Genomic DNA, 57196 nt, shown 5'->3' with positions numbered 1-57196 from the left:
GAACTTGCCGGTCTCGGTCCCATCATCATTCAACACGTGCCGCACGCTCAGGCTCTGCAAGAGGCCACGGCGGGCGATGTCTTCGGCCAGTTCTTCGACGGACACGCCAGCCTTGATGCGCCGCACGTTGGCCTGGCTCAGAACCAACTTGTCGAAGGGGATATCCCGCGAAGGGGACAGAGTGATTTTCTGGACAGCTTTCGTCATCAGATCTTCTCCACGACGGGCGCCGGAAGCCACTCTCCCGATCTCACTTCCCGTCACCCTCAAACCAACACTCCTTTCACTCTCGATGACCTTATGGTTGGAACTATCCGGGAAAATTCGCCGGAGCATCGAAGACTACGCTCAATCACAAGCTGGTTGAGTGAGCGTGATAAGACCATCACGTCTTTTGCCTCATCATTGCGTCTAGGTAGGCGTTGGTGTTCCTCACCTGTCCTGCGCTGGCTCTCAAAATTAATTCGTCGAGCGCAATAAGGAGCAGCCCTGGACCTCTTTCTCTTAGGTGTCTCATGATCCTGCCTTGTTCTATTCTCAGCAATTTCCCAACATCAGCCAACATGTTCACAACGGATTGATGGTTTCTTGGTTCATGTGGGAAGAAGTCCGATATGTTTTTCAGGTCCGTCCAAGCGATAGTTGTTGGATCTCGGCGTTCCCTAAAACCAGAACTGCTGTGTGCACCTGTAGTTTCCTTTTTTATATTCAATCTTGTGGGTTCTACGTGCCGGACATTTTGTCCGTCGTCGCCGGACATTTGGTCGGGTATCGTTTCCTGAGCTTCACGGTTTCCGGCCGGAAACTCTCTGATGGTCGCTCCGGCCAACTCTGCCAACTTCGTGATAAGTTCTATGATTTCTTCGGCTTTGAGAGTTGCACGGCGTAGGATGTTGCGCACGTTTTGGAGAAATGTGAATGTCTCATCATCGTTTGCTTGGCGCAAAGCTTCGACACGAAGAGCCAGCGCCTCCGCCCTAAGCGACCGTAGCTCTTCCTGATCGTCGACAAGTTGTTTTGCGTGTTCTGTGAGCTCACTTTCCCGATCAAACATTGGCTGTAGATCGAAGCCAAAGGCATCTCTGATCAATCCACCGTAGCGAAGTGGGAACCGTTTGCGGGTTGCGCTATCCCTACGTTGGATCAAATTGGCGTCCACGAGGCGTCCGATACACCGTCGGATCGTTCTCTCGTTCAGACCGTTCGTTCTCTCAGACAACGATGCGTTTGAGGGGAAGACGGTAGTCATTGAAGCTGTTTGTCCGGCCTTCTTCGGCATGAAGCTGATTAAGGCCTGCAGTGTCACAAGATCATTTGGTGTCAAACCGAGTTCTTTGCGAAGCGTTCGGATCGGCTCGATGACCCTGTACGGGTTCGTACAGGGCAAAGGAGATCGTTCCGCCACGGCGGGTGTGTGAGAAAATACCTGTCTCATGGTGATGTCGGCTGAAAAAGCTTCCCCGTTCACCGCGAACGGTGTTGAAAACGATTCGGCTTCGGGGTATCAATCAGGTGTCTAAGCTAATCGAGGCCCTTCGGAAGCACTGCTTTCGGGGGGTCTTTCCTTTTCTGGCCTGTCCTCCTTTCTGCTCAGTTTTCGTTATCGTCTATGTCAGGACCATCAAGATCCTGATCCTTACCGGAGACTGGGTTACCTATGGGTTCCATTTTCTCTGGGGTATTGTTCTGTCCGGGACCAGCAGCCTTCGCATTCGCCAACGCGAGAAGAGCGGACTCTGGATTCTCAGAGATCCACTTGTGAAGCCCGTCATCTCCGTTCTTGACGGTGATGATCACGTTTCTCTTGGTGACCTTCACCATCCCGAGTTCTGTCTGGATTGCCGGTGGGGCAGGGGGCTTGTGCTGTTTCAGGAGCCCTTCGAACACCGCAAAGCGTTCGTCGGAGGTCTTGCCTGAACCTCTGGATTCCATGAGAGCATCATGGAATTCTCGGTTTCCGGCCGGAAACCCTTCATCTCCAGAGAAGCCAAGGCTCTCATAAGACTTTGCGGCAGCATACCAACGATCCCGTCCAACCCCGGGTGCCGCCCCGATCTTTTGGATGAGTTCAGTCGGAATACAGGAAGTGACTTGTTTCATGCGAGCAAGTCCCGTGAGCTTGTCACCGGCTTTTCTGGCTTTCTGATCGATGTTGAGGGCGTCACAGACCAGCCCCTCATCCTTGCCGGACTCTATGAGAGAACGTGCAAACAGGGCTTTTTCAATCCAGCTGAGGTCTTTTCGAAAGCTGTTCTCTTGGCCTTGTGCAAGAATCGCTTGATCCTCATCCAAGCCTCTGATGAGAGCCTTTGCAGGCTTGCCGATAAGTCGAAGGGCAGCTAATCGCCTGCGCCCATAGATGATCCTGTATCGCCCCCCTTCGGGGCTTAGAAGTATCGGGATAAGCTGTCCCTGCTTGTCAATACTTTCAGCCAGTTCCCTGATGTCATCTTCTTCATCCAGGGCCAGACGATCCTGGAACTCGGAATCATCAATAAGGTCGGTACTGATTTCTTGAATTGAAGATTGTGCCGCATCCTGAAGAGAACGGGCCATTCCCGAAAGGGCAGGCGCTCGTGACTGGGTTCGAGTCGGAGAAATCGACGAGTTCTCCTGCTTTTCTTCATCCTCGGGAATGTCGAATGTGACTTTGCGGGCCATTACTTGCGCCCCCATGCCGTTTTGATGAGCCCTTCGACCTCCGCCACAACCCCGTTGATGGACTCGATAGCCCGATCGTACGTCTGGCGATGAAAATCCGTTCTGGCGATCTCGAACAGTGTCTGTTGCGTGAGCCCAGCGTCAGAGACTGCAGAAGATTTCAGGAAAGGCTGTGTAAGAACGTCATCCGTGAACATGGTCCGTAGGAATGCCGCCATCTGGGTTTGGGGGCCGTCATTTGGCTCGAAACGAGTGATTAGAAACCTCATGAAGTCCCAGTCGGGCGATGCGCCCACATCAGCAATTGTTGCCATTAGGCTGGATGTGAGCTGCAGGAATTGGGCCATCGAGGCGACGTCAAGCATGCTAGGAATGACAGTGACGACAAGGGATGTCGACGCTACCAAAGCTGATAGTGTGGTAAACCCGAGTTGGGGTGGGCAGTCGATGACGACAATGTCGTAGTCTGTCTCGACTTCATTAATGCAAAGGGCAAGCCGCTGATAGAACGGCGGCCTGATATTGTTTCGAAGGGCGTGTGCGGTTTCGGTCTCGAACTCAGAGAGCAGCAAGCCGGCCGCAGCTAGATCGAGGTTGTGGAAATACGTTTTGCGCACAACGTCTCTAAAGGGGATAGGGTCCTCGTATCGTAGTGCATCGTACACCGTTCCGGCTTCAGGGAAGTCGATTTCCGGCCGGAAACCGAACATGGTGGTCATTGAAGCTTGCGGGTCGAGATCGATTGCCAGAACTCGATAACCGTCAAGGGCGAGCTTTTGGGCCAAATGGATCGCCGTTGTCGTCTTTCCTGCGCCCCCTTTGAAGTTGGCGATCGAAATGATCTGGATATGCTCCCCTTCCCGACGACGAGGAACGATATGCTGGAACTTGGTGCTTGACCGGGCAATTTCGTGGCGCGCTATGTCGATCTGCTCTGCAGTGTAGAACCTGCGGCCGCGGGCATCCGTCTCGATGTCACCGAGATCGAGCTTGTCCTCGAAGAACATCTTCCGCAGAAAATCCTGGCTTACCCCGAGGATCTGAGCAACCTCCGTGGATGAGAACCGTCTGAGAGCCTTTCGTTCATCAGGTAGAAACGACTTGCGCATATTCACATCAAGCGATTTGCTTAGACGTGTCGCCATCGTTTGGATCTTTTGATCCATTCTGATCCGCTGCTCGTTCATGCCCGTCCCGCCGCCCGTCTTCCGGGTCTATCTTGAGAAGGAACGCAAAACCGCCGGAAACTGATGGTTAGCGTTCTTCCGCAAAAATGTCAGGAAAGCGTTTGACAGGCAAGGATTTTTTCAAATGGTGGGCCGGCACCCGATGAAATCATTGATTTACAATGACTTATCATATTTCGTGGCTCCAGAGCGTCAAGCGCTTGTGTCGCTGCCATCTCTTAAACGCAAGATGTACCCGATTCACATAGGTGGTTTTGCTTCCAAAGACCGAATCTGAGTCTCTCAAATCATTCCCAGCTTCTCGGCCCGCTCCAACAGCATCTTCACCGACGAAGGCTGCCAGCTTGTCCGCCCGCGGGGCGTGCGCTCGCGCATCGCTTCCAGCCGGGTGCAGATCGCCTTAAGCGTGATGTCGGGATCCGCCCCCTTGATCGCAGCAACGATGGCGGGCAGGCGGTCGTCGGTTTCGCGGCGCCCGGCGCGGGCCAGCACCTCGGCAGACAGGAAGCCGTCGCGGACATAGGCCTTCACAGCGCGCAAGAGACGGCTTTGGGTCCAGCGACGCGCCTCGGGCAAGGGGCCGTTGATGATGCGCACCACGTCCTCCCAAGCCAAGTCGGGGCGCAACCGTCGCACATGGGGCACCCAGTCCTGGGCAGTCTCGTTCAGCCGCTCCATGTAGCCGTCCTGTCGTGCAAGCCGCACCTTGCGTAGCGCAGCCGGATCCCGGGCGCGCAGGCCAGGGTTTCCGCCGACCCGCCCCTTGGTGCGCGCGCTGGCAAGCCCAGCCTTGGTGCGTTCGCGGATCAGGGCGCGCTCGAATTCGGCGGCTGCACCCAGAACCTGCAGCGTGAACTTGCCTTGCGGGGATGCGGTGTCGATCGGGTCCTGGATCGAGCGGAAGAAAGCACCCTTGGCCTCCAGCCGCTCAATCACCTCCAGCAGATGCGACAGCGACCGCGCAAGCCGGTCGATGCGCACCACCACCAGCGTATCGCCCTTGCCGATCCGTTCCAGCACCCGCGCCAGCACAGGCCGCGCACGATCACCGCCAGAAGCCTGCTCCTCATGGATCTCGGCGCAGCCTGCGGATTTCAGGGTCTGCGACTGGGGCAGGGGGGTCTGATCCTCGGTCGATACTCGCGCATAGCCGATCAGGGGCATCAAAACAGGCCGTTTGCAGTTTCATATACCGTCAATAAACGACCGTTTGTAAACGAATGCAAGGGCGCTTTCTTTGGCCCTGCTCAATGGAAAGCCCTTGGTTTCTATACAGTGAGCGCGATCAGAGAGCCCTCGCCGACCATCGCCTGCGCGTGCTATATAAGGAGTGTGAGCGCACTCCGACAAAACCCTTGGGTAAAGTGCAAAAATTAGATATTTTGCACATATGAAGCCCCAAGACCCTGTCTTTTATGGTAAATGTGATGCTCACTTTCTCGACGCTGAGGAGGTGGAACAGCGGTCTGAGGACGATCTTTGGTTCCTGCCCGGCCCCATGGAAGAGGAGCTGGAGTATTTGCCGCCCGGACCACGGGCCGAACCGCGTGAAGCCGAGGTCCTCGACGATTGGCGGAAAGCAGAGGCGGGTCATGCCGCGCGTCTTGCCCGTGTGGCCGGTCGCCTCGGCGCACTGGATGACCGGGTTAAGCGCGGCCCGGAAGGATGGCGGCACAGGCTTGCCCTGATCGAGGCCGCCGACCTCAGCTGGTTCGCGGGTGACCGCATCGGCCCGGATCGGCTGGCGCTCTGGATCTCCATGCGCCTGTCGGGGGTGCAGGACGACACCGCCGCGTTAGCGCGTGTCGGTTGGGCGGTGCGGCGGCTGACAGGTGGTCCGGGACCGGAGGTGGACCTTTCCGCCTTCCTTGACCGCCGCGACCCCGAAAACCTCGCCGATGAGGCCGAACCGTTTGCAGATCGCGCAGACGGTTGGCTGGACCTGACGGCGCAAGCTGCGGAACTGCATCCGATCACCCGTGCCTGCATGGGCTTTCACCTCTGGAGCCTCGCGGGTCTCGGACAGCAGGGCGATCGAATGGAAGCGGCAGTCACTGCGGCGCGAATCGCGGTGAGCGATAGCAAGGGGGCAGTCTTTGCGCCTCTTGCCATGGGTGGGGCAGGGGGGCTGCGCGCTGGCGGCTCACCCGCTGACCGTCTGGCCCGGTGGCTTGAAGGGATGGAGACCGCCTGCCTGACCGCAATGCGGCACCTTGACGATATCGAGGCATGGTCAGCACGGGCAGAAACCGAGATGAGCCCGCTCTCGGGCCGCACGCCCCCAGCTTTGTGCGCTGTTCTGACCGAATGGCCACTTGTCTCAGCCCCGATGGCCGAGGCTCTGACCGGTGCTAGTCGCGCCGCCGTCCAGCGTAACCTTGCCTGGATGGAGGAAAAGGGTCTGGTCCGCGAGATGACCGGGCAGGGGCGGTATCGGATGTGGCGTGCGGCAAACTGACGGTACTGAACGGGACCTCACCGGTTGGGTCACAGGATCGACACGCCATTCATGACTTTGCTCAAGCTGTGCAAGACGATGATCCGGAGAACGCAGATGCGGTAGGGGATCAGGCGCTGGAAAGCGCACTCTCCGACGGAGACCGCAGGGTTTGACTGTCCTTTGGTCGAGCCCTCCACCCAGTCGCCCATGAATTTGCTTGCATCGGCATTTGCGAAAGCATATCGGTAAACGACGATAGGCGATTTTGAATGAGGCCAAGATGACGGTTCTCCAGCAAGACCTTGAGGACATGAGAATGGCGGCGATAGCCAAGGCCCTGGGGCATCCGGCGCGGTTGAGGATATTGCGGCTGCTGGCACGGACACCTGGTTGTATTGGCGGCGATATTGTCGAGGCTGTCGGCCTGGCGCAGTCCACGGTTTCCGAACACCTTCGTATCCTGAAGGAGGCGGGCGTCATCGAGGGGCAAATCGACCCGCCGCGGGTCTGCTATTCGCTCAGCCCCGGGGCCTTGCAGCCGCTGTCGACACTGATTGAAGCACTCGACGTCATTCGCAGCGAAACCGATTGCTGCGTAACCCCTGCTAAAGCCCAAGGGTGATCAATGTCCCTTTTTGAACGCTATCTGTCTGTCTGGGTATTGCTGTGCATCGTCGCGGGCATTGTGCTGGCGTCGCTGATGCCGGGCCTCTTTGCGGCGCTGGCAGCGCTGGAATACGCTTCGGTCAACCTGGTGGTCGCTGTCCTGATCTGGGCGATGGTCTACCCGATGATGGTCGCCGTGGACATCGGCGCGCTGAAAGGCGTGGGCCAGCGCCCCAAGGGCTTGATCATCACAGTGGTCGTGAACTGGCTGATCAAGCCCTTCACCATGGCCGCCCTTGGCGTCCTGTTCTTCGAGCATGTCTTTGCGGGTCTGATCAACCCCGCCGATGCAGGCCAGTATATCGCAGGGTTGATCCTGCTGGGCGCTGCGCCGTGCACGGCCATGGTGTTCGTGTGGTCGCAACTGACCAAGGGCGATCCAAATTACACGCTGGTTCAGGTGTCGCTGAACGATGTGATCATGGTGTTCGCCTTTGCGCCCATCGTGGCGCTGCTGCTTGGCGTGACCGATATCGCCGTGCCATGGGAAACGCTGGTTCTGTCTGTCGTCCTCTATGTCGTTCTGCCGCTGGCGGCGGGCGTTGTCACCCGGTCCCGATTGATGCGCCGCGGTGGAGAGGGGGCCGTTTCCGCCTTCACAGCGCGGATCAAGCCTGTCTCGGTTCTCGGATTGCTGATGACTGTCGTGCTGCTGTTCGGGTTTCAGGGCAGCGTCATCACCGGCAACCCGCTCCTGATCGTCCTGCTGGCCACGCCGATCCTGATCCAGTCTTACGGAATTTTCGCCATCGCCTATTTCTGGGCCTGGCGCTGGAAGGTCCCGCATAAGGTGGCCGCGCCCTGTGCGCTGATCGGCACATCGAATTTCTTTGAACTCGCGGTGGCCGTCGCGATTGGCCTTTTCGGCCTCAATTCCGGTGCGGCGCTGGTGACGGTGGTCGGCGTTCTGGTGGAGGTGCCGGTGATGCTGTCACTCGTCTGGTTCGCCAACCGTACAAGGGAGCGCTTTGCGGCATGAGTGTGGTTATCTATCACAATCCGGACTGCGGGACATCCCGCAACACCTTGGCGATCCTGCGCGCTGCGGGCGTCGAGCCAACGGTGATAGACTACCTGGAGACAGGTTGGACGCCTGCGCAGCTCTTGGGCCTGTTCGCTGCGGCCAACCTGACCCCCCGGGAGGCACTGCGCGTTGCGCGAAGCCCTGCAGAGTCGTTGGGACTTACCGCGCCCGATGTACCGAATGAGGTTCTCCTCGCTGCGATGGTGGAGCACCCGATCCTGGTCAACCGGCCCTTCGTCTGCACGCGCAAGGGCGTTCGGCTGTGCCGGCCGTCCGAAACCGTTCTTGACGTGCTTGACACACTGCCGCCGGGCCCGTTTGCGAAGGAAGACGGGCAGCTCATCATCGATGATCGGGGAAATCGAATTGTCTGACGACCTGACAATGCCCCAGCTTGATGAGCAACACTTCCGGTCCATCGACCGCGAACGCCTGCGGCCCCCGGCCCTCAGCGCGCATCCGCCGCGTATTCTGATCCTCTATGGATCGCTCAGGGCTCGTTCATTCAGCCGACTGTCTGCAGAAGAGGCTGGGCGCATCCTGACGCGGCTGGGGGCAGAGGTGCGGTTTTTCCATCCGTCCGGTCTGCCGCTGGTTGATGATGGGGTCGATGCGAGCCACCCAAAAGTCCGCGAGCTGCGCGATCTGGTGGTCTGGAGCGAGGGCATGGTCTGGTCAAGCCCGGAACGTCACGGCGCCATGACCGGGCTGATGAAGACGCAGATCGACTGGATCCCGCTGTCCGAGGGCGCCGTGCGCCCGACGCAGGGAAAGACACTGGCAGTGATGCAGGTCTCGGGCGGATCGCAGAGCTTCAACGCAGTGAACCAGATGCGGCTGCTCGGGCGCTGGATGCGAATGCTGACCATTCCCAACCAATCCTCGGTCGCAAAGGCATTCCTTGAGTTCGACGAAGCTGGCCGCATGAAACCGTCAGCTTATTACGACCGCATCGTCGATGTGATGGAGGAGCTTGTGAAATTCACGCTTCTGACCCGTGACAGTGCGGACTACCTTGTGGATCGCTATTCCGAACGCCGCGAAAGCGCGGCTCAACTGTCGGCGCGGGTCAATCAATCCGGTCTGTGATTGGCAGCAGCGACCTGGTTCCCGGCCAGGGGAGGGGCCTGAGACCATGGAGTATTCAATCGGTCGACGCACTTTCGTCGGAGCGGGCCTTGCTGCCGTCATCGCTGGTCATGCATCGGCGCAGCCTGTCTTTCGCCTTGGACTGACCCCGGTCTTTCTCGACAATGATGCAGCCATCATTGACGGCCTGCGGCGCGCTTTGTCGCGCGGGATGGGGCGCGAGATCGAACTGGTTCAGCGGCGAACCTATCAAGAAATCACCGGTCTCTTGCTGGAGCGCAGTGTCGATGCGGCATGGCTTTGCGGCTATCCCTATCTGCAACACGCCGATCTGCTGGATCTTGTCGCCGTGCCTGTGTGGCGCGGTGGCCCAAGGTATCAGTCTTATCTCATTGTCGGGACAGAGGACGAGGCAGCAAACCTGACCGACCTGCGCGGTGGCACGCACGCATTTTCCGACCCGGATTCGAACTCTGGCTACCTTGTGACCGCGACCGATCTCCATCGGTTGGGAGAGCAGGTCGATAGCTTTTTCAGCCGGTCCATCTTCACGTTCGGCCATCGCAACGTGGTGCGCGCCGTTGCAGATGGCTTGGTGCGGTCGGGCAGCGTAGATGGCTATGTCTGGGAAGCGCTCTCGGTGATCGAGCCAGAACTCACGTCGCGGACGCGGGTGATCGCCCGGTCGGAATGGCTAGGCTTTCCTCCGGTCTGCGCGCGGCGCGACAGCCTAGGCTTGGAACCGGTTCGGGCCCTTCAGACTGCGTTGATGAGCCTCTCCGAGACAGAGGAAGGCAGAGTTGCGCTCACATCACTCCTACTCGACGGGTTCCAGCTCGCGACAGTCGGCCTGTTCGACGGCATCGCGGACCGCATGGCCGATCTGGAGCCCTGAAGCATGAAGTGGCTTGCCCCCATCCCCCTCTCCATCAAGTTGCCGCTTCTTGCAGCGGCAATGATGGTTCTTGTGGGCACAGTGGCCTCGCAACAGGTATTGCGGTCGCTGGCGCAGGTTCAGGACGCACGGATTCAGGAACTGGCGCGGATGCATGTCGAGGGGTTGTCGGTCGCCCTCGGGCCCTTGGTGCTGCGGCATGACATCTGGGAGGTCTACGATACGCTCGACCGGGCCGCACAGGCTGGTGAGGGGCGCCGAATGGTCCTGACTGCCGTTGCAGATGAGCGCGGACGGGTGCTGGCGGCGACCGACCCCCGGCGCGTTCCGATGGACAGCGATATCGCAGCGCTTGCCGGTGATGCGGTGGCGCTGGATAACCTGTCGGTAGATGGTGCCTCACCTGTTGTCAGCCTTCTCGCGCCATTGACCTATCAGGGGCGCACGGTGGGGCAGATCGCAACCGAACTGGATGTCTCCGACCTATTGTCAGAGCGCCGACAGGCCTTGCTCTTTCTGATCATGGGTAATGCTATTGCCATCGGCCTTTTGTCGACAGTCGGCTTTCTGGCGATACGATGGATGCTCAAGCCCGTCACGACGCTGGCCCGCCAGATGACCGAGACGCAAGGCGAGCCGCATCCCATCCCGGCCTCTGACATCCCGCAGGGCGATGGCGAAATCTCAAGGCTGGCGCGCACCTACAATTCGATGGTTGGCGCAGTGGCGGCCAAAGCTGAGGCAGAAAGGCGCCTTGCAGAACGCGAACGGTTCGTCGCGCTTGGCCGTCTGTCATCATCACTGGCGCACGAGATCAACAACCCGCTGGGCGGGCTTCTGAATGCGACGGACACGATCCGCAGCTTTGCCGACCGTCCCGAGGTGGTGCGACAATCAGCGGACCTGCTCGACCGCGGCTTGCGCCATTTGCGGGATGTCACGCGGGCGACGCTCGACCAGAACCGCATGGACCCCGAAACCCGTATGCTGACCCCCGATGATTTCGAGGACATCAAGCTGCTTATCCAGCCCGAGGTGTCGCGGCTTGCCTTGGACCTTGAGTGGTCCGTCGACCCATCGGCGGTCACAGGGTGCTGCGTCCCCGCAGGACCCGTGCGACAGATCGCGCTCAACCTGCTCTTGAACGCCTGCGCGGCGGCTGGCCAATCCGGGCGCGTCGGGCTGATCGCTTGTGCAAAGGGCGGCACCCTGATCCTCCAGGTTACGAATACCGGGCCCGCCATGCCGAAACCCGCGTTGGACCGTCTGCTTGATGACGGCCCCCTGTCGCCCGGAGGCGGCGTCGGGTTGCGCCTGGTCCGCGACCTCGCAAGAAATCTGGGTGGCGCTATCAATCATGTGCATGAAAACGGCGAAACGCGCATCGCTGTCAGCCTGCCGACATCATGGGAGGCGCACGATGCTGAAGGATAGATACATCGTTCTTGTCGAGGACGACGAGATCATGGGCGGTTCGCTGCTGCAACGGCTGGAACTGGAGGGCGCCGAGGTTCTGTGGTTGAAGCAGATGGTGCGTGCCCTCGGTGCGATCCGCACCCCCAAGAAGCCGATCGACGCAGTGATCTGCGATATTGGCCTGCCGGACGGGTCGGGGGAAGAGTTGTTCTCGACGCTGCTGCGCACCGGCGCGCCGCCGCCCTTCCTCTTCATCACCGGGCAAGGTGGCATCGGTCAGGCGGTCCGGCTGATCAAATCGGGCGCGGCTGATTATGTGACAAAGCCGTTCGAAATGTCAGTCTTCCTCGAACGACTGAGCCTGCTCGTCGAAAACCGCGAAAAACCTTTTCGGGACGATGACTTTCCGCCCGTGATGGGGGTCTCGGTCGCAGCACGCCGGGTCGAAGCGCTGATCGCCAAGGCTGCAACGGAAAGCCAACCTGCGCTGATCCGAGGCGGTCCCGGAACCGGCAAGGACCTGGTCGCCCGACGTATCCATGACCTGTCGGACCGGTCCGCGGCCCCCTTTGTCTCCGTAAATCTCGCCCGCGAGACCCACTCCGAGGCGGCATTGTTCGGCCCCGCCAGCGGGTTCGATGCCGTGGGTGAAGGAACCCTGTTCATCAACGCCGTCAGTAAGATGCCCGTACAGGTCCAGACGCGCCTGTTGAAACGGCTGGATCAAGATTTCGACGGCAGGCTCATAGCGGCCTGTGGCAACGACCTTGAGGGGCTGATCGAGCAGGGCAGTTTCAATTCGGAATTGTTCTACAGATTGGCGCGGATCGAAATCCCGATACCCCCGCTCGGCACTCGCCCCGAGGATGCCGTCTGGCTGCTGCAGCAGCTTTTTCGCAAGCTGGCGCCTCGCCATGCACCGGGGTTGGTCGGCATCGGTGCGCTTTGCGAAGAGGCCGTGCGCAGCCATGACTGGCCGGGTGGCGGCCGGGATCTGCGGGCAAGATTGCTGCGCGGGCTGGCCATGGCGACAGGGCCGCTCTTGCAGCCTTCGGATCTCTTTCCCGAACGGCTTGCAGGGCCGGACGAGATGATGTCCTTGGCCCAAGCCCGTGAAGCAGCAGAGAAGGCACAGATCATTGCCGCCCTCGACCGAACGGATGGCCAGATTGGCGAGGCGGCAAAGCTCTTGCGGATCGCCCGCACGACGCTTTGGGAGAAGATGCAGAAACTTGGGCTGTCGGGATCCTGATAGATCCCGTTGCGTGTGTTCGGATTTCCGAACATCGAATTTTCCAATTTAAAATCATGGGATAGCCGCAGCGCGGCATGCCTCCCTGTGCCGTCGCGCGCACTGAAAGCACGCGTTAGGCTGATGGCAATCATCCAACACTTGATGAGCCAGGGAGGAGTCCAGCCAATGAAGTGCAACAAGTTGGTCGACGCAGGACGTCGACAGTTTCTGAGAGGCGGCGTGATGGCGACGGCGGGCGCCGTTGCAGCCACTGTGATGACACCGGAGCAGGCCAAGGCGCAGGCACTGGCCCGCGTCGATTATCCGGCGAACCGCCTGGCCAACGTCGCTGACCTCGTGGTGAATGAACCGCTTGATGTTGCCTATCCCGATGCCGACAGCCCGGGTGTGTTGCTAAAGCTCGGTCAGGCCGTAGAAGGCGGGGTCGGGCCCGATGGCGATATCGTGGCGTTTTCAGTTCTCTGCCCGCACAAGGGCTGGCTGATGAGCTACTCGGCGGACGACAAGACGCTCAACTGCCCCGGCCACCATTCCCGCTTCGATTGCGAATCCGGCGGTCAGCAGATCTGGGGTCATGCGACCAGCAACCTCGCCCAGTTCCTGCTACGGGTGGATGGCCAGGGCGACATCTACGCCGAAGGCGTGGGCGAGCTGATTTACGGCCGCCTGTCGAACGTTCTGGCATAAGGGAGAGAGATCAATGGCTTACAAGAGACAGATCGACCGTCTGCCGATCATCCCCGCAGACGCAGACGAGTTCAACGTGACCTGCCACTACTGCATCGTCGGATGTGGCTACAAAGCCTACACTTGGCCGATGAACCGCCAAGGCGGCACGGCCCCGAACCAGAACAAATTTGGCGTCGACCTGAGTGAACAGCAGTTCATGGAAACGGAGGCTTGGTATGCCCCCTCTATGTACAACGTCGTCCGTCAGAACGGGCGCGACGTGCATCTGGTGGTGAAACCCGACGCGAACTGCGTGGTGAACTCGGGTTTGGGTTCGATCCGGGGCGCGCGCATGGCGGAAAACCGGCCGTCTCGGGTGACCGGAACGCAACAGCAGCGCCTCAGTGATCCGCTGGTCTGGCGCAACGGTGTCTGGCAACCCACGTCCTGGGACGATGCCCTCGACCTCGTGGCACGGGTGACGGCGAAGGTCGCGGTGGAAAGGTCTGAGGACGACATCGTGGTGTCGATGTTCGACCACGGTGGCTCTGCGGGGGGCTATGAAAACACCTGGGGCACCGGAAAGCTCTATTTCGAGAGCATGAAGATCAAGAACTGCCGCATCCACAACCGCCCCGCCTATAATTCCGAGGTCCATTCCTCGCGGGACATGGGCGTGGACGAGTTGAACTACGCTTACGAGGACTACGAGCTGACCGACACGATCTTCATGGTCGGTGCGAACTCGATGGAGACCCAGACCAATCTTTACTTGAACCACATGGTCAAAGGTCTGCAGTCCGGCGCGAAGATGATCGTCGTCGATCCGCGTCGCACGCTGACCATCGCGTCCTCGGAACAGTATGCTGGCCCCGAGAACGTCCTGCACCTCGCGATTGCGGAAGGCACGGACATGGTGCTGTTCAACGCTCTGCTGACCCATATCGTGGATCAAGGCTGGGTCGATGCGGAGTTCATCGCCAACTCGACGTTCCAGGGTGGCGAAGCCGTGGCGCAAGACGAGGCGCATCCCGCAGGCCTTGGCAGCCTCGACTACGCGATGCAGACATGCCGGACTTCGCTGGCCGAGGCAGCGGAAATCTGTGGCGTTCAAGCCGCCGACATCCAGAAGGCGGCCGAATGGATTGCCCAACCTCATGATGACGGCAGCCGCCGCAAATGCGTGACCTGCTACGAGAAGGGCATCATCTGGGGCAACGACAATTACCGCACGATCGGCGCGCTGGTGAACATCGCGCTGGCAACCGGTAACATTGGCCGCGAAGGTGGTGGTGCCTGCCGACTTGGCGGTCACCAAGAGGGATATTTCCGCCCGGCCGAAGGCCATGTTGGACGACCGGCGGAATATGTCGACCAGTTCCTGATCCGGGGTCTGGGCGGCGTGCACCACATCTGGGCTTGCGACCACTACAAGACGACGCTGAACGCATCCGAATACAAGCGCGTGCACAAGCGCCGGTCCGACATGGTCAAGGATGCGATCGACATGGCCGCGGGCGGAACCCGGGAACAGGTGGTCGATGCAATTGTGTCGGCGATCAATGCCGGTGGCCTCTTCGTGGTGGATGTGGACATCATCCACAGTCAGATCGGCCAGAACGCCCATGTGATTTTGCCGGCATGCGAAGCCAACGAGATGAACCTCACCTCGATGAATGGCGAGCGACGCTTGCGGCTGTCCGAGAAATATATGGACCCGTTCGGCAATTCGCTCCCCGATGCGCTGATCGCCGCGAAGATGGCCCAAGCCATGGAGCGCGTTCTCCGCGAGATGGGCGAGGATGCCTATGCCGACCAATTCCAGGGCTACGACTGGGAGACTGAGGAAGACGCCTTCATGGACGGCTATGGCCGAGCCCATACGGCGGTGACCTACGAGCGTCTGCGCGCCGCTGGCAACAACGGCGTGCAAGAACCGGTCGTGGGCTACGAAAACGGCCAGCTCGTCGGCACCACGCGTTTGTATACCGACGGCGTGTTCACCCGGCATGGGCGAGAGGATGGCAAGGCGCTGTTCTGTGCTGCGGGCTGGCGTGGCTGGCAGGCCCCGGGCAAGGCCCGGGAACAGGCTGCGCACCGGTTCTGGATCAACAACGTCCGCGCCAACATCTTCTGGCAGAACCAATTCCTCGACCAGGACAACGACTTCGTCCAGGACCGCTACCCGCATCCCTTCGTCGAGATGCATCCCGATGACATGGTCGAACTGGGCCTGAACCCCGGCGACCTGCTCGAGATCATCAACGACAACGGCGTGACGCAGGGTATGGCCTATCCGATGCCGACGCTGAAGCGGAACACGGTGGCGATGGTCTTTGGCTCGCCCGCGGGCAGCCAGGGCAACGTGGTGAACCCGGGCGTGAACGAGTTGGTGCTGCCGGATTACAAGCACTGCTGGGGCGATATCCGCAAGATCTCGGATGCGACGGCCCAGACCCGGGGCATCTCGTTCAAGTCGCACGAGATCATGCTCTGATCCAATGATTGCGGCCCGCTCCCGATATCGGGGGCGGGCCTTTTTCCTTGGGAGGGGGGAAAGCCATGTCCAGTCTTGCCGCCTGTTCGACGGGCAAATCCGGGCCGACCCTGTCGGTCGATGCTGCCCGCCTTCGTGCCATCGCCGCCGCCTGTCCGGTTGCCGGGCAAGACGTGCTGCCGATAGATCAGGCGGTCGGTCGCGTGACGGCCATCCCGATCACGGTGGCTCATGCGTTGCCGCCCTTCGACAATTCCGCGATGGATGGTTATGCCCTGCGCCTGTCGGATCTGACCGGCGACGGCCCATGGCACCTGCCCGTGTCCGCCCGCATCGCAGCAGGTGATGCCCGCGCCCTGTCTCTTGCGCCGGGCACGGTGGCCCGGATCTTCACCGGGGCTCCTGTGCCTTTCGGGGCCGATGCGGTCGTGATGCAGGAACAGGTCACGCGGACCTCCGACAGGATATCGCTGACAGAGCGCCCGCGCCCCGGGCTGAACATCCGCCGCCTGGGTGAGGATGTGGCGCAGGGCGCGCAGGCTTTGGCCGCCGGTCTGGCACTGACCCCGCCGCGTCTGGCGCTGCTCGCTGGCTGCGGCGTCGCCTCGCTCGCCGTGCGCCCGCGTGTGCGCGTGGCTATCCTATCCACTGGCGATGAGCTTTCCGAGCCGGGCAGCACCCTTGGACCTGGGCAAATTTACAACTCCAACCGGGTGTTTTTGCGGGCAACCCTGTCGCGTTTTCCTTGGGTCCACCTGACCGATCTCGGCATCGTACCGGACGATGCCGCCAGCATCCGAACGGCGATCCGACATGCCGCACAGTCCCATGATGTGGTGATTTCATCGGGTGGCGTCTCGGCGGGCGAAGAAGATCACATCCTCGACGCGTTACGTCTCGAGGCGGCTGAACTTGATGTCCTCAAGGTCGCGATCCGCCCCGGCAAGCCATTGACTGTGGGCCGCCTTGGGCGAGCGCTCTATTTTGGGTTGCCGGGCAATCCCTATGCGGCCGCAATCACCTTTTCCCAGATCGCAAAGCCTGCCCTGCGGCGCGCAGCGGGGCTGATGGAAGAGCCCGACACCTGGCTGCCTGCCGTCGCAGGCTTCACCTATGCCCGGGCGACCGGTCGGCGGGAATATGTGCCCGTCAGGTGGGATTGCCGGGACACCTTCGGTCGGCCGGTCTTGACAAGGCTTGGGCAGGGCGCCTCGGCCTCGATGTCGCCCAGTGCGATGGCTATGGGGATCGCCGTCATCCCTGCGGAAATCGACATGGTCAAACCGGGCCAGTCGTTGACAGTCGAGCCTTTGTGCGAATGACGGATATACTGGAGCACATCCTGTCACGAAGGTCCGTTGGGCCCCGGCATTTGTCAGGACCAGACCTGACGCCCGCGGAACTTGCGGTCTTGGCGACCGCTGCAGCCGCAGCGCCCGATCATGGTGGTCTGTGCCCCTTGCACCTCGTTCATGTCCCTTCCTGTCAGCGGGCTGCCTTGGCCGAGGTTTTTGCGACGGCTGCGCTGGAAGCCGATCCAGCGATCGATGCTGCGACACTGCAATCTGCGCGGGATCGAGCGCTGGTGGGCCCCTGTCTGATCGCCGTTTTGGCCAGGATTACGCCAGACCACCCCGTCATTCCGGTCGAGGAGCAATGGATCAGCGTCGGGGCGGGGTTGCAGAACCTGCTGCTGGCTGCGTTGTCGCTCGAACTGCATGCCAAGCCATTGAGCGGCAAACGGATGCGCTCAACGGCACTGCGAGAGGCCTTTCACCTGTCTGCCGACACGCATCTGGCCGCCTTTGTTGTTCTCGGTCGCCACAATGGCCCACGGACTGAGAGGCCAAGGCGCAAGGCTTTGGAAATCTTGCAGACATGGTGCCCTGACTAGAAATCAGCTTCGCCTCAGGAAAAGCAGTGCAATGAACGAAGCGACGCCGATGCCTGCGGTCAGCCAGATGGCGGAAAGGCCCCATGCCGTGAGCGCCGCGCCGAAGATAAGGGGGGCCGCCGCCTGCAGAATGCGCGCCGGAGCGTTGAGCCAACCGATCCGCCGCCCGTATCCCGCCGGGCCAAACAGTGCCAGCGGCAGCGTGCCCTTGGCGATTGTGAGGATGCCGTTTCCCGCCCCGTGCAGGAGCGCGAAGGCGTAGGCTGCGGGGCCTCCGAAGGTCACCAGCGCGACCGCGGCGACAGGATGGGCCGCAGCGGCCATGCGGGTCGAGACAAGCGGGTGGAACCGGCGCAACAGCCCGAACTCCAGCACGCGGGCCGCGACTTGGGCCGGGCCAATCAGAGCGCCTGCCGCGATGGCGACAGCCGTACTGGCTCCGGCGGCTTGCAGCAGGCCCGGCAAATGCGCGGCCATGGCGGTCGAGTTGAACCAGGTGGCCGCGAAGACGAAGGCCAGAAGCCAGACTGCCAGGCGCGACGGCGGTGGCCCGTCCTCCACCGGTGCGCTTGGCGCGGCTGCGGTCTCGGTGCCTTTCGGCAGCCAGGCGTTCAGCGGCAGGGCGACGACCAGATGGATCAGCGCCCAGCCGATGCAGGCTTCCCGCCAGCCCCAGGTCGCCAGCATCAACCCAGAAAGTGGCCAGCCTACCGTGCTCGCGAACCCGGCGATCAGGGTGATGCCGGTGATCGGTCCACGCGCGTCCTTGCCATAGATGCCTGCCAGCGTGGCAAAACCGGCCTCATAGAGCCCGATCCCCATGCCGAGCCCGATCACCGCCCAGCCTGCGAACATCACCACTGGCGACGGGGCCGCCGCCAGCAGCGCCAGCCCCGCTGCAAAGACGATGTTGGACGCCATCAGCACGCCCCGGCCGCCGAAACCGTCGATCCGCGCCCCGGCCCATGGCCCGAACATGGCGGACACCACCATCGCCATGGAGAATGCGCCGAAGACCCAGACCGGCGACAGGCCGAGGTCTTCGGCCATGGGCACGGCCAGAACCGCCGGGATGTAGTAGCTGGACGCCCAGCTGACGGTGAGGGACGATCCGAGGGCGGCGACGATCAGTCCGCGCCGCTCCGGAGACAGTCTTGGGATCATGATGGCGGTTCGATCACCAAAGGAGCGGCGAGACGCTGAGCCTCGCCGCTGTTGCTCATGCCACCTGCGTCCAGAGCTGGAACAGCAGGCCCGAGGCGAAAGCGCCGGTCAGCGACAGCCCGATATAGAGCGCGAAGACCTGCGGACGCGCCAGCGCCCAGACCGCCATGGCCGCGGGGATCGAGGTCACGCCACCGGCGACGAGGAAGGCCATGCCTGCGCCCGGCGCCATGCCCTGCTCGATCAGCCCGCCCACCAGCGGCAGTGCCGCATAGCCGTTCAGGTAGGCCGGCACGCCCACCAGCGTCGCGGTCACGATGGGCAGCAGCCCCTCGCCCCCGAGTGCGGCGGTCACCGTCTCGGCCGGGATCCAGGCCAGCATCAGGCTTTCGAGGATGAAGGCCAGCGTCAGCCACTTCGCGAGGAAGAGCGTCGTGTTCAGCGCGGTTTTGCCGAACTTGGCGCGGCGCGCCGGATCGGTCCAGAAGCGCCAGACCACCGGCTTCGGCGTGCGGATCTTCGCGCCGCCGCAGCCGCCATTGCCGATGCCCTCGCGCAGCGGATCGGCGAAGGCGCCGCCCTTCATCATCAGGTGCACCACCGTGCCGCCGAAGATGCCCAACCCGATGGCGGCCAGTGTCTTGGCCACGGCGAATTCGAGGTCGAGCATGCCTGCCGTCAGCACGAACATCGACGGGTCCATGATCGGCGAGGCGAGCCAGAAGGCCATGACGGCCGAGAGCGGCACCCCCATGGCCAGAAGCGCGGCGATCAGCGGGATCACCCCGCAGGAGCAGAAGGGCGAGATGCCGCCCGCCAGCGCGCCCAGCCCGATCATCAGGACCGGCGCGCCGGTGAAGGCCTTGGCGATCAGGTTGTCGGCGCCGGTCGCGTTCGCCCAGGCGGCAATCGCGATCGACAGGATCAGGAAGGGCGCGGTGTTCAGCAGCGCGTTTGCTGCGAACCCCGCGCTTTCGGCGGCCTGTGGCGCATCGAACACCGCCAGCGCCGCAAGGATCAGCGCCGAGGCGAGCCAGACACGCTGGTCCTGCCAGAGATGGCGCAGCGCGGACCGGAGGCCCGGTGTCGGAAGGGTTGTGTCAGTCATCACCAAATCTCCGGAATTGCAGTTGTTTTAGAGCAAGAAAAAGGTTGCACAGGTCTTACGCCGCATCCTCCGACGAGCGGACCGAAACACCGGCGCAACACTCGGAGGTCAGAAAGCCGACGAGCTTGTGCATCGTCGGAAAATCGACCCGGTTGAACACTTCGCGGCCCTGTTTGTCCTGCACCACAAGCCCGGCATCGACGAGCGTCGACAGATGATGCGCCAGCGTCGAGGGCGCGAGCCCCAGATGCTCGCCGATATCGCTGACCCGCAACCCGTCATCCCCTGCCTTCACCAACAGGCGAAAGATCGACAGGCGGGCATCGTGGCCGAGAGCGGTGTCGCGTAGCCCTTAATTGTGAGATGGGAAATTCAAGGAAATCAACGGCAGTGCTTTGCCCTTAAATATGAGATTTTGCCCTTACTTCCGATATTTTTGCCCTTAAACCTGAGACAGGGGTCAAAGACTTGTGCGGCAAATGTCGATGGAAAATGATGGCGAAGACTCGGTTGCCTTCGGTGCTGAGGAGGAGCGTAGGGCTGCGGTGCCACGTCTGCTTGCCGCAGTTGGTCACATTGCACAAAGGCGCGCGAGAAGCAAAGGCCCCACGACAGCTGAATCTCGCAATTAAGGGCAAAACTCGATGCCGAAAGCGCCTCGTCTCAGATTTAAGGGCAACGCGACGGGAGTGGGCAAAACTTGGGGGTTGGCTGCTATGATGAAGCGGTTGTTCAAATAGGAAGACCGCCATGGATGTACGGATTATTGTCGAGACGACTTTCGAAAACGGGACGAAACGATCCCATCGCCTGGACAGCATCTCTCGCCCGGCTCGGCAGGTCGGGCCAGAGAACTTCGGCCTCATGATGAAGGATTCCCAAAGCTTGCTTTGTGGAATTCAGGAAGCCGTCCTGCGCGATCAGATCGAGGAAATATCGGAAGTGAGCAGGATCTGCCCCGACTGCAACAAAGTCAGAGCCATCCATGATTATCGACCAAGGGTTGTCGACACGCTGTTCGGGCGGTTCCGCATCAAGGCACCACGCATGCGCCGCTGTGCCTGTAACGCCAAATCTAAAGTCGTCTTGGGCGGTCCGTTTTCGCCGCTCGCACATGTTTTTCCAGATCGATCAACCCCGGAACTGCAGCGCCTTCAGGCCGAGCTTGGGGCGCGACATTCGTTTCGGGAAGCCGCTCGTATCATGGAGACGTTTCTACCCTGTGCGAGGCAGATGAATACAACGGTGCGTAATCGCTTGGGCAAGATCGCCCAGGATATCAGTGGCATCGACCGAGCAGAACGCGCCGTCGATGAAGATGCGACATCGCCACCACTGACCGTATTTCTTGACGGTGCCCACATCCGGTGTCGGCCAGAATACCAACGCCGTCACCTTGATGTCGTGGTGGGTAAGATCGAAAGTCCCAATATGAGCCGTCGCTTCGGTCTGGTTCAGCAGGCGCCGCGCTCTCCGGCCAAGCAACTCCGTCAGGCTCTGATTTCGCAGGGCTGGGACGGTCGGCGCCCAGTGACTGTGATATCCGACGGTGAGCCAGCTCTGCCAAATCTGGTCCACCGCGCGGTTCAGGGATCTGTGCGCCACATTCTGGACTGGTGGCATATCTCGATGCGCGTCCAGCATGTCGAGAACGCCGTGAAGGGTCTGCTGCAGGCCGAGAACTTCCCTGGGATATCGGAGCTCTTCCAGCGCCCGGCGGAAACGCTACGGTGGAATTTGTGGCACGGGAAGATCCAGACAGCCGGCACGCTTATTCAATGCCTCATGGTCGACTGCTCGCGACTTTCAAAAGATGACCTTGCGGTGCGTGATGCAACCGCGCGAGTGCAGGCGCGTTGCAGGGAACTCTACACATATCTTGCGAACAACATGGGCAACCTGACCGATTATGGCTGGCGACACCGAAACGGTTTTCCGATTTCCTCGTCGCGGGCAGAGGGTTGTGTGGACGACATCGGCAACACCCGCATGGGAAAACGCCGACGTATGCGATGGTCCCCCAAAGGCGCTCACCAAGTCGCAGTCACAAGAGCAGCCGTCCTAGACGGTAGGCTCTCAGTCTCATTCCACAAGATAGCAGCATGACCCCCAAGTTTTGCCCACTCCCGGCGAGATTGCCCCTGAATTTCTCGGCAATCCTGTTCATGCAGGGCCGCGATCTCCCGCTGGGGAGGTGGGTACGGGCTAGATCGGCCCAGAAGGTGTCATAGGTGATGGTGCCAGAGGCCGGAAATGGCGGGGCACTCTTCTGATCTTGATGATTTTTAGGGGTAATTGATTTATCTTGGAAATCTTTCTTCTTGGGCGGACAGGGGCTGTCCGGGGTAGCTTGCAGCTTGCGCTTGAACCAGCCGCAGAAGCCCGAGAACCTGACGCGGTTGAGCAGGTTCTTGTAACGATGATGCGGGTTCTTGCGGTATTCGCGGGCGATGAGGCCGAGGGCTTCGAGATCAGCCAACCAGCGCCGGATCGAGCGCACAGTGACGCTGAAGCGCTCGGCAATCGCTGCATTCGCCAAGGGCCGCGTCTGAAACGCGCGCCCGGCCGAGAAATCATAGCGCTGCTGCTCGAGAAACCCCAGGAGGTCGATCAGGACCGAGACCTGTGCGCGGCTGACATGGGAGGCGAGCAGCGGGCGCACGACCTCCTCGAGATAGGTGCGGAAACTTGCGGATGAAGGTTTGAGCGGCTTTGGGGTGTTGGTCATGGGTCTTGCTTCTGATGAGAGCAAGAAACCGGCCGCGCGGGATCATGCGCACAAGATGCGTTTTTCCACTTGCGGTTGAGGAGATGTCAGACTAACAAGGCGCCGGTTTTGTTGCGCTTTCCAAGGCAGGCACCTTGGATTTTGTTGAGCCTGTATCTCCCCCGTAGGTTTCCTGCGGGGGTTTTACTTTTGTGGTGGGGTGGTGCCTTTTCTCGTGGGGCGTGTCGGACCCGCGCAGGGGATGCGCGCAGGCTTGCGGGGCTTAGTAATTCACGAACTCGGTATGCTTGCGGCCTTCATGGTCCTCATAGCGGATGGCGACCACGCGCCCGTATCCGCCCCTGAACCCGCCACCGGGCCAGTTCTCATAATGCGAGACGCGCCATTCCCAGCAGCCATTATCGGTCTCGCGTGCGCAGACCTGGATCGGCACACGCCGGATGCGATCAGACCCGGCCAGCCATTCCGGCCCATGACGCAAACTGGCACTGACCCAGCGATGACTGCCATCTTCCAGATAGACGCCGCGCTGCGTGTGATCGCGCCAGGAGTTCGGCGGATCATCACTGCTCATGGGCGGTGATGTGCGGATATGATAGATCTCGATCGCATCGCGGTAGCCGCGCACTTCATCGGTCAACCCGTCCGGGCCAAGGCGGATTTCCGGACTGCCCGGGGCAGGCACAAAGCCAGCGGGCAAACCAAGCGGGCAGTTCCAAAGCTGCAAAGGCGGTGTGACCGGCCAGGGTGTGATGCGCCGGATCATCGTGGCTTTCGCGGCCATGCATTCCGCGCTCGCAGGAAACCCGCCCGCAAGGCAAAGAAGGATCGCACAATCGATCGGATAGGCCTGCGCCTTGGGCGCCGGGAGTGCGGTGGCCGTGAGTGCAAACAGCAGGGTCGCCGCGCGCGATGTGAACATGATCAGTCTTCCTGTTCTTGGGTGTGAGTGTGACGAAAGTGCCGGGCGCATGAGGCCTGGCGTTGCGAAGAATGTGCGGGCTGTCCTCATGGCGGTGCCGCGCGCAGGGTCTCGAGAAACGCGCCATATTGCGCTGTGACCTCGGCCGCCTCGCGCCAGGCGCGGGCGCGTTCGTCATCAAGGCAGCGGAAATACCCCGTCACCTCCGAAAGGTAGTGCTCGAACTCGTCGCGCAGGAGGTCCGCGAATTCCCGCATCAGCCGGGCGTCGCTCGGCAAGAGCGGCGGGGTCAGCGGGAGACAGAACCCCGCATCGCTCTGGGCCTGGGGCGCGGAGGTGCCCGCGCAAAGCATCACCAGTCCAAAACCTGCGCGGATGACCGACCGCCTCGGCCAGATCCACACGCAAGGCGCGAATCTCCCGCGCCCTAAACCGTCACGGTGGACCTGATTCGGGGGTGAGTCGCGGGCGCAAAACCGGCGCGGGACGCGCCTGTGAAGCGCCATCACAGCCGCGTCCCGCGTGCCCGCCAAGCCTGCGAAATGCTGCAGCTGCATTAGTGCGGAAGCCCTGCGAAACAGGCCAGAATACAAGGTAAACAGAAATCTTCTCATGGTTGTATTTTCCGGGTTGCCCCTCAAGAAATGGGTGTCTAAACAGCGCGCCAACACAACTGATAGCGGATTGAAGAAATCATCTCATCGACTACAGCGTGCATCGAATGCCCGCCCGCCTATGTCGGAGGCGCGATTTTTCTGCAAGTGCAAAAGAGGGTATAAGGTATTAGAATACATCGATAATCAGACTGCAGTGCTGCCGTGACAGTGCGGGTTTCGCCTGTCTGCATGCTGCCCGAATTGCATCTCAAAGGGTTCAACCCAAGGGTGTGTTTTTAAATTTATGAGCCCCGCGATCCTTGAGGGGCTGTTCAGACAATCTGTCGTCAAAGGGCGGGTGATTTCGGGTGCACGTCACGCGAAACACCCCTCGATCCAAGGCCGCGCAATCCCTGTTGCGCGGCAGGAGAGCGGCTGTGCCGATCGCGGCGCAGGGATCTGGATCAGCATCAGGATCATGCGCGGCTTTGCCCCTGCGATCTGCAGGTTGTGGAGTGTGAATTTTTTGGTGCGCTTAAATGCTTGTCCCGGGACAGCGGTCCCGACCGTGATCCGGCCAGAGATCATGTCTGTGGTCTTGACCGCAATCTTGACGCTAACCCTCGCCACCCCGGCGCTGGCCAGCGACGGGCTGATCCTGCGCTTTGGAGACGATGGCAGCTTTGGCCCGTCCCAGACCACGCGCAGCTTTGCCAAGCATTATTCAGGCGGCGAGCTGATCGCGCCCCTGCGCGAGGCCGCACTTGTGCCCGAGCGGTCCGAAAGGCCGCGCGTAGAGGGCACAGCAGCACGGGCCGCACCGCGCGTGGGCCCAGAAATCCTCGCGCTGATTGCCGAGACCGCCGCGCGCTATGCAGGCCACGGGGCCTTGCGCGCTACTGGCCTTAGCGCGTCGGACTGGTTGGCGCTATTCCAATCGAATATCGAGATCGAGAGCGCCTATAACCCGAACGCCCTCTCGCATGCAGGTGCCATAGGGCTGGGGCAGTTGATGCCCGACACGGCCCGCAGCCTTGGCGTCAATCCCCATGACATGGCGCAGAACCTCGACGGCTCTGCACGCTATCTGCTGATGCGGCTGGGGCAATTCGGAAGTCCTGAGCTGGCATTCGCGGCCTACAATGCTGGCGCTGGCGCCGTGATCCGCCATGACGGCATCCCCCCTTACCCTGAGACCATTGGTCATGTCCGCAAGGTCATGGCTGTTTTTGACCGCCTCCAAGGAGAGACACTATGACCAAGACACCGACCATCCGGCCCTGGGCCATTGCCGCAAGCCTCGGCATCATCGCCCTGATGCTGGCCGCAGGCCCCGCGCTCGCGCAATCGATCGATCTCGATCCTGTCACCAACCTGTTGCAAGGCATCATCGACACGATCACGGGCCCTCTGGGCATCGCGATTGCCACATTGGCCGTGGTCGGCATTGGGCTGTCGTGGTTTTTCGGGATCATCGATTTCCGCCAGGCGATGTTCGTGGTGATCGCCATCGCCATCGTGGCCAGTGCCGCGACCATCGTCAGCGCGATCTGGCAGACGTGACGGGCGCGGATGATGTGTGAGCGCTCCACCTTGTTTCTGGGCCTCGTGCGGCCACCGCAAATGCTGGGCCTGCCCATCCTCTATGCGGTGCTCTGGATTTTTGGGTCAGTGCTCGCACTCATCTGGTCGCAGTCGCTTTGGGCATTTGCCCTCGCGGCTGCCGCCTATCCGGCACTCTGGTTGGCTGCGCAATGGGACCCGGCCTTTGTCGAGGTCATTCGCGTGGTGTCTGAGCACACGCGGCCCACAAAGAACCGCAAAATCTGGAACGGAGATTCCTATGCCCCGTGATCTTGGTTCAGGCGCGGCCGCCACGCACATCCTGCCAGCTTGGGCCGGGGACGAAGCCCGCCTCGCGCATCATCTGCCATATGTCAAACTCATTGATGATCACACGATCCTCACGCGCGGTGGCGAATATATGCAATGCATCCGGGTCAGTGGCACAAATAGCTTCACTGCCCCCGATGCGACCCTCGACAAGACCCGCGCGATTATCGCAGCGGTGATCGCGCAAAGTGGGGCAGGGTTTTCCTTTTATGTGCACAAGGTCTCGGCCTGCGTGCCGGTGGAGCTGAAGCCGATGGAGGCGGGCGGTTTTGCCGAGGCGCTGGACGCGCGCTGGCAAACGCATTTGGGCCAAGCCGGATTGCGCGACCGCACCCTGACCATCACCGTGGTCAAGCGCCCCACAGTGCTCGAGCGCCTGCCGCTCTTGCGCAAAGCCCGCGCGGGGCAGGGGAGCGATCAAAGCCGCCGCCAGATTGCGCGGCTGAAAGAAGTGGTGGAGTTTCTCACCCAAAGCCTGACCGAGATGGAAGCGCGGCGTTTGACCGCCTCTTCGGGCGCGCTGCTGGGGTTTCTGGAATCGCTGAACACGGGGATCGAGGCTCCAACCTATCCGCGCGGCTTTCCCTCCACCATCGCCGATGACGTGGCCAACAGGCGCGTCACGTTTTGTGGCGACAAGTTCTTGGTCACAGGCGGGTCGGGCGAGGACCGCATCGGGCAGATCTTCACCGTCAAGAACTACCCCAGCCAGACCTGGTGCTCCATGTTCGATGATCTGGCGCTCCCCATCGACATGGTCGTGACCCACAGCTTCACGCCGGTGAACTCAAGCGTGATGGGCGACAGGATCAAGCGCCAGATCCGGATGATGCGCGCAGGCGATGATGCTGCCATCTCGCTGCAAAACGATCTGGTGCAAGCCGCCGATGATCTGGCCTCCGAACGCCTGATCTTCGGCGATCATCATATGAGTGTGGCGACATTTGCCGAGTCCGAGACCAAGCTCGACAGCATCGCGGCTGAAATCCGCAATATCGCGGCCTCCGTCGGTGTGAAGCTGATGATGGAGACATACTCCGCCCGCGCGAGCTATTTTGCCCAGAGCCCCGGCAATGCGAGCTACCGCGCGCGCCGCGCCACGATCACCAATCTCAATTTCGCCGATATGGCCGCCTTGCATCGCACGCCGCTTGGCAAATCGCGCGCGCGCACCCCCTGGGACACGCCGATCACGATGTTTCCGACGCCCGAGCGCTCAGCCTATCGGTTCTCGTTTCATGAGAAAGGCAGCCCCGCCTCTGAACCCACCAGCGGGCATACGATCATCCTCGGTCGCTCGGGCTCGGGCAAATCGGTGCTGGCGACGTTTCTGATGGCGCAGGCAAGGCGCACAGGCGCGCGCATCTATGCCTTTGATTACCGCTACGGGCTCGAGATGGGCCTGCGCGCGCTCGGGGGCAGTTATCAGTCGATCAAAGCGGGCGAGGCCACAGGGCTGAACCCGCTCTGGGTCGAGACCGATGCACCGGGGCGCGAATGGCTGACCGATGCGCTGATCAGCTTGCTGGAATCGCGCGGCGCGCAGCTCACACCCCAGCAGACGCACGCGGTCCAAGCCATCGTACGCCGCAATGCGGAGGCCAGTGATCCATCTTTACGCAACTGGACGGAATTCGCAGGCCAGTTTCGCTCGGTCGATGATGGCGGCGATCTGGCTGAGCGCGTGCGGGAATGGGCGCCGAAAGGCCGCTTCGGCTGGGTTTTTGGCACGAGCACCGAGGACACGTTTTCATTGGATGGCGATGTGGTGGGGTTCGATTTGACGGGACTTCTGGACGCCGACAACGAGACCGCGCGCATGGCGGTGCTGAGCTACATCTTCCGGCGCATCGAGCGCAAGATCGAGGATCGCCGCCCCACCATCGTGCTGATCGATGAGGCCTGGAAGGCGTTCGACAACAGCTATTTCGCGATGAAACTCGAAGACTGGCTGGTCACCGCGCGCAAACAGAACACGGTCGTCGTGATGATGACGCAGTTCGCCTCGCAACTCGACAAATCGCGCGTGGGCAGCACGATCATTCAGGCGCTGCCGACACAGATCCTGCTTCCCAATTCCCGCGCCAAGCCCGGCGATTACGGCCCGCTGGCGCTTAGTGACAAAGAGCTCGATGTGATGATGAACGCGCTGCCTGCCTCGCATCTGGGCCTCATCCGCGATGATCAGGGCGCCCATATCATCGACGCGGGCCTCGCCCCGCTGGGCGACTATCTCGCTGTGCTCGGTGGCCTCAAATCCGGTGAGGCCGTGGTTGGCACGGATTACCGCGACACCCCTGAATTCTGGAGACGGGCGACATGAAACCTGCCGTATTTTTGCTGATCCTCACATCTGTCGTGGCAGGCTGTGCCAGCACACCTGCCGCCCCCGTGCGCTCGGAGTGTTTCCGCGCGGATGGGAAACCGCGCTGCAAGTTCACACCGCTTCCGGAGCTCTGGGCCCGCGAGGCTGCACGCAATGGGTAGTCAGACCAAATCCTGCGCAGCTTTTGCGCAGGTTGTGATTGTCGCGGGGCTGGGCGGTTGGGCGGCCCCATCCGTTCAGGCACAAGGCGTGCCAATCCTTGATCCGGCACAGGCTGTCGAACATGCCCGCCAGCTTGCCGAGCGCTTGCAGGATCAGGCTGTGCAGATCAGCAAGGGCGACGCGCGTGGCAGCATCGAAGACATCAAGCGCGAACAGCTGGACATGCTTGACCAGATTATTGAAAGCGGCACGCTCTCGCCCCAAGACATGGGGGCCACGATCCAGAGCCTTGAGGCCGGACAAGCCGCAGAATCCGCGGCGGCCAATGTCTACCCGGAGTCCGAGACCAGCCTGCCGGCACGCCAGCTTTTTGGCGATGCCCGCCAGACTATTGAGGAAATCATCATTCAAGGTGCCCGCGACACCTATTACCACCCCGGTGTGGCCCGCGCCGGGCTCTCGCCGGTGCAATGGCGGGCGCTCTTGCAAGCGCTGATCTGGCAGGAAAGCCGCTTCAACCCGGCCGCCGAGAGCCCTGTCGGGGCTTATGGGCTGACGCAAATCATGCCCGGCACGGCAAGTGATCTCGGCATCAACCCCGCGTATCGCACGGATCCGCTCTTGCAGGTGCAAGGCGGCGGGCGTTACCTGGCCGGTCGCCTCGACCAGCTTGGCGGCGACATCATCCTGGCGCTGGCCGCCTATAATGCAGGGCTGGGGCGCGTGCAGCAATATGGGGGTGTGCCGCCCTTTGCCGAGACGCAGAATTACGTCCAGGTGATCCCGCACAAATACAACGAATATCTGCGCCTCATTGGCGGCGAAGACGCGCTTGGCACGATTTCCGCCGCGCATATGGCCAATGCCGAGCTGGGCCTGCGCGGCATGGCCGCCATCGGCTATGCAGAACTCGGTCACGCCAATATCCGGCGCGCGGCAGAACGGCTGGCCGCGATCGTCGGCCAAGTCGGTGAAGGGGCAGACTGGGCCGAGGCGCAGGCACTCAACACCTATGCGCGCGCCGAGATCGGGCGGCTTCTGGTGTTCTCGATGCGCTTGCAATCCGCACGCGCCAAACCCCTGAGCGCCGCACAACTCATGGTCATCGCCCAGATGGCCGATGAACAACGCTTTGCCGATTTGACCCTTGAGGAGTTCTGAGATGCGCTCAGCCCATTCACCTTTATCCACGGCACGCCCAAGACCCAGCATGACCGGGCGGTTAAAAACAAGCTGCCTTGCCGCAAATCTGGCACTCGGCTTTGCGATAGCACCGTTCATGGCAGTGGTGCCCACGCCCGGCCTTGCCCAGGGCGTGCCGACGTTTGACGCACAAAATCTGACCAATCAGATCCAGCAGCTTCAGCATATGCTCGACGATCTCGGTATTCAGACCGACCAGCTCGACACGCTTCTGGAACAGGTCGCGTTGCTCGGGGATCAACTTTCCGAGCTGCAAGAGATCCATGGCATCCTGACCAGTCAGAATCCAATGTCGATTCTGATGGGCGGCGATCTTGACTGCCTGCTGCAGCAGGATTTCGAAAGCCTCACGGGCGTGGTCAGCAGCCTCTCGCAAGGCGATCTCATGGGCGCGCTCTCGGGCGGATGTGGGAATATGGCCCAGTCCGTGGAACAGGTTCTGACCAGCACGGGCCTTTCATCGGCGACGGTTCAGCAAATGTCGCAATCCGAGCTGCCAGGTGCACGAAGACTGGGCCAGCAGGCCTCCGCGGCGGTGGTTTCCAGTGCGGCAGCACAAAGCGCGCATGAACGCTCGAACACGAGCGTCCGGCGCATCGAAATCATGGTGAACGAGATCGGCACGACCGACGGGATCAAGGAATCCGTCGATCACAATACGCTGGTGACGGCAGAGATCGGAATCATCCTGTTGCAAATGCTGGAGCTGCAGGCCGCACAGACCATGGCCGATGGTGTGGCTGGCGTCTCGACCGCGGCTCAACAGGCCGAAGAACAGGCGTTCTCTGACCTGACCATGCAACCCCTACAGGTGCAGCCATGAGAGGGTTCAGACGCAAACCCCAAGCCATCCCGGATATTGGCGAGACAGTTACCGAAGAGCTGGTCTTCGGGGCGCTGCGCCGCGAACGGCTCTGGCAGATCATCGCACTGAGCGCCACAGGCTTTGGCATAGTGATGGGGCTCGGCATGATGGTTGTCGCGATGAAGCATGAGATGCCCACGCCTCAGCTCGTGCCGTTCGACACATCGACCGGGGCGGCCGTGCCTTGGGCCGAGGTACGCGCGATATCGCTGGATGAAGAGCAAGCCGTCGCTGACGCCATGGTCTTTGCGTATGTGCGCGACCGGGAGACCTTCAACCAGCTCGACAATGATCAGCGCGTGCGCTCGGTGATGAGCCGGTCTACGGGGGATGCGGCCAACACCATGCGCAGCCTGTGGAGCAGTGCAAACCCGAACTACCCGCCCGAGCGCTATGGGTCTGCCCGCATGGATGTCGAGATCATCTCGATCGCCCCTCTCCCGGGAAACCGCGCCCAGATCCGGTTGCGCAAACGCCTGCGCTCCAAGGAAGGCGATCAGATCGGCAATTTCACCGTGACATTGGCCTATGAGTTCGAGCCCGCGGAGGTCCGCGAGATCGCCGATGTCTGGGCCAACCCTTTCGGCTTCAAAGTCCGCGAATACGCCATCACCTCTGACCGGTTCGAATGAGGATTTTGATATGAGATTTGCACCCCAGACATTGGGCGCTCCGGCGCGCGCGCCGATGAAACGCGCGGCCACCATAGCCCTTGGCCTTTTGCTCCTCTCGGGCCCGCTGGCCGCTGAGATCACCCCGCGCGCCGGCCCACATGATGCCCGCGTGCGCGATGCCATCTATGTCCAGGGCCAAGTCTATAATCTCGTCCTGATGCTCGAGCGCGTCACCACAGTGGAACTGCCGCGCGGCGAGGAAATCGTCTCGGTCGTGGCAGGCGACACACAGAGCTTTGATTTCGACGCGGTCCCTGGAGGACAGGCCTTTGTTATAAAGCCCAAACGCTCAGGCGCGCGCACCAATATCACTGTCTTCACCAACCGGCGGACCTATTATTTCGTGGCCTCGGCTTCCCGGAACACGGCCTTTTATTCGGTGCGCTTCACAGTGCCTGCGGATCAGACCCGTGAGCGCGGCGCGCGCGTGCCCGCGCACCGCGTCATCAACACCCGCTATGGCGGGAACGACATGACGGCAATAACACCCATCGAGGTCTGGGATGACGGGACCTTCACCTATTTTCGCTTTGAGACCACCCGCGAGCTGCCCACGATCTTCGCGATCTCCGACGGGATGGAGCGCATCGCCAATTCCACTCTCCAGCGCGATGGCACGGTCCGCGTGAGCGGAACCAGCCCCTATTGGGTTTTGCGGTTGGGTGAGATCGAGACGGCCATTGCCAATCTTGGAGAGGCGCGATGAGCGACCCCACCGATCTGTCCACCCGTCTCAAGGCGCTCGAGGAAGATTTTGCAGCACCTAAAGCGGCAAGATCCAATTCGTCGTTGCTGATCTTCGGCATTCTGGGCGCGGCAGCGGTGGTCGGCACGGGCGTCTATTTTGCCCTGAGCGGCCCTGAGACCAGCCCGCGCTTGGCCACACAAAGCGCACAGGATTTCCAGACCGGCGGCTCGGCCTTTGGCGATATGGATGTGCGGCGTGACCCGCCGCCTTCACCAGAGCGCGTTGCAGAGCCGGTGCCCGAAACGCCGAGCGAGATGACAGCCCTTCTGGAGCAACTCTCTGCAATGCAGGCGGAGCTGGTTGCGTTGCGCGATGCGCCTGCCCCGGCAGATGACGGGCGCGCCAGTGAACTCTCGGATTTGCAGGCCCAGATCCGGGACATGCAGGCCGCAGCCGATCAGGCCGGACGCGAGGCGCAAGAGGCTGCGCGCAGGCTCGATCGGGAACTCGCGGAACGCAACCGCCAGATCACCCGCCTTGAGAGCGAATTGCAAATGGCACGACTTTCGCAGCCGCCCGACCAGATCGCAGGCGATACCCGCGATTTGGAACGCGAAGCGTTGGAGCGGCGCCGCGCGGCCGCCGAGGAAGCCCGCCTTGCGCGCCTCAATTCGCCCATGCTCGCCATTGGTGGGCGCGGCGGCTCTGGCGAGGGCGAGAGCGCGCAAGAGGCAAGCCGTCTCGATGACAACGAAGCCTTTGTGCGCAATGTCGGTCGACCCGCGCCCGTCGAGCGGGCACGCGTGATCGTCAATCCGGCCAATACAGTGACGCAAGGCAGCGTGATTCAGGCTTCGCTGGAGACCGCGATCGATTCCAGCCTTCCGGGGCCCATTCGCGCAGTCGTCACGCAGGATGTGCATTCCTATGATGGCATGCGCATCCTGATCCCGCGCGGCAGCCGTCTGATCGGGCGCTACTCGGCCAATATCGAAACAGGGCAATACCGCGCGATGGTTGCTTGGGAGCGCATCATCCTGCCCGACAATCAAAGTGTGGCGATTGCGGCCTATGGCGGCGATGCAATTGGACGGGCGGGTCTCTCTGGACGCGTCAACAAGCGCTTTGGTGAACGCTTCGGGGCTGCAGCGCTGATCTCGCTTCTCTCGTCAGGCCCGGCGCTCGCGTCACGCGATATCGACAATGAAACGGTTCGGGACGGAGCCACCCGCGTGTCGAGCGATTTGCGCGATGCAACAGGCAACCTCGTCAGTGACGCGCTCAGCCTGCCACCGGTGATTACCATCAATCAAGGTGCGCGGGTCACAGTCATGGTCGACCGCGATCTGGAGATATTCTGATGGATGGTCTGATGGACGCCCAGGCGGGCCACGGGCATAACAGCTATTTCGCGCAGGAAATGGAGCGGCTGGGGCCCATCGTGAAGGACCGAGGGCTGGTCGAGCTGTGTGTCAATCCCGATGGCCGCGTCTGGGTCGAGCTGCAAGGCGACAGCGCCATGCGCCTGAGCGCGCAAACCCTGTCGCAGACCGAAATGGGGGATCTGGCCAGCAACATCGCCTCGACCGGCAACAGCACGCTGGGGCGCAGCCGGCCGGTGATTTCGGGCTCGGTCCTCTATGAGGGGCGCGCCGTGCGCTATCAGGTCGTGGCCCCGCCCGTCGTCGATCACGGCCATTCCATCTCGATGCGGTTTTTCTCCAGCATTCCGCTCGAGGCGATTGCGCTGAAGTTTCTGCATGGCAAGGAAATCTCGCTGGGCGACCGGCGCGCGGCTTTGGGGCGCGAGCTGAAGGGGTTGGTTGCGAGTGGCGATCTCGATGCGGCTGCGCACTTTTGCATTGCCCACAAGCTGAACCTCATCGTTGCGGGCGGCACCTCGACCGGCAAGACCGTGCTGGCGCGCAAGCTGATTTCCTTCGTGCCGGAACATGAGCGCATCATCACCATCGAGGAAGCGGCGGAGCTGATCCCCACCCAGCCCAACACCGTCACGCTTCTCTCTGATCGGGACAACCCCCTACGCTCCACCGATGCGCTGCTCACATCCGCGCTGCGCATGCGCCCTGACCGGCTGATCGTGGGAGAGGTGCGCGGGGCCGAGGCCATGACGTTTCTGGAAGCCATCAACACTGGCCATGGCGGATCGATCACTACGCTCCATGCCGAGACCCCGCAGCTTGCGATCTCGCGCCTCGCCATTGCAGCGCTCAAATCCAACCTGCCGCTGACCTATGACAATATGTGCGCCTATATCGCCAATTCGATCGATGTGATCGTCCAGGCCGGGCGCAAGGACGGCGCGCGCGGCATCACCCAATTCTATTTCCCCGCTCTTCCCGATGAACAGGACCCCCGGATATGAAACACGCCCTCCTCGGCCTTGCGCTCTTTGTCGCGATGCCCGTTCTCGCGCAGACCGCGCCTGATTTGAATGATCTCGACCCGAACACCCTGCCGCCCGCGCAGGGCAATGCCCTCGATCTGACAGTCCCGCAGCTCTACACCGCGTCGGAGCCTGACCGCGAGGTCAATGGCTGCATCGTCCCCGGACGCCCCGACTGGCTGGTCGAGATGAACCCCGCGACGACGAATGAACGGGCGATGGTACATGCGATCTACAATCTGCGGTGGTCCAAGGCGGTCGTCGAGAATGAGGATTGCGCCTGCGCCCTGCGTTATCCCGATTGGGCAGATGTCATTGCAGAGTTCAATGAGAGCTACGCCGGGATGGACAAGCAGCAAATGTTTGATGTGCAGATGTCATATCGTTCCATGCATCATCAGCGCGTTGCGCGTGCTCGTGCCATTTGCCGTGAACAAAGCCGCTGAGCATGGGCATTGTCTCCTGGATTGTCGGTTCGGTCGAAGGCTATCTCGCCACTGCAGGTGAGACGGCTTTCGGGGCCTTGCTCGGCGCTGTCGGCACGATCGGCATGGCGATGGCAACGCTGGCCGTGGTGTTTGTCGCGCTCAATGCGATGCTGCAGGTCAAATCCATCGATCTGCGCACGGCCGTCATGCTGGGGGTCAAACTTGCTCTTGTCGGGATCTTTGCCCGCAACTGGGCCGAGTTCAATTCCGTGACCAATGCCATTGTCGGTGGCTCGGAACACCTTGCCGGCGTGATCGTCGGCGCGGCGGGCGGGCTCGGCGATGGGTCTGCCGGCCATTTCGCGCAGCAATTTGATGCAATCATTTCTGACTTGATCGACACCGCAAACAACATCGGCAGCGCAATGAATTGGGTCGGCGGGGCGTTTTTCACGACAATCGCCTTCATCATCCTTGCCGCCATGGGCGCGGCGGCTGGCCTGATGATCGTTTTCGCCAAGCTGATGATCACCTTCTATGTCAGCATCGCACCGATCATGATCACCATGTCCCTCCTGAACGCCACGAAAGACTATTTCCAGAACTGGCTCACCGGGATCATCAGCTATGCCTTCTACCCGATCGTGATTGCTGCCGTCTTCTCGGTCATCATCTCGATGAGCGACCAGATGGCCAGCAATGTGAATTCCGGCGATCTCGCGACCCTCGGTCAGGCCATCCCCTTCTTTGCCATGATCATCATGGCTTTTTTCGCGATATTCCTGATCCCCGTGATCATGCGCCAAATCACCGGAAATATTCAGCTGACATCTGCAATGAGCGGACCCATGGCCGCCCTCGGCACCCTCTCCGCCGCCCGCATGGCTGGACTTATGGGCCGGCCCGGGCCAGTGCAGCCCGCAGGCCCCGGCGCGGGTGGGGCAACGCGGGGGCCGGGGGGCAGTCCAGGGACCGCGTCGGCCGCGGCAACCCGCATGGCGCGCTCGGCACGTTTGACAGGGAGATGAACATGGAATTGACACCCGGCACATTTGTGCTGATCGCATTCGCGGTTGCCCTTGTCGTGATCCTCGCGGCGTTCATTTCCCGCAAGGGCGTCTTCGCGCCCCCGTTTGAACGCCGCCCCCTCATGAACCAGACGGAATTGCGGCTCTTCAAGATGCTGCGCGCGGAACTGCCTGCCGGCTGGTGCGTGACGTGCCAGGTCGCCTACGGGGCGTTCCTGCGCAATAAGAGCTATAAGCGCTACATGAGCATCAACTCAAAACGCGCGGATTTCGTGTTGCTGGACGCTGATCTGAATATCGCCCTGGTGATCGAGTATCAGGGCAAAGGCCATTTCGGGAACAGCCGCGACAGCCGCGCACGTGCCGAGAAAAGCGATACCGTCAAGCGGCAGGCACTGCGAGAGGCAGGGATTGAACTCGTCGAACTGCCCGCGAAATTTGATCGCGACATGGTGGCGGAAATGGTGCGGGGGCTGGTTTTGCAAGACAGTGCTGGATCGTAGCGCGCGGGTTTTACGGTCAAGCGCCCTGGGCAGCGGTGGCGGTCAAATGAGGTGGCCACATCGCCATCATCCTCGGTCAGTGCCTCAATAAACGAGAGCATGTCCAACCGTTCAACACGATCTTCGCCGATCATCATCATACCAAACACAGATTATGCTACACAAATGTGTATCCATTGGATACGCTAACAGCCGATGAAAGATGCTGGCCTCCGCATACGTATTGATCGAGACCTGCGAGAGCAGTTTCTCAAGGCGTGCCAGGCGGAAGACAAACCCGCAGCTCAGGTGCTGCGAGAGTTCATGCGCGCTTATGTGGCTGCGCGTGGACCCGACGGCGCAAGAGGAAAAGACAACGGGGTAGAACCTTGAACGCTGTTGAAATCGAACAAGCCGTTTCAGAACTTGCCGAGCAGCCGTTTAACGCGGCCGAGTTCCCCTATGCCTTTCTTCTGGCCTTCGGCAACAAGGACACCACCATAAAGCGCCTGCGCGATGGAGCGTCCAACAAGTCCGACATTGGCGGCGTCCTGCAGACCAGCAACATCCACCTGAAAACCTGTGCGCCGGGCGACATCGCGGCAACCCTCACTGCGCTGCGCGACAGCCCCGCCACCACCCGCGCCAAGGCGAAGTTCATCCTCGCCACCGATGGTACTGACCTTGAGGCCGAGGATATCATCACCGGCGAGACCATCGCCTGCCGCTACACCGATTTCCCCAACCATTTCGGCTTCTTCCTGCCGCTCGCCGGTATCTCCACCGTCAAGCAGATCCGCGAAAGCGCCTTTGACATCCGCGCGACCAGCCGCCTCAACCGGCTTTACGTCGAGCTGATCAAGGGCAACCCTGACTGGGGCAGCGCCGACAAACGCCAAGACATGAACCACTTCATGGCGCGGCTGATCTTCTGCTTCTTCGCCGAAGACACTGACATCTGCGTCAGCGACAACCTGTTCACCGCCACCATCGACCAGATGACCAACCGTGACGGGTCGAACACGCACGAAGTGATTGGCGAAATCTTCAGGGCCATGAACACGGCCATCCCCAAACGGGCCGAGGCCAGGCTGCCCCGCTGGGCAGATGCCTTTCCCTATGTGAACGGCGGGCTGTTCTCGGGCAGCACCGAGGTCCCGCGCTTTTCCAAGATCGCGCAGCGCTACCTGTCCCATATCGGCAGCCTCGACTGGACGCAGATCAACCCCGACATTTTTGGCTCCATGATCCAGGCCGTCGCGGATGAAGAGGAACGCTCGGTCCTCGGCATGCACTACACCTCGGTGCCGAACATCCTGAAGGTGCTGAACCCGCTCTTCCTTGATGATCTGCGCGCCGAGCTGGAGGCGGCGGGCGACAACGCGCGCAAGCTGGCCAATCTGCGCGCGCGCATGGCCAAGATCCGCGTCTTCGATCCCGCCTGCGGGTCGGGCAACTTCCTTGTCATCGCCTACAAGGAAATGCGCGCGCTGGAGTATGAGATCAACAAGCGGCGGGGCGAGCCGCTGCGCCGCAGCGACATTCCCCTGACCAACTATCGCGGGATCGAGTTGCGGGATTTCTCGGCCGAGATCGCGCGGCTGGCGCTGATCATCGCGGAATACCAGTGCGACGTGACCTATCGCGGCCAGAAAGAAGCCCTCGCAGAATTCCTGCCGCTGGACGCGCAGAACTGGATCACCTGCGGCAACGCCCTGCGGCTGGACTGGCTGTCCATCTGCCCGCCCACGGGGACGGGGGTGAAGTTTCAGGCTGATGACCTGTTCATGTCGCCGCTGGATCAGGCGCAGATCGACTTCGCGAACGAGGGGGGTGAGACCTATATCTGCGGGAACCCGCCTTACCGTGGAAGCAAGTGGCAATCGCCGGAGCAAAAAGAGGACATGGTGGTGGCATGGGCCAAGCACTCCAAGCTGGCAAAGACCACAGATTTTGTAGCGGGCTGGATCGCTAAGTATTTGGATTATGTCCAAGCGGTTCCCAACGCTGTGGCGGCTTTCGTGACCACAAACAGTATTTGCCAAGGTCAACAGGCGTCTGAAATATGGCCGGTCGCCTTCAAGCGAGGCACCGAAATCCGTTTTGCCCATGTTCCCTTCAAGTGGAGCAATTTGGCTAGCCACAATGCAGGGGTGACAGTGATTATCGTTGGGCTTGCGCAGTCGTCGACAGGCCCAAAGTTACTCTATGACGGAGAAACAGTGCGCGAATGTGTGGGCATTGGACCTTATTTGGTTCCTAACCAACTGGCGGCAATTGTTAAATCTAACGAACCTCTTGGGCAACAAGCCAAAATGTTGTTCGGCAATATGCCTCGTGATGGCGGCCACCTTTTCCTAAGTTCAGAAGAAGCCTTTGAACTCCGAAAGGACACCAGCATTGCGCACATGGTTCGTCACTTTGTGGGTTCCGAAGAGCTAATAAACGGCAAACAGCGTTACTGCCTGTGGATCGAAGCTGACGAGGTTGAAATCGCACAACGCAATGCGTTCATCGCGGATCGCCTGAATAAAGTCGCAGCAAATCGATTAGAGTCGCCTGCGCAATCAACGAAGGAATTTTCCAACAAACCCTATCGCTTCGTCCAGATTGCTGGTCGCTCTGAACAAAACGCAATTGTTGTCCCGCGCGTTTCATCCGAAAATCGTGATTTTCTACCAGTGGATTATCTCACAAGCGATTTTATCATTGGCGACCGGAACTTTGCCCTCTACGACGCCCCACTTTGGAACATGGCGCTGATCGCCTCGCGCCTGCATTGGGTCTGGATCGGCACGGTCTGCGTGCGGATGCGGACCGACTTCAGCTACTCCAACACCCTCGGCTGGAACACCTTCCCCGTCCCCAAATTAACTGAAAAGAACCGCGCCGACCTGACAGCGGCGGCGGAAGGCATCCTTCTGGCCCGCGAGGCGCATTTCCCCGCCACCATCGCCGACCTCTACGACCCCGAAAAAATGCCCGAGGGCCTCCGCGCCGCGCATGACCACAACGACGAGGTGCTGGAACGCATCTACATCGGCCGCCGCTTCCGCAACGACACCGAACGGCTGGAAAAACTGTTCGAGATGTACACGAGGATGACCACGAAGGTGGCGGTATGAGCACCCTTACAGACATCGAAAAGCGCTACTTGGAGAAGCTGCTAGATATGGGCGGCGGCTACGTACTTGATTACTCGGATGCAAGCTATGGAGAATTTTTCAAGCGCCATGGCATAAATATTCATGGGATGAAGTATCATACTTACGGTACTTCCAAGGCCAAAAAGATGCGAGCGTTCTGGGAGCAGGAGGCAGATAGCCTCGTTGGTAGAGTTTTGTCTGAAATGATGGACTCTTACGAGGCTGATGGCGAACTTAATGGTCGTGAAATCAACAAGCCTGTTTTGGAGAAAGGGCGCGCTATTACAGAACGCCTCTTGGGAAAGTTAACTGAGAAAAGCCCCAGGCAAACACTTGACGATTTTTTACACCAAGAATTCACTATCCCTAATGTACAAAATTTACCCGTGGAGGCTCAGGCGGTACCAATTATTCAAGGCCGCCTCGATGAAGCGCGAACCGCGATGGGGGCAGGTGCATACTTATCCGTAATTTTTCTGTGTGGCAGCGTGTTGGAGGCGGTTTTGCTGGGAGCAGCACAGAAGGAGCCGGGCCGCTTCAACAAAGCTGGGTCCAGTCCGAAAGGTAAAGACGGTGGCGTTCGGAAGTTTCATGAGTGGAGTCTCGCACAGTTCATTGATGTTTCTTGCGAAATTGGCATTCTGAAGCCTGATGTGAAAAAATTCAGTCACGGTCTGCGCGATTTTAGAAATTACATTCATCCATATGAGCAAATGGTCTCTGGTTTCGCTCCGGATGAGCACACTGCCAAGGTCTGCTTTCAAGTTTTGAAAGCGGCACTTGCAAGCGTGGCAGGGGAACGTCGATGACAAGTATCAACAGTATTCCCTCCCTCTCCGTGAAATACGCCGCCAATGGCAGTTCGACCAAATCGAACGACGTGGGCATGCGGGCGATGCAGGATCGCGCCAGTGAGAAGGGGCGGTCGGTCGTGATGGGTCAGAAAGTGCACACACCATGACGCTTGACCCAGTCATGAGTGCGGAACGCACCCGCAAGCTGGTGGACGATCTGCGCGCCAAGCCAGCGGAAACCACCTGGATCGAGTTCAAGGAAAACAATGCCGACGGACCATTGATCGGCAAGTTGATCTCGGCCTTGTCCAACGCTGCACGGCTGGCCGATCAGCACTTCGCCTATGTGGTCTGGGGGGTGAGAGACGGTGATCATGCGGTTGTCGGCACGGTTTTTGAGCCGACAGTGAAGAAGGAGAAGGGGCAGCCGCTCGAGTTGTGGATTGCGAACCACCTGTCACCAAGCATCGAGTTCCGTTTCGAAGAAGTCGATCACGTTGCGGGGCGCCTGATCCTGCTGACCATTCCCGCCGCCGCAACCGCCCCGGTAGAATTCGACCGCACAGCCTATTTGCGCATCGGCAGCGCAACGCCGCGCCTTTCTGATCATCCGGAACGCCTGCGCGCGCTTTGGGCAAAGTTGCAGCCTTACGCTTGGGAGACTGGGGTGGCGGCGCAGTTTTTGACCGGTGACGAGGTTTTGACGTGTTTGAACTACGCCAACTATTTCGATCTCACCGCCCAGCCCTTGCCGGATAACCGAAAAGGGATTTTCGATAAGTTGTTGGCCGATCGCCTTATTCAGAAGGATGTAGGCGACAGGTGGAATATCACCAATCTAGGTGCGATCCTGTATGCTAAAAAGCTTGCCGATTTCGGTCCATCTGTAGAACGCAAAGGCGTCCGGTTCGTAGCTTATGCTGGCACCGGACGAGCTGATGCTGTGAACCACCGCCAGGATGGCCAGCGCGGCTATGCAGCGGGATTTCAAGGGCTGGTGGATTACATCGACGGCCTTCTGCCTCGCAACGAACTGATCGGAAAAGCATTCCGCGAGGAGCGACCACTTTACCCGTCGATAGCGATCCGCGAATTGATCGCCAACGCATTGATCCACCAAGACATGACAATCACCGGTGCGGGACCACTCATCGAGTTGTTCAGTGATCGAATGGAGATCACGAACCCGGGCGCCCCCTTGGTCAGCCCCGACCGGTTTTTGGACTCGCCGCCGCGTTCCCGAAATGAAGCCCTTGCGTCATTGATGCGGCGGATGAAGCTTTGCGAAGAACAAGGCACCGGCATCGACAAGGTGATCTCGGCAGTTGAGCTACACCAGTTGCCACCACCGGATTTCCGCATGGAGGGAGACGCCGTGCGCGTGGTTCTGTTTGCACCACGCCGATTTGCGGACATGACACCGGAAGAAGCCGTGCGAGCGTGTTACCAACATGCCGCGCTCAAATACGTAGGCGGTCAGAAGATGACGAACGCGACACTTCGGGAGCGGCTTGGCATCGACGACCAGAACGCTGCACAGGCGTCACGGGTTATTCGCGCAACGCTGGATTCTGGTCTGATCCGTCCTGCGGATGCTGAACGCCCTCGTGCTGGCTATGTCCCGTCGTGGGCGTGATAGGGACAACATTTGATCGGGTTTTGATTGTGCGTATGTGGGCTGGAGGGCATAAATTGGAAAATACATATAAATCATACTGTTGCGACAGGCAGGGTGCTGTATGGCTACTTGATCGGGTTTTGATTTCCTGGCCCAAAGCGAAGGATCCCGCACTCAACAGAAAGAACGCAATATGACCAAAGGTGTTCCCTCCGTCTCCGTCAAATACGCCGCCAATGGCAGCTCGACCAAGTCGAACGAACTCGGCATGCGTGCGATGCAGGAACGCGCCTATGAAAAGCGGGGCGAGCAATACCTGCTGATCAAATCGCCCCCGGCCTCGGGCAAAAGCCGCGCGCTGATGTTCATCGCGCTCGACAAGCTGCACAATCAGGGCCTGCGTCAGGCCATCGTCGTGGTGCCGGAGAAGTCCATCGGGTCCAGCTTCAACGACGAGCCGCTGAGCAAGTATGGCTTCTGGGCCGATTGGGAGGTGAAGCCGCAATGGAATCTGTGCAACGCGCCGGGCGGGGATGATGGCAAGGTTGGCGCGGTCGGTAAGTTCCTTGCGAGCGACGACAAGGTGCTGGTCTGCACCCATGCGACCTTCCGCTTCGCCGTCGACAAGTTCGGGATCGAAGCCTTCGACGACCGGCTGATTGCGGTGGATGAATTCCACCATGTATCAGCCAACCCCGACAACAGGCTGGGAACGCATCTGGGCGCGCTGGTCGCCCGCGACAAGGTGCATCTGGTGGCGATGACCGGATCGTATTTCCGCGGCGATGCCGAGGCAGTCCTGTCGCCCGAGGACGAGGCGCGGTTCGACACGGTTACCTATACCTATTACGAGCAGCTTAACGGCTACAAATACCTCAAGACGCTCGATATCGGGTATTTCTTCTATTCGGGGTCCTATGCGGATGATATCCTCAACGTGCTGGATCCGAACGAGAAGACCATCCTGCACATCCCGAATGTGAACTCGCGCGAAAGCACGAAGGACAAGCACCGCGAGGTCGAGCATATCATCGATGCTCTGGGCGACTGGCAGGGAACCGATCCCGCCACTGGGTTTCAGCTTGTCAAGACGCCGGAGGGACGCGTGCTGCGCATCGCCGATCTGGTGGATGATGAACCGGCCAAGCGGGACAAGGTTTCCGCCGCGCTGAAGGACCCCGCGCAGAAGAACAACCGCGACCATGTCGACATCATCATTGCCCTGGGGATGGCGAAGGAAGGGTTCGACTGGATCTGGTGCGAACACGCCCTGACGGTCGGCTATCGCGCAAGCCTGACCGAGATCGTGCAGATCATCGGCCGCGCCACCCGCGACGCTGAGGGCAAGGCGCGGGCGCGATTCACCAACCTGATCGCCGAGCCTGACGCCGCGGCCGAGGCCGTGACCGAGGCGGTGAACGATACGCTGAAAGCGATCGCCGCGAGCCTGCTGATGGAGCAGGTGCTGGCCCCGCGTTTCAACTTCACGCCCAAAAGCCCGCAATCGGGGCCGGTCGAGGGGTTTGACTATGGTGAAGGGGGGTATGACCCCGCAAAGGAAAACGTCGGATTCAATGAGGCAAGTGGCCAGTTCCAGATCGAGATCAAGGGGCTGGTCGCGCCCAAGAGCAAAGAGGCCAGGCGCATCTGCCAGGAAGATCTGAACGAGGTAATCACGGCCTTCGTGCAGGACAAGACCACGATTGAGCGCGGGCTGTTTGATGAAGAACTGGTCCCCGAAGAACTGACCCAAGTGCGCATGGGCAAGATTGTCGCCGCGCGGTTTCCCGAACTGGATACCGAGGATCAGGAGGCCGTGCGCCAGCATGCAGTGGCCGCGCTGAACCTGACCCAGAAGGCCAAGGAAATTGCGCTGGCAGGCGGTGATGATGGCGAAGTATCGGCCAACACGGCGCTGATCGACGGGGTGCGCAAATTCGCCATGGATGTGCGCGAGCTGGATATTGATCTGATCGACCGGATCAACCCATTTGGGGAAGCCTATGCGATTCTCGCCAAGACCATGAGCGAGGAAAGCCTGAGGCAAGTTGCTGCGGTGATTACTGCGAAGAAAGTGCAGCTGACACCTGAGGAGGCGCGCGCGCTGGCCAAACGTGCAGCGGCATTCAAGCAGGAACGGGGACGATTGCCGTCGATCACATCGGCGGACCCATGGGAGAAGAAAATGGCCGAAGGGGTGGCCTACCTTATCCGCATGAAACAGGAGGCCGCCAATGGCTAACGGCTTCACAGATGAAGATGACGCCCTACTGGCCGAACTGGGCGTCGAGGTCGAGACGAAAAAGCAAGTCTCCCGCACCCCGCGTGAAGAGCGGATCATCGCAGGCTTTGAAGAAATTCAGCGTTTTGTCGATGAGCACGGCCGCCGCCCGCAGCATGGCGAGGATCGCGATATCTTCGAGCGCCTGTATGCAGTCCGCCTTGACCGGATTGCCGAGTTACAGGAATGCCGCGACCTGATTGAGCCTATGGATCATCAGGGAATGCTGAATGGCACGCCACTCGCGCAGTCCAGTGATACGGAAGAGATGGATGACGACGCGCTGCTCGGCGCGCTCGGGATCGAGGTTGAAGCGCCAGCGATCACAGAACTGAAGCATGTTCGATCGACTGCGGAGAAAAAGGCGGCGGAAGAAATAGCCAACCGCGACCGCTGCGAGGATTTCGCGCGTTTCAAGCCTCTGTTCGAGCAGGTGCAGAAGGAGCTGGACACCGGCTTGCGCGAGGCACGGAAATTCGAGCTGAAATCGGAAATCGAGCCCGGCCGCTTCTTCATCGTGGGTGGGCAGAAAGCCTATGTCGCCGAAATGGGGGAAATGAAGCTCACGGATCAGGGGCGCACGGATGCGCGGCTGAGGGTGATTTTCGACAACGGCACCGAAAGTAATATGCTGATGCGATCGCTGCAGCGGGCCCTGAACGCAGATGGCGACGCAGGGCGGCGCATATCAGAACCGCATGCCGGACCCCTGTTCTCAGATCAGACGATAGATGGGGATGAGGCCAGCGGCATCATCTATGTGCTGCGCAGCAAATCCGATCACCCACGGGTGGCCGAGAACCGCGATCTGGTACATAAGATTGGTGTGACCAATATGAGCGTCGAAAAGCGCATCGCGGGCGCACAGCTGCAGCCGACATTCCTGATGGCCAATGTCGAGATTGTCGCCACCTATGAGCTGTACAACATCAACCCCACCCGCCTCGAAAACCTGATCCATCGCATCTTTGAACCAGCACGGCTCGATATCGAGATTATGGATCGCTTCGGGCGGCCTGTGGCCCCAAAGGAATGGTTTTTGGTGCCACTCTTTGCGATCAGCGATGCTGTCGAGAAAATCAAGGACGGTACCATTGCCGGTTTCGTCTACGACCCCACTCAGGCGAAACTCGTCCAGCGATCAGGGGGGGTGTAATTGGCTTTTCGTTTCTGGCGGCGCGTTCGTCTGGCCCCCGGTGTCACACTCAACCTGTCGAAATCGAACGCGTCGCTGTCCTTCGGGCCACGTGGTGCGAAATACACCATCAGCCCGCGCGGCAATCGCGCGACAGCGGGCCTGCCCGGAACCGGGCTGTTCTATACGGTCCATGACCGAAAGCGCGCCGGGCGCGGTGGGGTGGCGCCTGCGCCATCTGTGCCGCAGCGCGACCGGCTGAAGCTAGGGTTCTTCCAGCGCCTGATGACCCCGGCCGAGGAAAAGCGGTTCATCGACGGTATCCGCGCGCTGAATGACGGTAATCAGGATGCCGCGCTGACGGCGCTGGAGGAGGCAGGCGATCTGCCCGATGCCGCCTGGATGGCCGGGATGATCCGCCTGCGGCGCGAGGAACTCGACCGCGCCAGGGCGCATTTCGAACACGCGTTGGCCCGTCTGGGGAATCTGGGCACGCTGTTTGCCAAATACGAGATTGCTGCACAGGCCAGCCTTCCGATCACATCCGACATCTTCGCCCATGTCTTCCCGCGTGAACGCGGCACTCGGCTGGCGCTGGTGGAAATCGCACAGCTTGAGGGCCGCCATGCCGACGCGATGGGGCATATCGCGCGGCTGATGGAGATTGATGCGACTGATCCGGTGGTGCTGCTGTCCTTCGCAGAGCTGGCGCTCGACACCACGGATGACCGCGCGTTGATGGACCGCGTGGTCCGCGCCACTGTGCATGTCGAAAACGAAACACCCGTCGATACGGCGATCCTGCTTTATCGCGGCCGCGCACTTGCGGCGCTGGGAATCCCCGATGCTGCGATCGACGTGTTCACACTTGCCAACCGTCGCCGGAAGGACCGGCCTGAGGGCTTGTTGCATCAGATTCGCTATGACCGGGCGGTGCTTTATGATCAGGTTGGCCGCAAGGCGCAGGCACGGCGCGAATTCGAGCGTCTATATGCCGAAGACCCTGATTTTGAGGATGTTCGTGCAAGGCTGACCTTATGAATGCGGATGTCGGAGCCACCTGCGCGAACATGGAACACCATTGCGCCAAAGTCGTGACCACATAACCTCTCATTCAATTGGAGACCCATCTTGCGCTTTCGACGTCCACCACAATCCTCGATCGATCAGGTGCACATTTCGCGAGACGGGGAGGTTGCGATCATCGAGTTCGCAGATCCTGCCTATGGGACAGTGAATCTGACGCTGGGCCCCGAGATCAATACTCTAACGGATCACGAAATCCTTGACGTGTACAATGATATCGTTGCCGCACAAGAGGCGAGCATTGCCGACCCGGCGAATCGTCCAATTGAAATCCCGAAAGGACGGCCGCAAATTGAATGGCTGGAGGATTTTCAACAATGGTCAGCACGTGGCCACGTCCTTAAATGTGAGGTGTCAGATACCGAAGACGGCAATCTTGTCTTTTATTTCGACGACAAGGAGCTGGATGCAGAGGCGTTCCTGCAATTGATCCGGCCGTTCGCAGGATGGGGGATGCGCGTCACATTCATGGACGAATCCCAAATACATGATGAGCCGGTAGTGATCGTGCGCGACCCGGATGACGACACCTGAACACTGACGATAGACGTCTTGATGTGGCCACCGTGATCCCCCCAAACAGCAATTCAGAAAAAGCCGCCCCATCCCGACGAATTGCAACGGATGACTCCGTGCGAAATATAGACTGAATGTCGTGTAGATCAGATGCCCGCTTCGCGGCCCACCGCACCGCTGACGCGTTGTGGTGGGCCGCTCAGAAGGCTTCTCATGCAGCGGCACTCCCGGCGTCACCCCCCAGAATATCGGCGATACGTTCAACTGCAGCGCAGTTCTCGGGGGTTGGCGAGATGAGCTTTGCTTTGCTCAGGATCTGACTGCTGCGCCCGCTGCGCCGTTTCAGGAGCGGTGTGGCGGTCTTGGCACGCTCAAAAATCGGCTTTGGTGCCTTGGCAGGATCGAAGCCGGAGATGTCGATGATCTTTGCCGCCATCAACAGCCCGCTCACGCGGCGTGGCCTTGGGGTGGGTGCTGTGGCGGGCGGGGGTGCGGCCACAGCGCCCGCCCCCACCCGCTGTGCAGCAATCATGCCTTCGGTCTGCCGCTGCACGATGGCGACCATCCTATCATCGATCTCGGCCGCGTCCTGTGCATTCAGCTTGCCCCCGAGCGGCAATGGGTAGTCGCCTGTCTGCCCTTCAAACAGATGCCGGAGCTTCGCGTCCTCATAGTATTTGATCCGCTTGGCGCGGGCGGGGTGCTGGCCATCGATCACGAGGATGATGTCATCAAGATCGAGCCGCGCGGCCTCGTCTTCGGTAAGCAATGGCCGTTCTTCGGTGCGCTCGCTGAGATTGGTGTCGAACATGCCCCGCCCCATGGCGCGCGATTTCGACACCACACGCTTGGTGGTCATGCCCACGCCTTCGCTCACCTCGGTGACCGTGCGCTTCTCGGAGGGGGTCATGTAGAGCTTGACCCCGGCCCCACCCTGCAGCGAGAGGCGGGTGTTTTCTCCATAGATCTCGTCGAGCGCCGGGATGGTCTGGGTGATGATCGCCAGATGGCCGCCGTAAGACCGCAGGGTCTTGATGCTTTCGGCCACGATCGGCATCTTGCCCAGCCGGTCGAATTCATCGAGCATGATCATCACGGGCCAGGGCTCGTCCTCGCCCGGCTCGTGGTCCTGCAAGCTGGCGATCAGGTCGGAGAAGAAGAGCCGGATCAGCGGCGCCAAGGGCCGGATATTGTCGGGCGAGACCACCAGATAGACGGTCTGCGGCTTGCGCCGGAAGGTTGAGAAATCGAAATCCGACACAGCGGTCGCGCGGTCAATGGTCGGGTTGTCCCACGCACTCAGCCCGGAGGTCATCAGAAGCGAGAGATAGGAGGTCAGGGTGCGGTCATTGGTCGAGGCCATGCGCTCAAAAATAAGCCGCGCAGAGGGGCTGCGGACTTCCTCGGCATAGCCTGCATATTGCTTGTTCTTGTCGCCCCCCGAAGAGGCCAGGCGGTAGATTTCGCCAATGGTGGGCAGGTTGCATTCCATCGCGAGGATCCCGCAGGCGACAAAGAGATCGATGCCGCCCTCGAGCAGGCCCTTGGCATTCTCGCCATCGGCCTGCAGGAACAGATTGGCCGTCTTGCGCAACTCCATCTGCCGCTGGTCGGGATTGGGGAGCGCCGCGATGCGCTGCAGGGGGTTGTAGCGATGCGTGGGGCGGTCCCAATCGACCGGGGCAAAGCGCCAGACCTTGTCACCACGCGCGCGGCGCTTGCGCGAGGTCTTGTCGAAATTCTCGCCCTTCACATCGAGCACCACGGCGGAGCCGACAAAGCACAAAAGGTTTGGGATCACAAAGCCCGTGCCCTTGCCGCGCCCTGTGGGGGCGACAACCAGACAATGCGGGAAGGTGGTGGAGCAGAGAAACTTCGCGCTGGATTTGGGCTTGCCCATCTTGCCCAGCAGGAACCCGCGCCCGGGCTTTGCGAAAAAGCCGTTGCGCTTCAATTCGGGCCTTGTTTGCCAATGGGTCTCGCCAAAGCGGGTCAGACCCTCATGGACGACAAAGGACCCCAGCAGCAGCGTGCCCAGCGTGGCAAAGAGGAAGATCAGCCAGACCACCTGCCAGATATCGGGATGGTGGAGCCGGATCGCTTGCCAGTTCTGCACCAGGAGGCCCCAATCGAGGGTGGCGGCACTGCCGGTGAGTTTGAGCGCCAGATAGCCTGTGGCCAGAATATAGGCGAGCGAAAGCCCAAGCGCGGCAAAGAGGCCAAGGCCTGCCAGAACGCGTGTCTTAATCATGGCCGATCCCCCGGTCTTGCGCCGCATTGGCCGCACGCTCATTGAACCAGTCCTCGGTCACTTGTTTGAGCGCAGGCTGCGAGTTCCCCTCGGCCTTGAGATATTCGCGGGCAACAGACAGCTGGTCTTCGCGCGAGCCGACCCCCTCAAGCCCGGAGATATCGCCCTGCTTCAGGCGCGCGATCTCGTCGGGGGTCAGGCGTTCCTCTACGGCTGCGCGATAGGCCTCGGCGCGCTCGGCATCGGTTGGCGCGGGCAGCCTGGCCAGATCGGATTTCGCGGCGATCAGCACGCCGGCGGCGGCGGCAGTCGCAGCGGCGGTGCCAGTGCCAGCGGTAGTGCCCGTCGTGGTTCCAGTCGCGGTTCCTGTGCCGCGCTGGATATCCTGCGCCTCCCAGGCGCGCCGACTGCCCTGTTTCTCGCTCATGGCATTGGTCACGGGGTCACGCGTCGTAATGGTGACCGGCTCAGAGCGGGTTGAGGACAGGGTGACGGTGTCGCCCGTCTTCACCCCCTGATCGGCAAGCGCCTTGGCAACCCCCACACCCCAGACATCATGGCTGCGACCATTCTCGAGCTGCAAACGCACATAGGGCGACTCGGCCGCACCGGGGCGGTCGAGATAGGGGCGCGTGCCCTGCGCAAGGATGGTCCCGCGCACCCCCTGGCTGTAATCAATCCTGTCGCCCGAAGTGCTGGCGGTGGTGGTGCCCGCAGCATCGCGGGGAAGGTCACGCGTTGCGTCGCGCCCCTGGTCGACCGTCGCAGTGACAGGCCCGTCGGTGCGCTGCAGGCTGCGCGGGCGCTCCATGTCACTGCGACGTGTCGCCTCTTCAGCATCGCGCGCATTGGGCGTGTAGCCCGCGACCTTGATGCCCTTGGCTGCCCCCTCGATCCACATTTCGCGCCGGAAATCCTCTGGACCAGTCACTTTCATGGATGCCCAGCCACGATGGGCCGCGAGATTGACCATGTCGAGCGCTGTCGCCTTGTCGGCCGCCTTGGTGCTCAGCGTATCGCCAGTATCAACGATGGCGGCACGGGCATCATCGTAATGGCGGTAGAATTCTTGGCGGTCGCCCTGCTTGGTCACGACAAAGCGGTCGTAATAGCTTGCAGGGGTGTCCAGCGGGTCAAGGTCGCGCTTTGCGTCCGTGACATCACCCGCGCGCGCGGTGCCGGTTTCTTCGCTTTGTACGACCTTATTGTCCTGCGCAGACTTATCCGCTTGCGCTGCTCGTTCCCCTTGCTGCGCGCTTTCCACCTGCGGGACCACCCCCAGCACCTCGGCCTTTGCCTCAACGCGGGCCTGATCTTCGATGTCAAAGGACCGCGACGAGATCGATGCCCTGTCAAAGCCCTCGCGCCTCATATCCGCGATGGCATCCTGAATATTGCGGGAGGTCTTATCCTCAATGGCCTCGCGCTGCGCAGGCGTCAGATCGAGGCCGACATCCTCGCCGATCCGGTCATGCACACGGTCCACCTCTTCCAGCGCGCGGTCCAGATCCCCCTGTTTTGAGAGATCGAACCCGTGATGCGCCGCCACGCTGCGCAGGTCATCCAGCAGCCATTGTTGCTCCAGCGCGGAATTCGGCGCGCCCTCGCGCAGCCGGGCCATGATCGCATCCCCGCTGATCCCGCTGCCCTCCGCCGCCCCCCGGATCCGCCCTTCGCCCACGCGCGCGACATGTTCCATGGCGATAGCCGCGTTCTGCTTCGCATAAATGCCCTCCTCGCTGGGCGCGCCAGCCAACTCCTGATCGCGCGCCTCTGCAGGCAGTAGGGCGTCCAGTTTTGAAAGTGCATCGCTGAGGCGCGCCTCTTCTCGTGGGCGTTCGCCCGGCGCGGCTGCCGCAATCCGGTCCTCGGCCTCAGCCACGACCGTATCGAGGCGCTGCAGGGCCTGAGTGAACCGCTCTTGTTGTAACATCGGGATGGCTCCGTAATTTTGGGATTGAAGGCTGCGCCCGGCGCCGAGATCGGCGGCTGCGCGCTGAAGGTTTTGGGCGAGATCTGAGAGGCGCGTGTAAGACGCGATCTCGCCACGGGTGAAACGGGCATGATCGATGGCCTCGATCCCGCGCGCATGGGCAGCAAGCGCCGAATAACTCTCGGCATGGCGCGCGATCTGGGTGCGTGCATAGTCCAGATCAGCCCCCATGCGCGGGCGATCAGCCGTCCGGCCCCGGCGATAGTCAGCATCTGTGGGGGCGCGATGCAAAATGCCGCGCTGCAACCGGCTGGTGGCCTCAAGTGCCACGCCATGCGCCTGACCCAGTTCGACCAGGGCGTCCTTGTAGGTCTCGTAGCTGTGCTCGGTGCCCTGGCGCAGGGTGAAGAGCCGGCCATCCTCGCCGCGTCGGTTGACGACGATATGCGCATGTGGATGCGCGCGGTCGCTATGGGTGGCGGCGATATAGTCGAACTGCCCCTCAAAGAACCGCTCGCAAAATCGCGCGGTGATCGCCTGCACATCGCGACTGTCAGTGTCCTGGGGGAAAGACAGGATCAGATGCGCGGTCTGGCCCGCAGAGGTCATCCCCGCCCAGCCCTCGCTCCAGCGCAGGGCCGCCTCGCGCGCCTCATCCCCGGAAAGCGGCCCGCGCTGCTCATAGGTGCCCATGGAGTCAAACACCCGGTCTGCCTTGCCGGTCAGATACTCAAACTGATTGCCAAGCTGGCGGCTGTCATGGCACCCGCCCCCGCGCACCAGCTTCACGACCACCGCCCGGTTGCCCGCCGCCGCCCGCGCCATATGCTGATAGCTGCGGGTGCCGCCCCCGCGGCGTCCGAATGACTTTGGCGCAGGCTCATCGCCCCGCCCGCCCGGGCCCCGTGTCCAGCCCTCGTCGAACAGCGTGCCCATGGCCGCAGTCACGGCATCTGGCCTAGCCGACATGCGAAGCCTCCGGGGTCGCATCCCCTGCCATCGCATCGCCCACGATTGCCCGGAACGCCGCATCGCGCCCGCGCGCCTTGGCCCCGATCAGCACGGCCAGATGATCGCGCGACTGGGTTACAGCAGCATGCGTTGCGCGCAGCACCTCGACCTCGCGACGGCCCAGCTTGCGCGCCTCTGGCAACAGCCGCGGGTCATTCAGCCGCCGCGCAATCTGGTTGAGGTTTGATCCGATGGCCGACAATTCGCGGCGCAGCTCCCGGATGCCCTCGGCCAGCTCCGCATCGGCCCCGAGATATCCGGCAGGATGGCGAATGAAGGCGCGTAGCACCTTTGAGCGCTCATTTCCGCCAAGCCGCGCGATCAGCGCATCAAAGGCCCGGATATCCGCAACCGGCACCCGCGCGGTCACGGTCGCCGTCTCGGACCGGGCCTGAGCACGCGCCATCTGCACCCCGCGCGCAGTGTTGCGGATGGTCTGAACCGACACGCCATAGCGCACGGCCAGCGCTTTGGTCGAGATCCCTTGCCCCCGCGCCAGCGCAATCGCCTGGCGCTGTGCCGGGGTCAGGCGGGGCTTGCCCATCGCCTTGTCACGCGCGTTTGTGTTGTGTGTAGTCAATATCCATTTCCTGCTACATAACACCTCTGTCTTCCCCCTCTCGGGTAGGCAGATGCTGGAATCGCGTCAATACGAGATTCAACTGTCCGTTGTGCTGCGGTGTTATGGTTCTGGCCGAGACGGAGGCGGCGATGCCGCGCGGCTTTTGCTCAACACGACGCGTGCGAAATGGCCCGTTGCCGCGCCGCAGCGCCGTGCTGAGGGTGCAGGGGCGTGTTTTTTGGCGAAACTGCCCTGAGGGCCGCAAATCGCGCTGTTATCTTGAAAAAACAGGGCCTCCAGCAAAAAGCATCCAGCAAAAAACGATCAGCATCGAGCATATCGCAATCAGCATGTAGCAGAAAGCACGCAGCATATCGCATTCAGCATCCAGCGTTCAGCATGTAGCGCCAAGCATCCAAGCAAAGAGCGTTCAGCATAGAGCATGCAACGCGTAGCATTGAGCATTGAGCATTGAGCATTGAGCATCCAGCATATCGCATTGAACACCTCGCTCACTCCATCTAAAGTTGTGCCGCAATGTGATGGCCGGACGGCCAGACCCCGTGACAGAGAGAGTGTGTAAGATATGTCTGATGAGGCGAACCCGCCGGTTGTTGTGGCGGTGATGGGGATCAAGGGCGGGGCCGGGAAGACCACGATCTGTGCCGCCATGACTTCGGCGATGATCCATTCGAACAAGCGTGTGCTGCTGGTCGATACGGATCGCCAGAGATCGCTCGCTGACTGGGCGCAGCGGGCCGAAGCGCATGGCAATGGCTCGCCCCTGCTGTCGCATATCGAGGCGAAAGACACTGACGCCCTGGTCGCGATCCTGGACGAGGCCTTTGAGACCGAGAGCCATGATTTCATCATCATCGACACGGCCGGTGTGGCGGGCACATGGGCCGATCATGTCGCCGTGCAGGCCAGTCTCATCGTCACGCCGGTCATCCTGACCGAGAACAACGTCAATGGCGCGGTCGCGACCTATCAATGGTACAAGGGATTGCATGGACGGGTCGAAGAGCCGGAATTGCTGCCGCGCCATATCAGCATACTGACCCGCTATGACAGCCGCACCCGCAACGGCGCAGAAAAGCTCAGCCCCATCGAGAGGGATCTGTTCGCGCGCATCAAAGCCGAGCTGGAGCTGTTTCCCTATGCGGTGCGCGAGCGCAAGGCCTACAAGGATATGGAGAGCCTTGGCCTGCTTGGCGCCATCGCCCGGAAAAAGCGCGACGATCCAAACCCGCTGGTCCGTGGGCAGGCCGCCCATTACGAGGACGCGCTCCATGAGGTCGCTGTGATCTTCAATCACATGCTGACCCATGCGGCCGCAGAATAAGACCTAGAGAGGAAAGCTGAGCGTATGGCAAAGCGCAGGATAGCCCGAATTGGGGCAATCGATCCGATCTATGCAGATGCGGTGTTCGACAGCGCGCCGCCTGTCATGGAACGGGCAGAGCAGCGCGGGCCGCAGCCGACACCGTCTGTGACACAGCTGAAACCGGACGCGCCCGCGCAGGTCGCATCGCCAGTTGCACCGATTGCGCAGGAAGCACCGCGCGTGCCCCCTCCGCGTGCGACAGGGAACGGGGCCATGACCGCGCACAAACCGGCGCGCGCCTTCTCGATCACCCTGTGGCCGCTCACCCGCCACAAGGAAGATCTGTTGGCTCTGGCGCAAGCCGGATACAGAATCGAGTTGATCCTGAGTGCGGCAATGAAATCGGCCCGGAAAACCTTCAAGCCTGGCCCGGTCTATGTGCCTGTCCAAAAGGGCGATACATGGGCCGCCTACAGCATCCGGCTGCAAAAGCCGGTCCCCGAGCGCATCCTTGCGCAGCTTGCCGAGAGCGCCAAAGACCCCGGCGCCATGATGGCCACCCAATTGCTGCGCGGTCAGATCGAGCCGCTCTGGCTGGACGCTCTGGATGCCCTGATCGTAAAGCTCAAAGCCGCGGTGCCGTGAAAGACGGCGCGATTTCTGACGCGGGCCATCGTCACTGCTCCGCCGCGCACTTTGAAACGCAAGAGGGATGCAGCCCCGCAGGGCTGAGACCTGGGCGTGCATGCGACCATGCCCGGCGGGCCAAGGGACTGGCTCAGGATGAGACAGCCAAAGCCGCGCCTTCGGGCAGGGAGCATGTGCGCTCAGGGCTCAGGGCAACGCCGCAGCAGCCCGGCCCCGCTCGCGGGGCTTGCCCATGCTCAAGCCACCCAAAACCGGACATTCGGCCAAGTTGAGATGCTGCAGGTGCAATCGGCTGCAGGCAGCCTAAAGCCGTCCTCCATGGTCTCGGAAGCACGAAACCCACGCACCGATCTAAGGGCGGAAGAGTGGGCTTTCTCAGTGCTAGCGAAGCGATCACCGAGCCAAAGGCTAAGAACCGACCATTGCTTGTGGATGGCCTCAGGCGTGAAAATCGCACACACTGGCCTTACTCATGATTGCCAGATGCGAAAGAAACGCGGGCACCAAGACAAATCATGAAGCAGACATAAAACTGACCCTGTGCTCAGAGATTTTGAAGAAATAGACAAGCTGACGGTCAGAGAAGAGGATCTCAAGGATTATTATCTAAAAGATGGCTCCATCAGTCTGGGCGTGTCGTTTCTTATTAAGGCAGCGCCTTGTGCTTACAATTTCGCCTTCTTGCTTGCAGCATCCCATTTGCCCCTCTTAGCCCCAATATCTTCGATTTCCTGGATTAACCCCCAGTAAGTACTCATGAAGGCCTTGTTTGGAGATTCGATAAGTAGCTCAATAACTTCGCACAGTTTTTTTTGGCGAACCTGCCATGTATCCACTTTTACTACATCGAGTTGCGCCAAGGTAGCCGCCAACGCTCCATTAACAGCAGTATTGTTCCTATTGAGTGGTACAGTCCATTGGCCGTGAGCAATTTTGTTTCTTAGAGTGCTGGGTTCTAGAACTAGCTCTTCCACTAGTTTATCTAATTTCTGTCGGGCATTGGGGCCAAAATTGCTTTTCTTAGCAGCGGTTTTTCGCATCGCCAACTCGATGCACTTTCTCCAGCCCGCCGAAATTCCATTAGACTGGATGCAGCGTTTAATTTGAGCTATTTCGTCGAGTGTGAAGCCATGAGGAGTGTGGATGGTCTTCGAAAAAATCGCCTCACTCCAAGCACAAAATATAAGTGCCAAAACCTTTGTGTGGCTCTCCGCCTCAAGGGAACGGTTTTTCCTTAAGCAGTCATTGATGCTGCGCTTAGTTTGCTTGAATGCGGCCGAAATGCTCCTGACATTGGCACATTGAGCCCTATAAACTACTAAACGTTCAGCGTTATTCATTTACAACCTAGCGAGAAAAGGCGTCCTACACCGTCTCTCGGCAGGTTGGAATTGAACCAACGACCACAGGTTTTAGGCCTGCTGCTCTACCTTGCTGAGCTACTACCGGTCAGGAGCAAGTTTGATCTTGCTTATCTCTGCTCTATAACCTCAAAGTTTCCTGGCATCAACGAAAAAACCTGCATACTCCTCGCGCCCCTCGTTCCTATCTTGATCAAACGTACAGACTTTGCGTGTCTTCCGATGGGTCGTTTGGAGTATCTGCTCGTGCAAAGCGATGCTGCGCATCAGGGCCGCATATAAATGTCTCGGTTGTTCCGACTACGACAGGTAGATTTGTATCTTTGCTTCGGCAGCTTCCTGCCACAAGCCGCCGGTCACGCCGGCCCATGCTGCAGCTGCCGCGAATGTCCGCTTTCACGAACAGCCCGAACCCGGCGGGTTTCCCCGCCGGGCCCGAGGGGGAGACCCCGTTCTTTTCAGAACGGGATCTCGTCGTCGCGGTCGACCAACTCGGGGTTTTCACTCTCGGCCGATTTCGGGCGGCTGAGGAAATCGACCTTCTCGGCGATGATCTCGCAGCCGTAGCGGTCGTTGCCCATGCTGTCGATCCACTTGCTGTAGTGGAGGCGGCCGTGGACAAGGACCTTCATGCCCTTTTCGCAATGCTCCGCGACCGTCTTGCCGAGACCGTTGAAGCAGGTGATGCGGTGCCATTCCGTGTCCATGACCCGGTAGCCGTTCTCGTCGCGCAGCACGCGACCTTCCGAGAGGCGGGGGCGGGAGGTGGCGAGGCTGAAGTTGGTGATGTTGGTGCCGCCTTGGGTGGTGCGGGTTTCGGGTTTTTGGCCAATGTTGCCGGCGAGGATGACGATGTTTTGCATGTCTAGCTTCCTTCTGTGTCCTGTCTTCGGGACCGTCCCTTCGACAAGACCCTGAAAAAGCCCGTCGGGTGACGCGTGCACGGTGGACGGAACGGACGCCGGAAACCTCCACAGGACCGGGGTGGCGCGGGCAGCCCCGAAGGGGCAACACGGCCCGGTCTGACGCGGGGTTGCGCGTGAGAGCCCGAACGGGATTAGGGGATTGTCAGTCGAAGGGATGGGCCAGCAGACAGAGATGCGCGAGAAGCCCACGCCAGACCCTGTCATCCGGCCAACATGGCCTGTCAGAACTCAAGC

The 57196-nt window shown here is 60.8% G+C and carries 50 protein-coding genes, 1 tRNA gene and 2 pseudogenes (1 of these 53 running past the window's edge); 36 read left to right on the top strand and 17 right to left on the bottom strand.

Annotated features, from left to right (window positions below):
* The 5 genes and pseudogenes from AWT76_RS03470 to AWT76_RS03450 form a co-directional block, all read right to left on the bottom strand.
* A pseudogene (locus tag AWT76_RS03470) lies at nucleotides 1-207 on the bottom strand (ParB/RepB/Spo0J family partition protein) (it extends 1969 nt beyond the left edge of the window).
* Nucleotides 208-385: 178 nt separating this feature from the next.
* Nucleotides 386-1435 (bottom strand): helix-turn-helix domain-containing protein, encoded by a 1050-nt coding sequence (locus AWT76_RS03465; RefSeq protein ID WP_072244935.1) that lies wholly within the window; start codon nucleotides 1433-1435, stop codon nucleotides 386-388.
* Between the two features lie 155 nt (nucleotides 1436-1590).
* Nucleotides 1591-2661 (bottom strand): plasmid partitioning protein RepB, encoded by a 1071-nt coding sequence (gene repB / locus AWT76_RS03460; RefSeq protein WP_072244965.1) that lies wholly within the window; start codon nucleotides 2659-2661, stop codon nucleotides 1591-1593.
* Nucleotides 2661-3848 (bottom strand): plasmid partitioning protein RepA, encoded by a 1188-nt coding sequence (repA, locus tag AWT76_RS03455; RefSeq protein ID WP_037239335.1) that lies wholly within the window; start codon nucleotides 3846-3848, stop codon nucleotides 2661-2663. Before repA ends, repB begins: the two co-directional genes overlap by 1 nt.
* Nucleotides 3849-4130: 282 nt before the next feature.
* Nucleotides 4131-5012 (bottom strand): recombinase family protein, encoded by an 882-nt coding sequence (locus AWT76_RS03450; RefSeq protein ID WP_072244933.1) that lies wholly within the window; start codon nucleotides 5010-5012, stop codon nucleotides 4131-4133.
* Between the two features lie 226 nt (nucleotides 5013-5238).
* Between AWT76_RS03450 and AWT76_RS03445 the strand changes: the two genes are divergently transcribed.
* The 12 genes from AWT76_RS03445 (at nucleotide 5239) to AWT76_RS03390 (ending at nucleotide 17693) form a co-directional block, all read left to right on the top strand.
* The gene (locus tag AWT76_RS03445) at nucleotides 5239-6306 is read left to right on the top strand and encodes a helix-turn-helix domain-containing protein (RefSeq protein WP_072244931.1); all 1068 of its coding nucleotides are present in this window, start codon (nucleotides 5239-5241) and stop codon (nucleotides 6304-6306) included.
* A 262-nt stretch (nucleotides 6307-6568) separates the two neighbouring features.
* Nucleotides 6569-6910, top strand: a complete 342-nt coding sequence (locus AWT76_RS03440) for an ArsR/SmtB family transcription factor (protein WP_072244929.1) — start codon at nucleotides 6569-6571, stop codon at nucleotides 6908-6910.
* Between the two features lie 3 nt (nucleotides 6911-6913).
* Nucleotides 6914-7933, top strand: a complete 1020-nt coding sequence (arsB, locus tag AWT76_RS03435) for an ACR3 family arsenite efflux transporter (protein ID WP_072244927.1) — start codon at nucleotides 6914-6916, stop codon at nucleotides 7931-7933.
* Nucleotides 7930-8352 (top strand): arsenate reductase (glutaredoxin), encoded by a 423-nt coding sequence (gene arsC, locus AWT76_RS03430; protein ID WP_072244925.1) that lies wholly within the window; start codon nucleotides 7930-7932, stop codon nucleotides 8350-8352. The genes arsB and arsC overlap by 4 nt, the downstream gene beginning before the upstream one ends.
* Entirely contained in the window at nucleotides 8327-9067 is a 741-nt protein-coding gene (gene arsH / locus AWT76_RS03425; RefSeq protein WP_478212690.1) for an arsenical resistance protein ArsH, read from the top strand. The genes arsC and arsH overlap by 26 nt, the downstream gene beginning before the upstream one ends.
* A 46-nt stretch (nucleotides 9068-9113) precedes the next feature.
* Nucleotides 9114-9962, top strand: coding sequence for a substrate-binding domain-containing protein (locus AWT76_RS03420; RefSeq protein ID WP_072244923.1), 849 nt, complete (start codon nucleotides 9114-9116; stop codon nucleotides 9960-9962).
* A gap of 3 nt (nucleotides 9963-9965) precedes the next feature.
* Complete coding sequence (locus AWT76_RS03415) at nucleotides 9966-11396, top strand: sensor histidine kinase (RefSeq protein WP_072244921.1); 1431 nt, start codon at nucleotides 9966-9968, stop codon at nucleotides 11394-11396.
* Entirely contained in the window at nucleotides 11383-12630 is a 1248-nt protein-coding gene (locus AWT76_RS03410; RefSeq protein ID WP_072244920.1) for a sigma-54-dependent transcriptional regulator, read from the top strand. Before AWT76_RS03415 ends, AWT76_RS03410 begins: the two co-directional genes overlap by 14 nt.
* A 168-nt stretch (nucleotides 12631-12798) precedes the next feature.
* Nucleotides 12799-13320, top strand: a complete 522-nt coding sequence (locus AWT76_RS03405) for an arsenate reductase (azurin) small subunit (RefSeq protein WP_072244918.1) — start codon at nucleotides 12799-12801, stop codon at nucleotides 13318-13320.
* A 13-nt stretch (nucleotides 13321-13333) separates the two neighbouring features.
* Complete coding sequence (locus AWT76_RS03400) at nucleotides 13334-15799, top strand: arsenate reductase (azurin) large subunit (protein WP_072244916.1); 2466 nt, start codon at nucleotides 13334-13336, stop codon at nucleotides 15797-15799.
* A 65-nt stretch (nucleotides 15800-15864) separates the two neighbouring features.
* Nucleotides 15865-17121, top strand: coding sequence for a molybdopterin molybdotransferase MoeA (locus AWT76_RS03395; protein WP_072244913.1), 1257 nt, complete (start codon nucleotides 15865-15867; stop codon nucleotides 17119-17121).
* Nucleotides 17118-17693 (top strand): nitroreductase family protein, encoded by a 576-nt coding sequence (locus tag AWT76_RS03390; RefSeq protein ID WP_072244911.1) that lies wholly within the window; start codon nucleotides 17118-17120, stop codon nucleotides 17691-17693. The genes AWT76_RS03395 and AWT76_RS03390 overlap by 4 nt, the downstream gene beginning before the upstream one ends.
* 3 nt (nucleotides 17694-17696) lie before the next feature.
* Here the strand turns inward: AWT76_RS03390 and AWT76_RS03385 are convergent, their stop codons facing one another.
* The 3 genes and pseudogenes from AWT76_RS03385 to AWT76_RS03375 all read right to left on the bottom strand — a co-directional run.
* Nucleotides 17697-18857 (bottom strand): MFS transporter, encoded by a 1161-nt coding sequence (locus AWT76_RS03385; RefSeq protein ID WP_072244909.1) that lies wholly within the window; start codon nucleotides 18855-18857, stop codon nucleotides 17697-17699.
* 55 nt (nucleotides 18858-18912) lie between these two features.
* Entirely contained in the window at nucleotides 18913-19965 is a 1053-nt protein-coding gene (locus AWT76_RS03380) for a permease (RefSeq protein WP_176699322.1), read from the bottom strand.
* A gap of 55 nt (nucleotides 19966-20020) precedes the next feature.
* Nucleotides 20021-20302, bottom strand: a pseudogene (locus tag AWT76_RS03375) (ArsR/SmtB family transcription factor); the annotation flags it as partial.
* Nucleotides 20303-20715: 413 nt separating this feature from the next.
* Here AWT76_RS03375 and AWT76_RS03370 point away from each other — a divergent pair.
* Complete coding sequence (locus AWT76_RS03370) at nucleotides 20716-22071, top strand: ISKra4 family transposase (protein WP_072244903.1); 1356 nt, start codon at nucleotides 20716-20718, stop codon at nucleotides 22069-22071.
* On the opposite strand, the gene AWT76_RS03365 is transcribed toward AWT76_RS03370, so the two are convergent.
* The 3 genes from AWT76_RS03365 to AWT76_RS16850 form a co-directional block, all read right to left on the bottom strand.
* The gene (locus tag AWT76_RS03365) at nucleotides 22010-22693 is read right to left on the bottom strand and encodes a helix-turn-helix domain-containing protein (protein WP_072244902.1); all 684 of its coding nucleotides are present in this window, start codon (nucleotides 22691-22693) and stop codon (nucleotides 22010-22012) included. The genes AWT76_RS03370 and AWT76_RS03365 overlap by 62 nt on opposite strands.
* Before the next feature lie 262 nt (nucleotides 22694-22955).
* Nucleotides 22956-23615, bottom strand: a complete 660-nt coding sequence (locus AWT76_RS17090) for a hypothetical protein (protein ID WP_082700082.1) — start codon at nucleotides 23613-23615, stop codon at nucleotides 22956-22958.
* Between the two features lie 86 nt (nucleotides 23616-23701).
* Nucleotides 23702-23968 (bottom strand): hypothetical protein, encoded by a 267-nt coding sequence (locus tag AWT76_RS16850; RefSeq protein ID WP_176699318.1) that lies wholly within the window; start codon nucleotides 23966-23968, stop codon nucleotides 23702-23704.
* A gap of 895 nt (nucleotides 23969-24863) precedes the next feature.
* On the opposite strand from AWT76_RS16850, the gene AWT76_RS03345 reads away from it, so the two are divergent.
* The 21 genes from AWT76_RS03345 (at nucleotide 24864) to AWT76_RS03250 (ending at nucleotide 46961) form a co-directional block, all read left to right on the top strand.
* Nucleotides 24864-25469, top strand: a complete 606-nt coding sequence (locus AWT76_RS03345) for a lytic transglycosylase domain-containing protein (RefSeq protein ID WP_072244958.1) — start codon at nucleotides 24864-24866, stop codon at nucleotides 25467-25469.
* Nucleotides 25466-25774, top strand: coding sequence for a TrbC/VirB2 family protein (locus AWT76_RS03340; protein WP_072244899.1), 309 nt, complete (start codon nucleotides 25466-25468; stop codon nucleotides 25772-25774). Before AWT76_RS03345 ends, AWT76_RS03340 begins: the two co-directional genes overlap by 4 nt.
* 12 nt (nucleotides 25775-25786) lie before the next feature.
* Entirely contained in the window at nucleotides 25787-26065 is a 279-nt protein-coding gene (locus AWT76_RS03335) for a VirB3 family type IV secretion system protein (protein WP_072244956.1), read from the top strand.
* Nucleotides 26055-28427, top strand: coding sequence for a VirB4 family type IV secretion/conjugal transfer ATPase (locus AWT76_RS03330; protein ID WP_072244898.1), 2373 nt, complete (start codon nucleotides 26055-26057; stop codon nucleotides 28425-28427). Before AWT76_RS03335 ends, AWT76_RS03330 begins: the two co-directional genes overlap by 11 nt.
* Before the next feature lie 156 nt (nucleotides 28428-28583).
* Nucleotides 28584-29753, top strand: a complete 1170-nt coding sequence (locus tag AWT76_RS03325; RefSeq protein ID WP_082700080.1) for a lytic transglycosylase domain-containing protein — start codon at nucleotides 28584-28586, stop codon at nucleotides 29751-29753.
* 49 nt (nucleotides 29754-29802) lie between these two features.
* The gene (locus AWT76_RS03320) at nucleotides 29803-30618 is read left to right on the top strand and encodes a type IV secretion system protein (RefSeq protein WP_072244897.1); all 816 of its coding nucleotides are present in this window, start codon (nucleotides 29803-29805) and stop codon (nucleotides 30616-30618) included.
* The gene (locus tag AWT76_RS03315; RefSeq protein WP_072244896.1) at nucleotides 30615-31292 is read left to right on the top strand and encodes a VirB8 family type IV secretion system protein; all 678 of its coding nucleotides are present in this window, start codon (nucleotides 30615-30617) and stop codon (nucleotides 31290-31292) included. The genes AWT76_RS03320 and AWT76_RS03315 overlap by 4 nt, the downstream gene beginning before the upstream one ends.
* Before the next feature lie 10 nt (nucleotides 31293-31302).
* Nucleotides 31303-32040, top strand: a complete 738-nt coding sequence (locus tag AWT76_RS03310; RefSeq protein ID WP_245638760.1) for a TrbG/VirB9 family P-type conjugative transfer protein — start codon at nucleotides 31303-31305, stop codon at nucleotides 32038-32040.
* Entirely contained in the window at nucleotides 32037-33383 is a 1347-nt protein-coding gene (locus AWT76_RS03305; RefSeq protein ID WP_072244895.1) for a TraB/TrbI/VirB10 family type IV secretion system protein, read from the top strand. Before AWT76_RS03310 ends, AWT76_RS03305 begins: the two co-directional genes overlap by 4 nt.
* An 11-nt stretch (nucleotides 33384-33394) precedes the next feature.
* Complete coding sequence (locus tag AWT76_RS03300; protein ID WP_407071405.1) at nucleotides 33395-34408, top strand: ATPase, T2SS/T4P/T4SS family; 1014 nt, start codon at nucleotides 33395-33397, stop codon at nucleotides 34406-34408.
* Entirely contained in the window at nucleotides 34405-34875 is a 471-nt protein-coding gene (locus AWT76_RS03295) for a hypothetical protein (protein WP_141655859.1), read from the top strand. The genes AWT76_RS03300 and AWT76_RS03295 overlap by 4 nt, the downstream gene beginning before the upstream one ends.
* Before the next feature lie 2 nt (nucleotides 34876-34877).
* Nucleotides 34878-35885: a TrbL/VirB6 family protein gene (locus AWT76_RS03290; RefSeq protein WP_072244893.1), complete on the top strand. Its 1008-nt coding sequence runs from the start codon at nucleotides 34878-34880 to the stop codon at nucleotides 35883-35885.
* A gap of 2 nt (nucleotides 35886-35887) precedes the next feature.
* On the top strand, nucleotides 35888-36388 hold the full coding sequence (locus AWT76_RS03285) for a DUF2726 domain-containing protein (protein ID WP_072244892.1): 501 nt from the start codon (nucleotides 35888-35890) through the stop codon (nucleotides 36386-36388).
* Nucleotides 36389-36756: 368 nt separating this feature from the next.
* Complete coding sequence (locus tag AWT76_RS03280) at nucleotides 36757-39492, top strand: class I SAM-dependent DNA methyltransferase (RefSeq protein WP_072244891.1); 2736 nt, start codon at nucleotides 36757-36759, stop codon at nucleotides 39490-39492.
* A complete protein-coding gene (locus AWT76_RS03275) occupies nucleotides 39489-40322 on the top strand; it encodes a hypothetical protein (RefSeq protein WP_072244890.1) in 834 nt (277 codons plus the stop codon). The genes AWT76_RS03280 and AWT76_RS03275 overlap by 4 nt, the downstream gene beginning before the upstream one ends.
* The gene (locus AWT76_RS16845; protein ID WP_176699317.1) at nucleotides 40319-40474 is read left to right on the top strand and encodes a hypothetical protein; all 156 of its coding nucleotides are present in this window, start codon (nucleotides 40319-40321) and stop codon (nucleotides 40472-40474) included. The genes AWT76_RS03275 and AWT76_RS16845 overlap by 4 nt, the downstream gene beginning before the upstream one ends.
* Nucleotides 40471-41943 carry an ATP-binding protein gene (locus AWT76_RS03270; protein WP_082700077.1) on the top strand — a complete coding sequence of 491 codons (1473 nt, stop codon included), beginning with the start codon at nucleotides 40471-40473 and terminating at the stop codon, nucleotides 41941-41943. The genes AWT76_RS16845 and AWT76_RS03270 overlap by 4 nt, the downstream gene beginning before the upstream one ends.
* Before the next feature lie 175 nt (nucleotides 41944-42118).
* Nucleotides 42119-44167 carry a DEAD/DEAH box helicase gene (locus AWT76_RS03265; protein ID WP_072244889.1) on the top strand — a complete coding sequence of 683 codons (2049 nt, stop codon included), beginning with the start codon at nucleotides 42119-42121 and terminating at the stop codon, nucleotides 44165-44167.
* The gene (locus tag AWT76_RS03260; protein ID WP_072244888.1) at nucleotides 44160-45362 is read left to right on the top strand and encodes a GIY-YIG nuclease family protein; all 1203 of its coding nucleotides are present in this window, start codon (nucleotides 44160-44162) and stop codon (nucleotides 45360-45362) included. The genes AWT76_RS03265 and AWT76_RS03260 overlap by 8 nt, the downstream gene beginning before the upstream one ends.
* A complete protein-coding gene (locus AWT76_RS03255; protein WP_072244887.1) occupies nucleotides 45363-46382 on the top strand; it encodes a DUF4236 domain-containing protein in 1020 nt (339 codons plus the stop codon).
* A gap of 90 nt (nucleotides 46383-46472) precedes the next feature.
* Nucleotides 46473-46961 (top strand): DUF7713 domain-containing protein, encoded by a 489-nt coding sequence (locus tag AWT76_RS03250; RefSeq protein ID WP_141655858.1) that lies wholly within the window; start codon nucleotides 46473-46475, stop codon nucleotides 46959-46961.
* Nucleotides 46962-47154: 193 nt separating this feature from the next.
* Here AWT76_RS03250 and AWT76_RS03245 read toward each other — a convergent pair whose 3' ends face one another.
* The 3 genes from AWT76_RS03245 to mobC are packed head-to-tail and all read right to left on the bottom strand — an operon-like array spanning nucleotide 47155 to nucleotide 52718.
* Complete coding sequence (locus AWT76_RS03245) at nucleotides 47155-49194, bottom strand: type IV secretory system conjugative DNA transfer family protein (protein ID WP_072244885.1); 2040 nt, start codon at nucleotides 49192-49194, stop codon at nucleotides 47155-47157.
* Nucleotides 49187-52096, bottom strand: coding sequence for an LPD7 domain-containing protein (locus AWT76_RS03240; protein WP_176699321.1), 2910 nt, complete (start codon nucleotides 52094-52096; stop codon nucleotides 49187-49189). Before AWT76_RS03240 ends, AWT76_RS03245 begins: the two co-directional genes overlap by 8 nt.
* Nucleotides 52086-52718, bottom strand: coding sequence for a plasmid mobilization relaxosome protein MobC (mobC, locus tag AWT76_RS03235; protein ID WP_218055468.1), 633 nt, complete (start codon nucleotides 52716-52718; stop codon nucleotides 52086-52088). Before mobC ends, AWT76_RS03240 begins: the two co-directional genes overlap by 11 nt.
* Before the next feature lie 568 nt (nucleotides 52719-53286).
* Here mobC and AWT76_RS03225 point away from each other — a divergent pair.
* Both AWT76_RS03225 and AWT76_RS03220 read left to right on the top strand, forming a co-directional pair.
* The gene (locus tag AWT76_RS03225) at nucleotides 53287-54045 is read left to right on the top strand and encodes a ParA family protein (RefSeq protein WP_072244881.1); all 759 of its coding nucleotides are present in this window, start codon (nucleotides 53287-53289) and stop codon (nucleotides 54043-54045) included.
* Between the two features lie 24 nt (nucleotides 54046-54069).
* Nucleotides 54070-54672, top strand: coding sequence for a hypothetical protein (locus AWT76_RS03220; protein WP_072244880.1), 603 nt, complete (start codon nucleotides 54070-54072; stop codon nucleotides 54670-54672).
* A 668-nt stretch (nucleotides 54673-55340) separates the two neighbouring features.
* On the opposite strand, the gene AWT76_RS03215 is transcribed toward AWT76_RS03220, so the two are convergent.
* The 3 genes from AWT76_RS03215 to AWT76_RS03205 form a co-directional block, all read right to left on the bottom strand.
* Nucleotides 55341-56015 (bottom strand): hypothetical protein, encoded by a 675-nt coding sequence (locus tag AWT76_RS03215; RefSeq protein ID WP_141655856.1) that lies wholly within the window; start codon nucleotides 56013-56015, stop codon nucleotides 55341-55343.
* Between the two features lie 36 nt (nucleotides 56016-56051).
* Nucleotides 56052-56124 (bottom strand) — tRNA-Leu (locus AWT76_RS03210).
* Between the two features lie 370 nt (nucleotides 56125-56494).
* On the bottom strand, nucleotides 56495-56899 hold the full coding sequence (locus tag AWT76_RS03205; protein ID WP_072244878.1) for a single-stranded DNA-binding protein: 405 nt from the start codon (nucleotides 56897-56899) through the stop codon (nucleotides 56495-56497).
* Nucleotides 56900-57196: the final 297 nt, after the last annotated feature.

The organism is Roseibaca calidilacus, assembly GCF_001517585.1.
In the GTDB taxonomy this organism is placed as follows: Bacteria; Pseudomonadota; Alphaproteobacteria; order Rhodobacterales; family Rhodobacteraceae; genus Roseinatronobacter; species Roseinatronobacter calidilacus.
Note: the sequence above shows the minus strand (reverse complement) of the source record. Positions and strands in the feature narration are given on the sequence as shown.

What these genes read in the sequence shown, in the direction of transcription:
- AWT76_RS03465 (WP_072244935.1), bottom strand. Translation starts at nt 1,435, where the DNA reads ATGAGACAGGTATTTTCTCACACACCCGCCGTGGCGGAACGATCTCCT.
- repB (WP_072244965.1), bottom strand. Translation starts at nt 2,661, where the DNA reads ATGGCCCGCAAAGTCACATTCGACATTCCCGAGGATGAAGAAAAGCAG.
- repA (WP_037239335.1), bottom strand. Translation starts at nt 3,848, where the DNA reads ATGAACGAGCAGCGGATCAGAATGGATCAAAAGATCCAAACGATGGCG.
- AWT76_RS03450 (WP_072244933.1), bottom strand. Translation starts at nt 5,012, where the DNA reads ATGCCCCTGATCGGCTATGCGCGAGTATCGACCGAGGATCAGACCCCC.
- AWT76_RS03445 (WP_072244931.1), top strand. Translation starts at nt 5,239, where the DNA reads ATGAAGCCCCAAGACCCTGTCTTTTATGGTAAATGTGATGCTCACTTT.
- AWT76_RS03440 (WP_072244929.1), top strand. Translation starts at nt 6,569, where the DNA reads ATGACGGTTCTCCAGCAAGACCTTGAGGACATGAGAATGGCGGCGATA.
- arsB (WP_072244927.1), top strand. Translation starts at nt 6,914, where the DNA reads ATGTCCCTTTTTGAACGCTATCTGTCTGTCTGGGTATTGCTGTGCATC.
- arsC (WP_072244925.1), top strand. Translation starts at nt 7,930, where the DNA reads ATGAGTGTGGTTATCTATCACAATCCGGACTGCGGGACATCCCGCAAC.
- arsH (WP_478212690.1), top strand. Translation starts at nt 8,327, where the DNA reads ATGATCGGGGAAATCGAATTGTCTGACGACCTGACAATGCCCCAGCTT.
- AWT76_RS03420 (WP_072244923.1), top strand. Translation starts at nt 9,114, where the DNA reads ATGGAGTATTCAATCGGTCGACGCACTTTCGTCGGAGCGGGCCTTGCT.
- AWT76_RS03415 (WP_072244921.1), top strand. Translation starts at nt 9,966, where the DNA reads ATGAAGTGGCTTGCCCCCATCCCCCTCTCCATCAAGTTGCCGCTTCTT.
- AWT76_RS03410 (WP_072244920.1), top strand. Translation starts at nt 11,383, where the DNA reads ATGCTGAAGGATAGATACATCGTTCTTGTCGAGGACGACGAGATCATG.
- AWT76_RS03405 (WP_072244918.1), top strand. Translation starts at nt 12,799, where the DNA reads ATGAAGTGCAACAAGTTGGTCGACGCAGGACGTCGACAGTTTCTGAGA.
- AWT76_RS03400 (WP_072244916.1), top strand. Translation starts at nt 13,334, where the DNA reads ATGGCTTACAAGAGACAGATCGACCGTCTGCCGATCATCCCCGCAGAC.
- AWT76_RS03395 (WP_072244913.1), top strand. Translation starts at nt 15,865, where the DNA reads ATGTCCAGTCTTGCCGCCTGTTCGACGGGCAAATCCGGGCCGACCCTG.
- AWT76_RS03390 (WP_072244911.1), top strand. Translation starts at nt 17,118, where the DNA reads ATGACGGATATACTGGAGCACATCCTGTCACGAAGGTCCGTTGGGCCC.
- AWT76_RS03385 (WP_072244909.1), bottom strand. Translation starts at nt 18,857, where the DNA reads ATGATCCCAAGACTGTCTCCGGAGCGGCGCGGACTGATCGTCGCCGCC.
- AWT76_RS03380 (WP_176699322.1), bottom strand. Translation starts at nt 19,965, where the DNA reads ATGACTGACACAACCCTTCCGACACCGGGCCTCCGGTCCGCGCTGCGC.
- AWT76_RS03370 (WP_072244903.1), top strand. Translation starts at nt 20,716, where the DNA reads ATGGATGTACGGATTATTGTCGAGACGACTTTCGAAAACGGGACGAAA.
- AWT76_RS03365 (WP_072244902.1), bottom strand. Translation starts at nt 22,693, where the DNA reads ATGACCAACACCCCAAAGCCGCTCAAACCTTCATCCGCAAGTTTCCGC.
- AWT76_RS17090 (WP_082700082.1), bottom strand. Translation starts at nt 23,615, where the DNA reads ATGTTCACATCGCGCGCGGCGACCCTGCTGTTTGCACTCACGGCCACC.
- AWT76_RS16850 (WP_176699318.1), bottom strand. Translation starts at nt 23,968, where the DNA reads ATGCTTTGCGCGGGCACCTCCGCGCCCCAGGCCCAGAGCGATGCGGGG.
- AWT76_RS03340 (WP_072244899.1), top strand. Translation starts at nt 25,466, where the DNA reads ATGACCAAGACACCGACCATCCGGCCCTGGGCCATTGCCGCAAGCCTC.
- AWT76_RS03335 (WP_072244956.1), top strand. Translation starts at nt 25,787, where the DNA reads ATGTGTGAGCGCTCCACCTTGTTTCTGGGCCTCGTGCGGCCACCGCAA.
- AWT76_RS03330 (WP_072244898.1), top strand. Translation starts at nt 26,055, where the DNA reads ATGCCCCGTGATCTTGGTTCAGGCGCGGCCGCCACGCACATCCTGCCA.
- AWT76_RS03325 (WP_082700080.1), top strand. Translation starts at nt 28,584, where the DNA reads ATGGGTAGTCAGACCAAATCCTGCGCAGCTTTTGCGCAGGTTGTGATT.
- AWT76_RS03320 (WP_072244897.1), top strand. Translation starts at nt 29,803, where the DNA reads ATGACCGGGCGGTTAAAAACAAGCTGCCTTGCCGCAAATCTGGCACTC.
- AWT76_RS03315 (WP_072244896.1), top strand. Translation starts at nt 30,615, where the DNA reads ATGAGAGGGTTCAGACGCAAACCCCAAGCCATCCCGGATATTGGCGAG.
- AWT76_RS03310 (WP_245638760.1), top strand. Translation starts at nt 31,303, where the DNA reads ATGAGATTTGCACCCCAGACATTGGGCGCTCCGGCGCGCGCGCCGATG.
- AWT76_RS03305 (WP_072244895.1), top strand. Translation starts at nt 32,037, where the DNA reads ATGAGCGACCCCACCGATCTGTCCACCCGTCTCAAGGCGCTCGAGGAA.
- AWT76_RS03300 (WP_407071405.1), top strand. Translation starts at nt 33,395, where the DNA reads ATGGACGCCCAGGCGGGCCACGGGCATAACAGCTATTTCGCGCAGGAA.
- AWT76_RS03295 (WP_141655859.1), top strand. Translation starts at nt 34,405, where the DNA reads ATGAAACACGCCCTCCTCGGCCTTGCGCTCTTTGTCGCGATGCCCGTT.
- AWT76_RS03290 (WP_072244893.1), top strand. Translation starts at nt 34,878, where the DNA reads ATGGGCATTGTCTCCTGGATTGTCGGTTCGGTCGAAGGCTATCTCGCC.
- AWT76_RS03285 (WP_072244892.1), top strand. Translation starts at nt 35,888, where the DNA reads ATGGAATTGACACCCGGCACATTTGTGCTGATCGCATTCGCGGTTGCC.
- AWT76_RS03275 (WP_072244890.1), top strand. Translation starts at nt 39,489, where the DNA reads ATGAGCACCCTTACAGACATCGAAAAGCGCTACTTGGAGAAGCTGCTA.
- AWT76_RS16845 (WP_176699317.1), top strand. Translation starts at nt 40,319, where the DNA reads ATGACAAGTATCAACAGTATTCCCTCCCTCTCCGTGAAATACGCCGCC.
- AWT76_RS03270 (WP_082700077.1), top strand. Translation starts at nt 40,471, where the DNA reads ATGACGCTTGACCCAGTCATGAGTGCGGAACGCACCCGCAAGCTGGTG.
- AWT76_RS03265 (WP_072244889.1), top strand. Translation starts at nt 42,119, where the DNA reads ATGACCAAAGGTGTTCCCTCCGTCTCCGTCAAATACGCCGCCAATGGC.
- AWT76_RS03260 (WP_072244888.1), top strand. Translation starts at nt 44,160, where the DNA reads ATGGCTAACGGCTTCACAGATGAAGATGACGCCCTACTGGCCGAACTG.
- AWT76_RS03245 (WP_072244885.1), bottom strand. Translation starts at nt 49,194, where the DNA reads ATGATTAAGACACGCGTTCTGGCAGGCCTTGGCCTCTTTGCCGCGCTT.
- AWT76_RS03240 (WP_176699321.1), bottom strand. Translation starts at nt 52,096, where the DNA reads ATGTCGGCTAGGCCAGATGCCGTGACTGCGGCCATGGGCACGCTGTTC.
- AWT76_RS03225 (WP_072244881.1), top strand. Translation starts at nt 53,287, where the DNA reads ATGTCTGATGAGGCGAACCCGCCGGTTGTTGTGGCGGTGATGGGGATC.
- AWT76_RS03220 (WP_072244880.1), top strand. Translation starts at nt 54,070, where the DNA reads ATGGCAAAGCGCAGGATAGCCCGAATTGGGGCAATCGATCCGATCTAT.
- AWT76_RS03215 (WP_141655856.1), bottom strand. Translation starts at nt 56,015, where the DNA reads ATGAATAACGCTGAACGTTTAGTAGTTTATAGGGCTCAATGTGCCAAT.
- AWT76_RS03205 (WP_072244878.1), bottom strand. Translation starts at nt 56,899, where the DNA reads ATGCAAAACATCGTCATCCTCGCCGGCAACATTGGCCAAAAACCCGAA.